General features: G+C 45.2%; 49 protein-coding genes and 3 pseudogenes (1 of these 52 running past the window's edge). 32 read left to right on the top strand and 20 right to left on the bottom strand.

All coding sequences use genetic code 11. The annotated features are described in order from the left end of the window. Positions 1-1979, bottom strand: a 1979-nt coding sequence (gene dnaK / locus QUA71_RS06600) for a molecular chaperone DnaK (RefSeq protein ID WP_333283468.1), incomplete at its 3' end; no start/stop codon positions are given. 55 nt (positions 1980-2034) lie between these two features. Between dnaK and QUA71_RS06605 the strand changes: the two genes are divergently transcribed. From QUA71_RS06605 to QUA71_RS06630, 6 genes and pseudogenes are all read left to right on the top strand, one after another. After that, positions 2035-2232, top strand: a complete 198-nt coding sequence (locus QUA71_RS06605; RefSeq protein ID WP_333283470.1) for a hypothetical protein — start codon at positions 2035-2037, stop codon at positions 2230-2232. A 64-nt stretch (positions 2233-2296) separates the two neighbouring features. After that, a complete protein-coding gene (locus QUA71_RS06610) occupies positions 2297-3550 on the top strand; it encodes an FAD-dependent oxidoreductase (protein ID WP_333283471.1) in 1254 nt (417 codons plus the stop codon). An 81-nt stretch (positions 3551-3631) separates the two neighbouring features. After that, positions 3632-4072, top strand: a pseudogene (locus QUA71_RS06615) (Uma2 family endonuclease); the annotation flags it as partial. Between the two features lie 122 nt (positions 4073-4194). Beyond that, the gene (locus QUA71_RS06620; RefSeq protein ID WP_333283473.1) at positions 4195-5283 is read left to right on the top strand and encodes an SPFH domain-containing protein; all 1089 of its coding nucleotides are present in this window, start codon (positions 4195-4197) and stop codon (positions 5281-5283) included. 86 nt (positions 5284-5369) lie between these two features. After that, positions 5370-6731 carry a hypothetical protein gene (locus QUA71_RS06625; RefSeq protein WP_333283475.1) on the top strand — a complete coding sequence of 454 codons (1362 nt, stop codon included), beginning with the start codon at positions 5370-5372 and terminating at the stop codon, positions 6729-6731. A 466-nt stretch (positions 6732-7197) separates the two neighbouring features. Then, a complete protein-coding gene (locus tag QUA71_RS06630) occupies positions 7198-7827 on the top strand; it encodes a TraX family protein (RefSeq protein WP_006632783.1) in 630 nt (209 codons plus the stop codon). Positions 7828-7846: 19 nt separating this feature from the next. Here QUA71_RS06630 and QUA71_RS06635 read toward each other — a convergent pair whose 3' ends face one another. Continuing rightward, positions 7847-8095 (bottom strand): hypothetical protein, encoded by a 249-nt coding sequence (locus tag QUA71_RS06635; protein WP_333283478.1) that lies wholly within the window; start codon positions 8093-8095, stop codon positions 7847-7849. Between the two features lie 381 nt (positions 8096-8476). Between QUA71_RS06635 and pds the strand changes: the two genes are divergently transcribed. Together pds and crtB are read left to right on the top strand one after the other, a co-directional pair. Then, positions 8477-9850 carry a 15-cis-phytoene desaturase gene (gene pds, locus QUA71_RS06640; protein ID WP_333283480.1) on the top strand — a complete coding sequence of 458 codons (1374 nt, stop codon included), beginning with the start codon at positions 8477-8479 and terminating at the stop codon, positions 9848-9850. 91 nt (positions 9851-9941) lie between these two features. Continuing rightward, positions 9942-10871 carry a 15-cis-phytoene synthase CrtB gene (crtB, locus tag QUA71_RS06645; RefSeq protein WP_333283482.1) on the top strand — a complete coding sequence of 310 codons (930 nt, stop codon included), beginning with the start codon at positions 9942-9944 and terminating at the stop codon, positions 10869-10871. Between the two features lie 154 nt (positions 10872-11025). Here crtB and QUA71_RS06650 read toward each other — a convergent pair whose 3' ends face one another. After that, positions 11026-11523 (bottom strand): hypothetical protein, encoded by a 498-nt coding sequence (locus tag QUA71_RS06650; protein ID WP_333214535.1) that lies wholly within the window; start codon positions 11521-11523, stop codon positions 11026-11028. Positions 11524-11742: 219 nt separating this feature from the next. After that, complete coding sequence (locus QUA71_RS06655; RefSeq protein ID WP_333283484.1) at positions 11743-14487, bottom strand: valine--tRNA ligase; 2745 nt, start codon at positions 14485-14487, stop codon at positions 11743-11745. Between the two features lie 155 nt (positions 14488-14642). Between QUA71_RS06655 and QUA71_RS06660 the strand changes: the two genes are divergently transcribed. Next, the gene (locus QUA71_RS06660) at positions 14643-14978 is read left to right on the top strand and encodes a hypothetical protein (protein ID WP_333025783.1); all 336 of its coding nucleotides are present in this window, start codon (positions 14643-14645) and stop codon (positions 14976-14978) included. Next, positions 14971-15342: a type II toxin-antitoxin system RelE/ParE family toxin gene (locus tag QUA71_RS06665; protein WP_333283486.1), complete on the top strand. Its 372-nt coding sequence runs from the start codon at positions 14971-14973 to the stop codon at positions 15340-15342. Before QUA71_RS06660 ends, QUA71_RS06665 begins: the two co-directional genes overlap by 8 nt. A 441-nt stretch (positions 15343-15783) precedes the next feature. On the opposite strand, the gene QUA71_RS06670 is transcribed toward QUA71_RS06665, so the two are convergent. Then, positions 15784-17436 (bottom strand): FAD-dependent oxidoreductase, encoded by a 1653-nt coding sequence (locus tag QUA71_RS06670; protein ID WP_333283488.1) that lies wholly within the window; start codon positions 17434-17436, stop codon positions 15784-15786. A gap of 58 nt (positions 17437-17494) precedes the next feature. On the opposite strand from QUA71_RS06670, the gene QUA71_RS06675 reads away from it, so the two are divergent. From QUA71_RS06675 to QUA71_RS06695, 5 genes are all read left to right on the top strand, one after another. Then, entirely contained in the window at positions 17495-17872 is a 378-nt protein-coding gene (locus QUA71_RS06675; RefSeq protein ID WP_333283490.1) for a hypothetical protein, read from the top strand. Continuing rightward, positions 17872-18273, top strand: coding sequence for a type II toxin-antitoxin system VapC family toxin (locus tag QUA71_RS06680; protein WP_333283491.1), 402 nt, complete (start codon positions 17872-17874; stop codon positions 18271-18273). Before QUA71_RS06675 ends, QUA71_RS06680 begins: the two co-directional genes overlap by 1 nt. Before the next feature lie 198 nt (positions 18274-18471). Further along, complete coding sequence (locus tag QUA71_RS06685; protein ID WP_333283493.1) at positions 18472-20124, top strand: AAA family ATPase; 1653 nt, start codon at positions 18472-18474, stop codon at positions 20122-20124. 47 nt (positions 20125-20171) lie between these two features. Then, positions 20172-21371 carry a 5-methylcytosine restriction system specificity protein McrC gene (locus QUA71_RS06690; RefSeq protein ID WP_333283495.1) on the top strand — a complete coding sequence of 400 codons (1200 nt, stop codon included), beginning with the start codon at positions 20172-20174 and terminating at the stop codon, positions 21369-21371. Positions 21372-21830: 459 nt separating this feature from the next. Further along, entirely contained in the window at positions 21831-24608 is a 2778-nt protein-coding gene (locus tag QUA71_RS06695) for a non-ribosomal peptide synthetase (RefSeq protein WP_333283498.1), read from the top strand. Between the two features lie 477 nt (positions 24609-25085). Here QUA71_RS06695 and QUA71_RS06700 read toward each other — a convergent pair whose 3' ends face one another. Further along, positions 25086-26090, bottom strand: a complete 1005-nt coding sequence (locus tag QUA71_RS06700) for a phosphoribulokinase (protein ID WP_190662616.1) — start codon at positions 26088-26090, stop codon at positions 25086-25088. A gap of 587 nt (positions 26091-26677) precedes the next feature. Between QUA71_RS06700 and petH the strand changes: the two genes are divergently transcribed. From petH to QUA71_RS06715, 3 genes are all read left to right on the top strand, one after another. Further along, the gene (gene petH / locus QUA71_RS06705; RefSeq protein WP_333283500.1) at positions 26678-27883 is read left to right on the top strand and encodes a ferredoxin--NADP reductase; all 1206 of its coding nucleotides are present in this window, start codon (positions 26678-26680) and stop codon (positions 27881-27883) included. 333 nt (positions 27884-28216) lie between these two features. Beyond that, positions 28217-29533, top strand: a complete 1317-nt coding sequence (locus tag QUA71_RS06710) for a homoserine dehydrogenase (RefSeq protein WP_333283610.1) — start codon at positions 28217-28219, stop codon at positions 29531-29533. A gap of 218 nt (positions 29534-29751) precedes the next feature. Next, entirely contained in the window at positions 29752-30603 is an 852-nt protein-coding gene (locus QUA71_RS06715) for a hypothetical protein (protein WP_333283502.1), read from the top strand. Between the two features lie 17 nt (positions 30604-30620). Here the strand turns inward: QUA71_RS06715 and QUA71_RS06720 are convergent, their stop codons facing one another. Together QUA71_RS06720 and QUA71_RS06725 are read right to left on the bottom strand one after the other, a co-directional pair. Next, complete coding sequence (locus QUA71_RS06720) at positions 30621-31097, bottom strand: hypothetical protein (protein WP_333283504.1); 477 nt, start codon at positions 31095-31097, stop codon at positions 30621-30623. A 160-nt stretch (positions 31098-31257) separates the two neighbouring features. Then, positions 31258-32142 (bottom strand): PhzF family phenazine biosynthesis protein, encoded by an 885-nt coding sequence (locus QUA71_RS06725; RefSeq protein WP_333283506.1) that lies wholly within the window; start codon positions 32140-32142, stop codon positions 31258-31260. Between the two features lie 174 nt (positions 32143-32316). Between QUA71_RS06725 and QUA71_RS06730 the strand changes: the two genes are divergently transcribed. Further along, positions 32317-33645: a WD40 repeat domain-containing protein gene (locus tag QUA71_RS06730; RefSeq protein WP_333283508.1), complete on the top strand. Its 1329-nt coding sequence runs from the start codon at positions 32317-32319 to the stop codon at positions 33643-33645. Positions 33646-33791: 146 nt separating this feature from the next. After that, entirely contained in the window at positions 33792-34346 is a 555-nt protein-coding gene (locus tag QUA71_RS06735; protein ID WP_333283509.1) for a Uma2 family endonuclease, read from the top strand. A gap of 95 nt (positions 34347-34441) precedes the next feature. Here the strand turns inward: QUA71_RS06735 and trpE are convergent, their stop codons facing one another. The 8 genes from trpE to QUA71_RS06775 all read right to left on the bottom strand — a co-directional run bounded on the left by trpE (position 34442) and on the right by QUA71_RS06775 (position 44437). After that, positions 34442-35989 carry an anthranilate synthase component I gene (gene trpE / locus QUA71_RS06740; RefSeq protein WP_333283511.1) on the bottom strand — a complete coding sequence of 516 codons (1548 nt, stop codon included), beginning with the start codon at positions 35987-35989 and terminating at the stop codon, positions 34442-34444. 111 nt (positions 35990-36100) lie between these two features. Further along, a complete protein-coding gene (locus tag QUA71_RS06745) occupies positions 36101-36961 on the bottom strand; it encodes a GNAT family N-acetyltransferase (RefSeq protein ID WP_333283513.1) in 861 nt (286 codons plus the stop codon). A gap of 163 nt (positions 36962-37124) precedes the next feature. Next, positions 37125-37550 (bottom strand): photosystem I reaction center subunit II PsaD, encoded by a 426-nt coding sequence (locus QUA71_RS06750; RefSeq protein WP_332949173.1) that lies wholly within the window; start codon positions 37548-37550, stop codon positions 37125-37127. Positions 37551-37951: 401 nt separating this feature from the next. Continuing rightward, positions 37952-38452, bottom strand: coding sequence for a peptidoglycan-binding protein (locus QUA71_RS06755; protein ID WP_333283515.1), 501 nt, complete (start codon positions 38450-38452; stop codon positions 37952-37954). Positions 38453-39813: 1361 nt separating this feature from the next. Next, positions 39814-41805 carry a DICT sensory domain-containing protein gene (locus tag QUA71_RS06760; protein ID WP_333283516.1) on the bottom strand — a complete coding sequence of 664 codons (1992 nt, stop codon included), beginning with the start codon at positions 41803-41805 and terminating at the stop codon, positions 39814-39816. A gap of 101 nt (positions 41806-41906) precedes the next feature. Further along, positions 41907-43178 (bottom strand): transposase, encoded by a 1272-nt coding sequence (locus QUA71_RS06765; RefSeq protein ID WP_333283518.1) that lies wholly within the window; start codon positions 43176-43178, stop codon positions 41907-41909. A 459-nt stretch (positions 43179-43637) separates the two neighbouring features. Next, positions 43638-43949, bottom strand: a complete 312-nt coding sequence (locus QUA71_RS06770) for a DUF2973 domain-containing protein (RefSeq protein ID WP_190662628.1) — start codon at positions 43947-43949, stop codon at positions 43638-43640. Positions 43950-44107: 158 nt separating this feature from the next. Next, positions 44108-44437 (bottom strand): DUF2605 domain-containing protein, encoded by a 330-nt coding sequence (locus QUA71_RS06775; RefSeq protein ID WP_190662629.1) that lies wholly within the window; start codon positions 44435-44437, stop codon positions 44108-44110. A 410-nt stretch (positions 44438-44847) separates the two neighbouring features. Here QUA71_RS06775 and thrS point away from each other — a divergent pair, with 410 nt between their 5' ends. From thrS to QUA71_RS06800, 5 genes and pseudogenes are all read left to right on the top strand, one after another. Continuing rightward, entirely contained in the window at positions 44848-46677 is a 1830-nt protein-coding gene (gene thrS, locus QUA71_RS06780) for a threonine--tRNA ligase (RefSeq protein ID WP_333283522.1), read from the top strand. Positions 46678-46844: 167 nt separating this feature from the next. Then, positions 46845-46973: a DUF4058 family protein gene (locus QUA71_RS06785; RefSeq protein WP_333283612.1), complete on the top strand. Its 129-nt coding sequence runs from the start codon at positions 46845-46847 to the stop codon at positions 46971-46973. Positions 46974-47101: 128 nt separating this feature from the next. Next, complete coding sequence (locus tag QUA71_RS06790) at positions 47102-47281, top strand: hypothetical protein (protein WP_333283524.1); 180 nt, start codon at positions 47102-47104, stop codon at positions 47279-47281. Beyond that, positions 47241-47712, top strand: a pseudogene (locus tag QUA71_RS06795) (IS1 family transposase); the annotation flags it as partial. The gene QUA71_RS06790 and the pseudogene QUA71_RS06795, both read left to right, overlap by 41 nt. Before the next feature lie 402 nt (positions 47713-48114). Beyond that, positions 48115-49398 (top strand): aminotransferase class I/II-fold pyridoxal phosphate-dependent enzyme, encoded by a 1284-nt coding sequence (locus QUA71_RS06800; protein ID WP_138921012.1) that lies wholly within the window; start codon positions 48115-48117, stop codon positions 49396-49398. A 162-nt stretch (positions 49399-49560) separates the two neighbouring features. Here the strand turns inward: QUA71_RS06800 and QUA71_RS06805 are convergent. Next, positions 49561-50298, bottom strand: a pseudogene (locus QUA71_RS06805) (IS1 family transposase). Between the two features lie 81 nt (positions 50299-50379). On the opposite strand from QUA71_RS06805, the gene QUA71_RS06810 reads away from it, so the two are divergent. Next, positions 50380-50811, top strand: coding sequence for a tetratricopeptide repeat protein (locus QUA71_RS06810; RefSeq protein ID WP_333283614.1), 432 nt, complete (start codon positions 50380-50382; stop codon positions 50809-50811). A gap of 25 nt (positions 50812-50836) precedes the next feature. Here the strand turns inward: QUA71_RS06810 and QUA71_RS06815 are convergent, their stop codons facing one another. Both QUA71_RS06815 and QUA71_RS06820 read right to left on the bottom strand, forming a co-directional pair. Beyond that, positions 50837-51772: a DUF1350 family protein gene (locus tag QUA71_RS06815; protein WP_333283526.1), complete on the bottom strand. Its 936-nt coding sequence runs from the start codon at positions 51770-51772 to the stop codon at positions 50837-50839. Positions 51773-51871: 99 nt separating this feature from the next. Next, positions 51872-52690, bottom strand: a complete 819-nt coding sequence (locus QUA71_RS06820) for a hypothetical protein (RefSeq protein ID WP_333283528.1) — start codon at positions 52688-52690, stop codon at positions 51872-51874. Positions 52691-53124: 434 nt separating this feature from the next. Here QUA71_RS06820 and QUA71_RS06825 point away from each other — a divergent pair, with 434 nt between their 5' ends. From QUA71_RS06825 to QUA71_RS06850, 6 genes are all read left to right on the top strand, one after another. Next, positions 53125-53343, top strand: a complete 219-nt coding sequence (locus QUA71_RS06825) for a DUF3285 domain-containing protein (protein ID WP_333283530.1) — start codon at positions 53125-53127, stop codon at positions 53341-53343. A 206-nt stretch (positions 53344-53549) separates the two neighbouring features. Further along, positions 53550-54086, top strand: a complete 537-nt coding sequence (gene ybeY / locus QUA71_RS06830) for an rRNA maturation RNase YbeY (protein WP_333283532.1) — start codon at positions 53550-53552, stop codon at positions 54084-54086. A gap of 161 nt (positions 54087-54247) precedes the next feature. Continuing rightward, positions 54248-54760: a diacylglycerol kinase family protein gene (locus tag QUA71_RS06835; protein WP_190737467.1), complete on the top strand. Its 513-nt coding sequence runs from the start codon at positions 54248-54250 to the stop codon at positions 54758-54760. A gap of 178 nt (positions 54761-54938) precedes the next feature. Beyond that, positions 54939-55526, top strand: a complete 588-nt coding sequence (locus QUA71_RS06840) for an aminodeoxychorismate/anthranilate synthase component II (protein ID WP_333283535.1) — start codon at positions 54939-54941, stop codon at positions 55524-55526. 323 nt (positions 55527-55849) lie between these two features. Then, positions 55850-56632 (top strand): MBL fold metallo-hydrolase, encoded by a 783-nt coding sequence (locus QUA71_RS06845; RefSeq protein WP_333283537.1) that lies wholly within the window; start codon positions 55850-55852, stop codon positions 56630-56632. A 165-nt stretch (positions 56633-56797) separates the two neighbouring features. Beyond that, on the top strand, positions 56798-57469 hold the full coding sequence (locus QUA71_RS06850) for a fasciclin domain-containing protein (RefSeq protein ID WP_333283539.1): 672 nt from the start codon (positions 56798-56800) through the stop codon (positions 57467-57469). 138 nt (positions 57470-57607) lie between these two features. Here QUA71_RS06850 and QUA71_RS06855 read toward each other — a convergent pair whose 3' ends face one another. After that, on the bottom strand, positions 57608-57671 hold the 3' portion of the coding sequence (locus QUA71_RS06855) for a cobalamin-binding protein (RefSeq protein ID WP_333283541.1). Its footprint extends 872 nt past the window's final position; 64 of the gene's 936 nt are visible here — the last part of the coding sequence; its start codon lies beyond the right edge, outside the window; its stop codon occupies positions 57608-57610.

Genomic DNA, 57671 nt, shown 5'->3' on the forward strand with positions numbered 1-57671 from the left:
TCGCCGGTGCGATCGTATGGGCGATCGGGAATTGGATCGACAGTCGATCGCCTGTACGGCTTAGCATTGGTATAATAGCTGCTGTCATCGCTGCGCCGCTTGGTACCGTCGCCCGTAAAAGTCCGCTTCACAGACTCAAAGAAATCGTCATCATCGTCATCCATCGCAAACGCGGAAACTTCCCGGCTCAAATCGTAAAGAGCATCCTGCAAATCCGAACCAACTTGGTCAACTCCGCGCTCATCATTGCGTTCCAAACTGTCTCGCAATTCCCGAATTAAAGTTTCAATTCGCTGGCGGCTTCTTTGAGCAAACTGCATTCCGCGATCGAGCGCAACTTCCCGCAACTGCCGCTCGGCTTGATAAGCTAAAGCTTCAGCGCGATTGCGTTTTTCCACCTTTTCGCGCTGCAACTTATCAGCTTGAGCAAACTGTTCCGCATCGCGAATCATTTGATTCACTTCCTGCTGAGTCAGCGTCGAAGCACCTTGCACAGTAATGCTTTGTTCCCTGCCGGTAGTTTTGTCCAAAGCAGTCACCAACAGCATCCCGTTAGCATCAATATCAAAAGCTACTTGCACCTGCGGAATCCCTCGCGGTGCCGGCGGAATTCCAGTTAGTTTAAACCGTCCCAAAGACTTATTATCTCTGCCTAATTCCCGTTCCCCTTGGATCACGTGAATTTCTACCACAGTTTGGTTGTTTTCAGCAGTCGAAAAAATGTCCGATCGCCTGACGGGAATAGTAGTATTGCGAGGAATCAATTTTTTCATCACCCCGCCGATAGTTTCCAAACCCAGCGACAGCGGCGTCACATCCAACAGCAGCACATCGCGGACATCTCCACCCAAAATACCCGCTTGAATTGCCGCACCCACCGCCACAACTTCATCGGGATTCACATTTTGATTGGGTTCTCGATCGATCAAACTGCGAACCACTTCCTGAACTAAAGGAATGCGAGTCGAACCGCCGACCAACACAACTTCATCAATGCGAGAAGGACTCAAGTTTGCATCAGCCAAAGCTTGTTTGACTGGCCGCCGCAGCCGCTGCACCAAATCTGTGCACAGCCCCTCAAATTGACCGCGAGTCAGCCGCGTTTCCAGATGCAAAGGCCCATCTTCATTCGCATCGATAAACGGCAAATTAATCTCCGTGACACCGACTCCCGACAGCTCAATCTTGGCTTTTTCTGCCGCTTCGATCAAGCGCTGCAAAGCTTGGCGGTTGCGACGCAAATCAATTCCTTCTTTTTCTAAGAATTGTTCTGCCAACCAGTCAACAATTTTAGAGTCAAAATCATTGCCACCTAATTGAGTGTCGCCGCTAGTTGCTTTAACTTCAAATACTCCGTCTCCCACGTCTAAAATCGACACATCAAAAGTACCGCCGCCCAAATCAAACACTAAAATAGTTTGACTTTCTCGCCTCTCCAAACCGTAAGCCAAAGAAGCCGCCGTCGGCTCATTTAAAATGCGCTTGACATCAAGTCCGGCAATTCGTCCCGCATCTCGCGTCGCCTGTCGCTGCGAGTCGTTGAAATAAGCGGGAACAGTAATTACAGCCCCCGTTACCTCTTGTCCCAGATAGCGGCTGGCTTCATCAGCCAGTTTCCGCAAAACCATCGCCGAAATTTCCTCTGGGGCAAAATCTTTTTTCAGGCGGGGACACTTGATTTTGATGTTCCCGTTTTCGTCGCGGCGAGTTGTGTACGGGACGCGCTTTGATTCTGGAGTCAGTTCGGTATATTTGCGTCCGATGTACCGCTTGACGGCGTAAAAGGTGTTTTGCGGGTTGAGAACAGTCTGGCGTCTGGCCATCTGTCCCACCAGGCGTTCTCCTTCCTTTGTGAAAGCGACTACCGAGGGAGTTGTCCGCATCCCTTCTGCATTGGCAATCACAACCGGTTTGCCGCCTTCCATGACGGCTACTACTGAGTTTGTTGTTCCGAGGTCAATGCCAACTACTTTACCCATGCGTCAGTTGTCTCCTGTGGCGTTGTGTGTAGCCTTTTCAATATAAGCGTTAAGTATGATTGCATTTATTGTACCGCGTCGAGAAGCGGGGGCTGCGGGGGGATTGCCTCACTTTGGTCAAGCGGCTGCGGTTGGCTGGCTGCGATCGCTCCCCTGGTGGATGTGCGAGATCCTGCGAGGAGTAGGAGTGTCAACTTGGGAAAGCCGTGTATGTCCATCTTTTGAGAGCCAAAAAAAGTTGAGAATTGATTAACTACTGCCTTTTGCTAAACTAAAAACAGCTAGCAGGATTGTTGAGCAAACAGGAACATAAAAATATGACTGTCAACTCTGTTCAAAATTCAGAAGCCTGTCAAGAACACTGGATCGTTGACGTGCAGCATACCAACTGCTGCATTGTGGGAGGTGGGCCTGCTGGTGCTGTTTTAGCATTACTTTTAGCGCGGCAAAACATTCCAGTCATGCTGCTAGAAGTTCACAAAGATTTCGATCGAGAATTTCGCGGGGATACGCTGCATCCCTCAGTAATGGAAATTATGGAGCAATTGGGTTTAGCAGCACAATTGCTGGAATTGCCTCATACAAAAATGCGCCAACTCACCATCCAAGCTGCTGGAAATACCGCCACACTCGTAGATTTAGCCTGTCTTAAAACCAAGTATCCTTACATCACTATCCTTCCCCAAGTCAAGTTTCTCGAATTCATCATTGCCGAAGCGCAGCGCTACCCCAGTTTTCAGCTAGTAATGGGAGCTAACGTACAAGAAACGATCGTAGAAAATGGGGTTGTGTGCGGAATTCGATACCGGGGACGCGGGGGATGGCATGAAGTGCGATCGACCCTCACTGTCGCTGCAGACGGTCGCTTTTCCCGCCTTCGCCAATTAGCAGGTTTTGAACCGATTAAAACTTCCCCGCCGATGGATGTCCTTTGGTTTCGTTTGCCGCGCAGTCCCCATGATGTCCAAGAGTTCGGCGTGGGAGGGCGAGCTGTTGGAGGTCATTTATTAGCCATAATTGACCGCTTGGATTATTGGCAACTCGGTTATATTATTCTCAAAGGCAGCTATCAGAAATTGCGCGACTCAGGAATAGAAGCTTTGCAAAAATCTGTTGCTGAATTAGCACCAGAATTTGCAGATAGGGTCGAGCAACTGAAAGATTGGTCGCAAATTTCTTTTCTGTCCGTTGAATCGAGTCGCCTTCCCCGCTGGTATCGTCCCGGTTTGGTCTTAATTGGGGATGCCGCTCACGTCATGTCGCCCGTAGGCGGTGTGGGAATTAACTATGCTATTCAAGATGCTGTCGTGGCGGCTAATGTACTCAGCGCGTCCCTGAAAAATAATCACTTGCATCTGTGGGATTTGGCAGAGGTGCAGCGACAGCGGGAGTTGCCTACACGCATCATTCAAGCATTTCAGTCGTTTGTACAGGAGCGAATTATTAAGGGGGCATTAGATACAAATCGACCGTTTACACCGCCACTTTTGTTGCAGTTACCAATTTTGCGAAATATTCCAGCGCGATTAATTGGTTTTGGATTAAACCGGGTTCAGGTGCGAAATCAATGAGATACACCTATACTTAAGTTATACCTATCATCAACATAGAGGTAGCCTGAAGGGCCGGATTAGAAGTATTGCAGTCACTTGGGCAATGGTGCAGAAGAACGGGACAGAACGCCTTTGTTGCGATCGGGTCAACAGGAAACTAAGCCGGGTAAATTCGGGATTTATGAAAATGTGATCCGTCCGGCATTTTACGGGATTTATGAAGTAACTAAGGCTAGCGTTGAAGTCTATCACCCGATCGAAGATAGGTATCAATTAGTTGCTGCAAATGAGCGCGGTCATTATCCCATTGAACCGTTAGGAGTGGAATTGGGAATTTGGCAAGGAAGGTATCAAAATGTTGAGTTACCTTGGCTGCGCTGGTGGGATAGTCAAGGGAATCTGTTGTTATCGGGATCTGAAAGAGCTCAACAAGAACAGCAAAGAGCCGATCGCGAACAAGAAAGAGCTCAACAAGCAGAAGACCAATTAGAGCAATTGCGGGCTCAGTTGCGATCGGCCGGAATAGAACCGGAATTGTGAATTGCCTGCAAGGGCGATCGCCCCCATCCCCAGCGATCGCACGTAAAAACTTTACAAGGGCGATCGGGAACATCGATCGCTCCTATTGAAGCTAAAATCGAACAACAACCCAAAATAAATCTATGGGACTCTTTGACAAGATTCGCGGCGAATTTGTCGATATCATCCAATGGTTGGACAATACCAGCGATACCATTGCCTATCGATTCGAGCGCCACCAAAACGAAATTAAACAAGGTGCTAAACTAACTGTACGGCCAGGACAAATAGCAGTCTTTGTCAGCGAAGGTCAAGTTGCCGATATCTTCGCTCCGGGAATGCACGAACTGTACACCCGCAACTTACCCGTTCTGGGCACCTTAAAAGGTTGGCCCTACGGTTTCAACTCTCCTTTTAAAGCAGAAGTCTACTTTTTTAACACCAAAATATTTACCAACCTGAGATGGGGAACCTCTAACCCTGTAATTATCCGCGATCCAGAACTCGGCCCAGTGAGAATGCGGGCTTTTGGCACATACAACATTAAAGTTTCCCATCCAGAACAACTCTTAAAACAACTAATAAGCACTGACGGACTATTTCAAGTAGATGAAATCACCGATCAACTCCGCAATACAATAGTCAGTGCCTTTGCCAATTGGGTTGGCAGTTCCCGCGTTCCCCTGCTGGACTTTGCAGCCAACTACACCCACATGGGCGAACAGGTGCGAGTTGCCATACAGCCAAGTATCCAGCAGTTTGGGTTAGAGTTAACTCAGCTATTAATTGAAAATATCTCGATGCCGCCTGAAGTTGAAGAAGCACTCGACAAACGAGCCTCGATCGGACTTCTGGGAAATATGCAGCAATATACCCAATATCAAGCTGCTAACGCTATAGAAGCATCTGCAAATAACCCTAGCGGCGGCAATCAAGCATTAGAATTTGGCATGGGAATGGCACTAGGTCAGCAAATGACAAATATGATGCAGCCGCCAGCATCGCAGACTCCGCCGCCACCTCCCCCGCCAATACAAACTCAGTGGTATATTGCCCAAAACGGTCAACAATCAGGCCCTTTTGAATTACATCAACTTCTGCAAAATGGTTTGACACATCAGGTAATGGTCTGGCGTGCGGGTTTTGACGGCTGGAAGTTAGCATCGCAAGTGCCGGAATTAGCATCTTTGTTGGCGACAGTACCGCCGCCTCCCCCGCCAGCCGCCGCCTAAAATTTTGCATATTTAGTTAATTGGTAATTGGTAATTGGTATGGTTTCCCGATTACCGATTACCAATTACATCACCACTTAACCATTATGAATACTTCTGAACCTGCTGTTAAACGTTTTCCCTGTCCTAGCTGCGGGGCTTATTTAGAGTTCAACCCCCAAGCAGGAAAGCTCAAGTGTGCTTACTGCGGCTGGCAGGATGCAATTCCCCAAACTGCTGAAGAGGTAAAGGAAAATTCTTACGAACAATATCTCCAACTCGATCGAACGGCCCTGGCAACTTTATCAACAACAGCCGTTGAAGTAAAATGCAATGATTGCGGAGCAAGTGTTACTTTTGAACCGCCGAAAGTAGCGGGTAAATGTCCATTTTGTGCTTCGCCAATTGTGACGCAACCTGCAAAGGCTAGCCCTAGCGTGCATCCAGAGGGAATTGTACCGTTTGAAGTTACTGATAAACAGGCCAGAGAAAGCATTCAGAAGTGGCTAAGCAACCGCTGGTTTGCTCCTTCTGCTTTGAAATCCCTAGCGCAACAGGAGAAAATTCAAGGGGTTTATTTGCCGTTTTGGACTTACGACACTTATACGGTTAGTTACTATCAAGGTTCTCGCGGAGAACACTACTACGTAACTGAAACTTATACGGAAACAAACTCCCAAGGCGAAACTGAAACTAAAACTCGCGAAGTGCAACATACCAGGTGGTGGCCTGCTTCTGGGAAAGTCGATCGCTTTTTTGACGATATTCTGATTCCCGCTACAACTTCAGTCGAGCGCCCCCGCCTGGATGCGTTAGAACCTTGGCATCTCAAGGAGTCGCTGCGCCCTTACAATTCATCTTATTTAGCTGGGTTTGAAGCGCAGCGATCGCAACTTTCTCTCACTCAAGGATTTGAATCTGCTAAAAATGTCATGGCTCCTACTATTCGCTCGGATGTTTGTAGGAATATTGGTGGCGACGAACAGCGGGTTCACAGCATTTCTACTGATTACAGTGGTATCACTTTTAAGCATATTTTGCTACCTGTGTGGCTGTGTGCCTATCGTTATCAAAACCAACGATATCAAGTAATGGTTAATGCACGCACCGCTGAAGTTCAAGGCGAACGTCCCTACAGTGTTTGGAAAATTACTGCTGCTGTTGTTAGCGGTGTCGTGCTTGCGGGTGTTATGTACCTATTGTTTACTGGTAATTGGAAATATATCCGTGTTCCCGGTTTGCCTCAACCCCAACCCCAACCCACTTCCCTACCTGTACCGCGCCCAAGTTTACCGCCAGTTCCTATTCCCTCTACCGCACCTGTACCGAGCCAAAAATTACCACCAGCGCCTGTTCCCTCTACCCCACCTGTACCGAGCCAAAAATTACCGCCAGCGCCTGTTCCCTCTACCGCACCTGTCCCCCCGAACAAAAAATTACCGCCAGCGCCTGTTCCCTCTACACTCTAGTAATTCTCGATGGAGCAGTCACCGGAGGCGGCGGAGGCATCGTCGTCGGTGTAGTAGTCGCGATCGATGTCAGTAAAATTAACTCAATTATTATTTTGTCCCAATCAATAAATTTAAGGTTAATCTACCTTAAGGAGTACACAACAGTGTTTTTAAGTATATTTTTTAAAACACCTAAATTAAAGAGTACAAGCTCTCTTTAATTTAGGTGTTGCTTTAAGGAAAGATTATGAGTACAGTAGATTTAATTGTACTGATGATTTTAATAAAAACCCATAGTATTTTCCTAAATGATATATAAACTACGAAATATCGATCTTGAAAAACTAGGAATGAACTGCAATTGATAGCATCTCAAACCTTTTGAAAAAGCGAAAAATTGTAAATATCTTGTGTCAACCACTCAAAAAATATTTAATTAGTACAACCAACGAACTTTTACTAACATAATTTTAGAATCACTTGTATGAATCAAAATCAAATTAAATGGTTGGCCGCCGCTCTAATGCTAATAGACCACATCGGATTGATGCTTGAAGCAGAACCCATGCGTATCATCGGCCGCCTCAGTTTTCCGTTGTTTAGTTGGGTATTTGCTCAAAACTGGAAACGACCGGGGGACAAAAATCCTCTAATTACTCGACTGATATTATTTGGGGTACTTTCTCAAATACCTCATATGTTACTTTTTGGCAATTTACAGTTAAACATCATGTTTAGCTTTGCCGTAGCAGCACTAACTTTGAGCTACATCCGACGCTTCGATCGCAAAATTGCAGTTTTAAGCACAGGTCTAGTAAGTGCTCAAATTTTAGGAGTGACTTACGGCTGGTATGCAGTGGCTTGCCCGCTATTGATGATTAGGTGGAAAGGAGGAGGATCTCGCCTTTGGTGGTTCGGCTGGACTATAGCAAATATCGGATATGCAATTAGTTGCAAAAGCTGGATTCAAATTTTCGCTATATTCACACCGCTAGTTCTGGCATACTACGATACCTCTAAAGACCAAAAACCCACGGCTCTCGAAAAAAGATTTTTCTATTATTTTTACCCACTACACCTTGGGGGGCTAGCGGCACTGCGAACAATGGTCTAAATAAGACTGGGGATTCTAATTAGTTCATTGTGGATTTTTTATTTAAACGAAGTACAACCGCGTCTCTGAGCGATCGCCCCCAGAAGAGCGCGATCGCTTTCCTGTAACTTGCTTTTACTCTGTCCACTCGCTGTTTTTCAGCCTCACTGATTTCTGGCAAATCATCTTGCCACTCGCGAAAGAATTGGTCGTCTTCAACCCACTCTATTTTGAATTTGGTTTCCCTATCGTACCTCGTGACATTTCTATCTTGAATTGTTGGTACCATAAATTTAAGCAATTCATCAAAATTCGCTGTTAATTTATGATAGCAATAATTGCTAAATTTCCGTTAATACTGAAGTATTGCGTCTTTTAAAACAGGACATCGCTGAATGCTGAATAACGATATTGCCCGCAGTTCGCTTAGTCCGGCAGGGGTTTAAACCCCTGCCTCAAAGCAAAAGTCCTCTGAAAGAGGACTAATGTATTCTTCAGTCCTCTTTCAGAGGACTTGCGCTATGAGACAGGGACTTTCAGTCCCTGGCGGACTTTCTGGCTAAGCCGACACCTCCAAGCACTGCCGTGTCCCTACAGATTTCCCAAAAAAATGTAACGAGTTGTAAAGTATAATTAAACCGAAGCGAACACAGAGGCCAAGTAGTATCAAATGCGAGTTGCGATCGCCGGAGCAGGCTTAGCAGGACTTTCCTGCGCTAAATATCTTACCGACGCGGGCCACACCCCCATCCTCCTAGAAAGTCGGGACGTACTCGGCGGCAAAGTAGCCGCCTGGAAAGATGCAGACGGCGACTGGTACGAAACCGGCCTCCACATCTTCTTCGGCGCATACCCGAATATGCTCCAACTATTCAAAGAACTTGACATTGAAGACCGGCTGCAATGGAAAGAGCACTCGATGATTTTCAATCAGCCGGAAACCCCCGGAACCTATTCCCGCTTTGACTTTCCCGACCTTCCGGCTCCCTTCAACGGCGTCGCAGCCATCTTGAGCAACAACGATATGCTCACCTGGCCGGAAAAAATCCGCTTCGGTATAGGTTTGATTCCGGCGATGCTTCAGGGCCAAAACTATGTCGAAGCAATGGACAAATACTCGTTTTCCGACTGGCTCAAAAAGCAAAACATCCCCCCCAGAGTCGAAAAAGAAGTATTCATCGCCATGTCCAAGGCGCTCAACTTCATCGACCCCCACGAAATCTCTGCAACCATACTGCTGACAGCCCTCAACCGCTTCTTGCAAGAGAAAAACGGCTCGAAAATGGCCTTTTTAGACGGTTCCCCCACAGAGAGGTTGTGTCAGCCGATGGTAGACTACATAACTGAGCGCGGCGGCGAAGTACGGCTGAATGCACCCATCAAAGAGTTTTTGCTCAACGATGACAACACGGTGCGCGGCTTCCACATTCGGGGAGTAAAAGGGGCAGAGTCAGAAATTCTGACGGCCGATATTTACGTTTCCGCGATGCCGGTTGACCCGCTCAAGTTGATGATGCCGAAACCTTGGGGCGAAATGGATTATTTCAAACAGCTCGAAGGCTTGGAGGGAGTACCCGTCATTAATGTACACTTGTGGTTCGATCGCAAGCTAACTGAAATCGACCATTTGCTGTTCTCGCGATCGCCCCTGCTGAGCGTCTACGCCGACATGAGCAACACCTGCCGCGAATATGCCAACCCAGACAAATCCATGCTGGAACTGGTTTTAGCACCGGCCAAAGACTGGATAGGCAAATCAGACGAAGATATCGTCGCAGCCACAATGGTCGAGTTAGAAAAACTCTTTCCCGATCAAATCCCAGAACCAGCCAAACTGCTCAAATATCACGTAGTCAAAACCCCTCGTTCCGTCTACAAAGCCACTCCCGGACGCCAGCAGTGCCGTCCCACACAAACAACTCCCATTAGCAATTTCTATCTAACGGGGGATTATACGATGCAGCGTTATCTTGCGAGTATGGAAGGTGCCGTGCTTTCTGGTAAGCTGACAGCGCAGGCTATTTCAACGGCCAATAACCAATGAAAAATTAAGAATTTTTCATAAAGACGTAAAAAATCTCCCGTTTTCTAAACGGGGGAAAATCAGTTCTAATCTTTAAATTTCTTATTCTCGGATGCTGCAACTGTCAAAACTCCAGTGCATGAGAACTCTGGCTTCTGTGGATGACTCTTACGAACTGTGCCGCCAAGTCACCGCGAGTTATGCCAAAAATTTTTATTTAGGCACTCAACTCATGCCCGAAGCCAAGCGTCGGGCGATTTGGGCGATTTACGTCTGGTGCCGCCGCACCGACGAACTCGTAGACGGGCCTGGTTCTGATGCAACGACCCCTGAAACCCTCAATCTGTGGGAAAAACGCCTAGAATCTGTGTTTGCCGGCCATCCTCACGACGACTACGACGTAGCTTTGGTGGATACGCTGTCTCGTTTCCCGATCGACATTCAGCCGTTTCGAGAGATGATTGCGGGCCAGCAAATGGACTTGTACCGCAGCCGCTACGAAACTTTTGAAGAGCTCAATCTTTACTGTTATCGAGTAGCGGGTACTGTAGGGCTGATGTCGATGTCTGTCATGGGTGTAGGCGAATCGAGCTCCGCTGCTAACTGGAATTGGCATTGGGGGAATAGAATTCCCAAAGAAGAAGCGATAGCCCTGGGTATTGCCAAGCAGTTGACTAATATTCTGCGCGATGTCGGAGAAGACGCCCGCCGCGGCCGCATTTACCTTCCCTTAGAAGACTTAGCCTTGTTTAACTACACCGAAGAAGATTTATTCAACGGTGTAATTGACAACCGCTGGCGGGAATTGATGCGGTTTCAAATTCAGCGAGCTCGCAAATTATACGCCAGCGCCGAACCGGGAATTAAAGTGCTCAGTCCCGATATCCGCTGGACAGTTTGGGCTGCTACTATGCTGTACAGCAGAATCTTAAATGCGATCGAACGCAATCAGTACGATGTTTTCCAGAAGCGGGCTTATGTTAGCAATTCTCAGAAACTGCTGTGTCTCCCCGCCGCTTGGATGAAGTCAAAAGTGCTTTAGCCGCAGGCAATTTTGCTGGCGATTCGGCAACGGGTAAGGGGTATTTGTCAAGTTACAAATTATATGATGTCCAGCAAATTGCATATGAGGTTTGTGGGGATGCGCTAGTGCCGTGTCCCTAACTTTGTTAGGTTAACTTAAGTCAATTTATAAGTCAAATTAGTGGAGTAGCGGGCGGAATTTTCAATTGGGCGATCGAACTTTCCAACAATTGCTTTTCCTGCTGGAGTTTTGCTTCTAAATTTTGAATTTGTTCTCGGCGGGCTTCAACTTCAATCAAGCGGCGAGACAATTCTTGACTCTGCAAAGTCAGAGATTGCCTCCAATCTTCTGCTTTCTGGGCTTCTTGCTGCAAAAAATCGGGAGTAAAGCCTGTTGTTAAATATTTCTCAACTAATTGTAGTACCCAGTTTGTAGCTGCTTGAATATTTACAACCTGGTTATTTTCGCCAATATCTGCTAATACTAGCATCCCTTCATTTAAAACATTAGGTGCAGAGTTAATTGGATTTTGAGCAAAATCTGGCGGTAGGGTCAAGACAGTTTCTTCAAAAAGCATAGCCCAAGTATCCTCAGCATTTTGGCAAGCCAGCAATTGCAGACTTATCTCACCTAAAATTTCCTGATTTTGTACTTGGGCTAAATATAACATGAGGGTAATAAGTGATTGCTTATTAGTTATTCATAACTGGTAATGGGTAAAAACAGCTATCCGTGTATCCGTGCATTCCGCGTCCTGCTATTGGTAATTGATAATTGTAGGATTTGCGATCTCGTCGGGGCGGGTTTTACAAACAATTTATGCTTGAAACTAACTATCTCGTAAACCCGCCCCGGCCACAGTCAACAGTCAACAGTCAACAGTCAACTCTTAAAACAACTTTAGCCGATCGCGCAAAATCTCAGCTTGTTTTTCGGCTTCCGCCAAAGCATCCCTCGCCCCCTGAACCACATCAGGAGTAGCCTTATCCACAAACTTCTGATTAGTCAAGCGCGCCGCAGTATGCTTAATTTCAGCTTCCACCTTGCTCAACTTCTTCTCTAATTTAGCACGCAAAGCGGCCAAATCCACGACCCCAGCCAGAGGAATCAATACTTGCACAGTACCGACAACCCCAGCAATTGACCCCCCTTGACCCCCATTACCAAGGGGGGATTCTGCATCCAAACTAGCAGTTACGGTCAGATTTTCGACTTTTGCCAAATCCTGAATGTAAACGCTTCCATCTGAGATTATTTGGCGTTCTTTCTCGCTTTCGCTTTGCAAAATCGCCGTCACCTTCACACTGGGTTTGATATCAGCATCGGCCCGCAAATTGCGAATAGTGCGAATTGTACCAAACAATAACTCAAATTGCTGTTCTAACTCGGGATCGATTAGCGAGATATCGGCTTCAGGATAAGCTTGCAAAGCCAAACATCGATCGTCACCTGTTTGAGTCAGAGTGTGCCAAATCTCCTCAGTAATGTGCGGCATAAAAGGATGCAGCAGTTTCAGAATACCTTCCAACACAAAAGCAAAAGTTTGCTGTGCCACTTTCTTAGAATTTGGTTCAGCATCCTGCTGCAAGCGAGACTTGACTAACTCAATATACCAGTCACAGAAATCGCCCCAGATAAACTCATAAAGTCCCTTCGCCGCTTCCCCCAAACCGTAATTTTCCAAACAATTGCGGCTTTCTTGCACAACTTGATAATAGCGAGACACAATCCAGCGATCGCACAATTCCAAACCACCTACCCCAGAAGGACTTCCCAACTGTTCCGGAGTCTGTCCCTCCAAATTCATCATCACAAACCTGGCCGCATTCCACAACTTATTCGTGAAGTTCCGGGAAGCTTCCACTGATTTCGATTCATCAGTTTTGCGATCGTACTCCATGCGAATATTTTGACCGGCCCCAACCACTTCCTTAACCAAAGTGTAGCGCAAAGCATCAGTACCGTACTTGCCAATCAACAGCAGCGGATCGATACCGTTGTTTTTACTCTTAGACATTTTCTGACCGTTTTCATCCAACACCAAACCGTGAATGTAAACAGTATCAAAAGGCATCTTTCCAGTAAAATGTCCGGCCATCATCGTCATTCTAGCAACCCAGAAAAAGATGATATCAAAACCTGTAACCAAAGTAGTTGTCGGATAGTAAAACTCCAAATCTTTAGTTTCGTCAGGCCATCCCAAAGTTGAGAAAGGCCACAAACCGGACGAAAACCAAGTATCCAATACGTCTGGATCTCTTGCTAGCTGCACCTCCTTACCAAATTTAGCCGTAGCTTTTTCCTTAGCTTCAGCTTCAGTTTTCGCAACTATAAAAGGTGTTGTATCAGTAATTTCTCCTTGGGTTTCGCTAACAGCATACCAAGCCGGGATTTGGTGTCCCCACCACAATTGTCTGGAGATACACCAATCCTTCAGCTTCACCAACCAATCGCGATAAACCTTTGTCCATCTGTCAGGAACAAAGACTGGTGAGTTACTTTGATCTAATGCTTCCAAAGCGCGTTGAGAAAGAGGGTCGATTTTCACAAACCATTGAGTAGATAGCAACGGTTCGACGGGAACTTTGCCGCGTTCGCTGTAGGGTACTGTATGCTTGTAATCTTCTATTTTAACCAAAACCCCGTCACTTTCTAACCGCTGCACCACATTTTTCCGGGCAACAAATCGGTCTTGTCCCTGGAACTCTCCGGCATTTTCATTTAAAGTGCCGTCCTTATTCATGATGTTAATAAACGGCAAATTGTGACGCTTACCCATCTCGAAGTCATTCGGATCGTGGGCGGGTGTCACCTTGACACAACCAGTTCCGAAAGTCGGATCGACAAACTCATCAGCAATGATTGGGATTTCGCGATTCACGATCGGCAAAGTCACAGTTTTACCGATAAGATGCTTGTAGCGATCGTCCTGTGGATTCACAGCCACCCCAGTATCGCCCAACATTGTTTCCGGCCGCGTCGTCGCCACCTCCAAATAACCAGAACCGTCCGTCAAAGGATAGCGGAAATGCCACAAATGGCCTTCAACTTCCTGCTGGTCTACCTCCAAATCCGACACAGCAGACTGACTCGCCGGACACCAATTCACCAAGTAATTGCCGCGATAAATCAGCCCCTCATCGTACAGACGGACAAACGCTTCTAAAACCGCAGCGGATAAGCCTTCATCCATCGTAAAGCGTTCGCGCGACCAATCAACAGACACGCCCAAACTGCGTAATTGATTAGTAATAGTATTGCCCGATTCCGCTTTCCACTCCCAGGCCCGTTCCAAAAATTTTTCTCGACCTAAATCGTGGCGAGTTTTGCCTTCTGCTTTGAGTTGCTTTTCGAGAATAGTTTGAACTGCGATGCTAGCATGATCCGTTCCCGGCAACCACAGCGTATTGCGTCCAGTCATGCGGTGATAGCGGACGAGGACATCAATCAGCGTCTCTTCAAAAGCGTGTCCCATGTGGAGGCTGCCGGTCACGTTGGGCGGCGGGATGACGACGCAGTAAGGTTCGCCACCTTTTTCGGGGTCAGCTTTGAAGGTTTGGTTGTCTTCCCAGTATTTTTGCCATTTGGCTTCGGTGGCTTGGGGGTCGTATTGGGGGGGTAGGTTTGCGGTCATGGTGCTTGAGAGTTTGATCTTATTTAGATTGTGCCATAGAAGGGAGGAGAAGAGTTTTGAACCGCATCGGCGTCAGAGGCAGAGGGAAGAGCGATATTCAATGCGGGGCGGGTTTACGTTAAAATCAAGGTAAAATTAAAAGGTTTGATGGCATTATGAATGTAGCAGCACTTCGACATCAAATCGATCGATGGCTCGATCGACTCTCTCCAGAACATCTGGCATTAGTTGCGAGTTTTATAGAGTTTCTAAGCCAAAAGCAACGTCAGGGGGTAATCATTTCGCAAAATAATCTGCCAGAGGTTTTCTCAGCAGAAATCCAAGAGATGCCTCCTGCTAATTCTTTTAGTATTCCAGAACCCTCAGAAATTGACGGAGAGGGCCAATCTAAAGCAGCGCTTCTACAAGATTTTCGGCAAGCTTGGCACGAAGCCATGACTGGGCAAACCATTTCGGTTGCTCAAATGTGGGAAGGAATTGAAAATGACTGACTTGCCCTTAATTCAAGTTATAGTTTCACCAACCTTCAATCGCAATTTACGCACTCTTGCAAAAAAATACCGCAGCATTCGCAATGATATTCAACCCATTATCGAACAACTCACACGGGGAGAACTGCCAGGAGATCGAATTGCTGGAGTGGGTTATGCAGTCTTCAAGTTGAGAGTCCGAAATAGCGACACTCAAAAAGGTAAAAGTGGTGGATACCGTTTAATTTACTACGTCCAAACAGCAACGGGAATCATTTTGCTGACCCTTTACACCAAATCAGAACAAGTCGATATTGCAGCAGAGGATATTCAGAACATTATTACAGAATACGAGCAGCAGAGCGAAGATCGAGAGGATATCTAAGAGTTGGGGAATCTTGCGCCGTCGAATATGAGGTTTCGACATCTTCAGTGGTAAAATCCTTTTAATATCTTATTTGACAGAAATCCCTAATCCACAACCCGCCTTCTCTGGGAGAAAGCCACGATTTTGCCGATCGACCGTTTTTTTGCATTAGTCCTACTGGTAAGCTGTTGGGCATTTAAAAGACTATAGTAGGGTGCGGAGCGTACATAAGCGTTTCCCTTGAAAGCGTAAGTGTTATAACTGACGCACCCTACAAGCCTCGTTAGTGTTTTAAATGCTCCACAGCTTAAAACAAATTGCAATAATTATGAATCGCAATGAATAACAGTTATCAAACTCCAGGAATTGCGTTTTTTGTTCTCAAACTCAAACAAAAATTTCTAGTTTGTAGGCGGGATTTAACATCGTATAGCAACACGGGCGACTGCTATACCTCGATTACTTCACCTCCTTATAATCAACTCCATAACTCGTATCTCTCCCCGACAAATACGTAGTTTTCCCGGTTAAAGTCTCCAGAGTTTTTTTCGTTTCAGCCGAAGTAATCGAATTCAGAGGTACGCCGAACTTGCTAGCCAAACCAGCCGCCACGCCCACACCTTGTCCTTGATAAATATTCACCGTCGCAATTCGCCCGACGGATACAGCCATACCGACATAACCGGACGATCGCCCGACAATGGCTAAATTCTTGACTTTGCTAGCCAAAGCACTTTCTATCCCGAAATTATAGACTGGCAGCGGCGGAATTCTGGCAGATAAATTCTTGACTCCGCCCCGCATATCGAAATCGTAGGAAAAACTGCCGATCGACTTTTCGGGTACTGTTCCTCCTTTGATAATCTCCTTCCCCGTCAGGGGATCTATCACATCGCGAACGTTCAAAGTTTGCCTGATATAAATCTCGTCTGGAAGAAATACTCTCACATCTTTACCAGACTTCTTTTGTAGCCAGTGTTGGAGATGTGACATTTCTTTAATCATTTCAGGAGTCGGTTTTCTGCCGTTAGCTTCCATCTTCATGATTTGGTGAACTTGGTATTTAAACAAAAACCCGTTCCAGGAGAGTACATTTTTGTTATAAACGCAGACATTGCCTTTATCAAAAAAGAATCCTTTATTTTGACTAAAGGGCAGATTTCTGTCTATGTGATACGCTGCGCCTATGGCTACGCTTCTGATATCGTAGCCGTCTGTATATGGCTGATAAATCGTACTCCAAAAATTCCTCAGCCAGAATTTTGTACTAGCCGGATCTTTAGATTTCATAATGCTTTCTTTGATCTTTTTTACCAAAGGCCGATTGTAGAGAATTTCATCTTCTATGCTGCGGAATTCGGACATCGTTATACCTGTAATTCTCGGAACTACAGAGACTGCTAAAGTTTCATTCTTTGATTTTATATTTTGAGATTCATATCCTGTATAATAAGATAATCCGGCTTTTCTAGCCAATTCTGCGTCTTGAGTTACGTCAATAAAAGAGTTGGCTTTAATTTTTAGAGTGCTGCCTTTTACTTGGGCATATTCAATTTTTTTATCTACGACGTGGGGAGTAAGAGTTGAGTTGGAAATAACTCTGACTTTTGCTGCTGAAAGCATTTGCCTGAGAGCTCGATCTGCCTTTTTTGGATCTAAGCAAGATTCGCGCGCATCCGCTTTATCTAAGAATTCCTTAAAACATTGGGCGTAGGGTTGGCGATACCAACCGGGGATTTTATCTAAATCGATGTAAGCTAAACCGCCGCGGGTGAGTAAGCCGCCCAAAGGATCTCTTCCGTAGTTCGATCGCACGATCGCAACTTTGCCCTTTGCGCCTAAAGTTTTCTTAGCCCATATCGCCGCACATATCCCCGGTACTTCATCACCATATACTACTACATCAAACTTTTGCTCCGGTGATTTTTTGGGAACTACCGGAGGCGGGCTGCTGGGTTTTTGCGGCAGATTTCCAGCGTCTAAGGTAGCACTTGCTGGGTCTCTATTTGCGATATAATTTTCTATCTCTCTGAAACCTGGATAATTAAGTAAAAGTTTTAGGGCGGCAAAGATGATTGCAATTGAAGCTAATTTCTTAAAAGTAGAGAGCATTCAGTTGACTCGTTTGTAAATTTGCATTACCTGAAAGCACAGTTCAGGGTTGACGGAATTGAATATAGCACGTTTAGATAATTTCGACACAAGTTTAACTTTTCCGGGAACCGTGGTAAACGAATCTTCTCAACCCAAACCTGGTGATGCTGTCCTTGGCAGCCAAAATGCTACAATTACATCTATCACCAATTTAAACATAAAAAACATGACTTTTGAGGCGGTTTTAAATCTTGTTAAGCACTTGTCTCTAGCCGAAAAGTTACGATTGATTAAGTGGATTGTTCCTGAAATAGAACGAGAATTAGTTGTTCGGCCCGCTCCCCGCAAATCATTGTGGGGTTTATGTGCTGACTTGGGGATTGCACCTTCTGCCGCTGATATAGATGAAGCTCGCAGCGAAGAATGGGCGAATTTCCCAAGGGAGGATTTCTAATGCTGCGTGCTGTAGCTGATACTCATGCTGTTATCTGGTATATCTTTGCCGATTCACGACTTTCGGTGACTGCTAGAACGACAATAGAAGATATAGCTGCCGAAGGAAATCAGGTGGCTTTTTCATCAATTACATTAGCAGAAATTGTCTATCTGAGCGAGAGAGGGCGGATTAATTCAACTACTCTCGATCTATTATTGAGAGAAGTTGAGAGCGATGATGCCTTATTGGTTGAAATTCCTTTCGATCGCAATATAGCTTTGACTTTAAGGCAAGTTGACCGATCGCAAATTCCCGATTTACCCGATCGCATTATTGCTGCTACTGCTTTGTATCTTAATGTACCCGTTATTAGTCGCGATCGCCGGATTCAATTATCTAGTATAGACACAATTTGGTAAATCTGAGTCACTCGGCGCAAGTTTAAATTTTCCGGGAACTGTTGTTAGCGGTTTTGCCTGTGTTACTGGTTTGGGAGGGCTATTGATGAGGGTAAGGATGGGGGGTGCGATCGCATCTCAGATATCTGGTGTCGGGAAGGGCGATCGGCTACAATAATTTAAGAACAACAATTGAGTCACCTTAAACATACATAAAAAATGGAAAAAGTTTTTGTACATCCTGAATGTCCTTTTTCAGAAAACACATTTAACTTATTGGCACAATTTTATACTACAGCAGATGAAAGCTCAGATTTTTACCTTGCACACAAAAAAGAATTTTTAAAATATGTAGAAGAACCATTAAAGTCTGTTTCAATTCAGGTGGAACAGATGTTACCAGATTTTATCAAAAAACATATAAATATCAAGTGGGAAAGAGTTGGCTCTATCATTACAACAGACTTTTGCCAATCAATAGCTTACAGTGTAGCTTTTGGGTTTGAAGATATCAATTCTCTAGATGATGCTCAGTTAATGCTAAGATTTGACAGCGAAAAGTTAACTTTTGGTTTTTATGCAAAAAGTGAGTATGTTGATTGCATAATAGATAATTATCAATGTAATTATCTAGATAAACCAGGTGTAATAGAAATGCTTAAACGTTACGAGCTTCCCAATCAACATCATTGCTATTTAACTCAGCAAATAATTCGTGTTAATTCCATTGGGCCGGAATCGCGTAGCATAATCATGAAACCTCAAAAATGTATTTATGAATTATTGGAAAGTATTATTTCTTTAGCCGAACAACCACCGGAAGTTAAAACACATAAAATTACTAATATTCAGATCGCTATATCACTTGAATCAGAACAAGTATTAGGATATTCTGCTAAACAGTTAATTCAAATAATAGCGCAAACTTTTAAAAAAATATTTCCCTTGTTTTTATGTTGCAATCTGTATGATAATGAGTTACCTCTGCTTATCAGTCAATATTTTTCAGTATATACAAAAGAATTTAATCGATTCTATCATAGCCTCGAAGAAATTTCTTACTTTACTGGTTTTCAAACATCTGAACTAAACCGCTGGATACGCACCATTAACCGCAAGCAACAAGCCATCATCCAAGGCCCGCCCGGAACCGGAAAAACCTTCCTCGCTCAAAAACTCGCCCAATACTTAATCGGTGGCGGTGACGGCTTTTCAGACATTATCCAATTTCATCCAGCTTATACTTATGAAGACTTTATTCAAGGCATCCGTCCGCAAAGTCAAGATGGGGAATTAACTTATCCCATAGTTCCCGGCAGATTCCTAGAATTTTGCACAAAAGCTGAGTCTTGTCAAGATATTTGCGTTCTGATTATTGATGAAATTAACCGGGCAAATTTATCTCAAGTATTTGGAGAATTAATGTATCTCCTAGATGACCGACAGGACACAAAACGCTTTATTACACTAGCCAGCGGTCAAAAGTTTAGAATCCCTACAAATGTCCGCATTATCGGCACCATGAACACAGCAGACCGTTCTATTGCCTTAGTGGATAACGCACTCCGCCGCCGCTTCGCATTCATTCCCGTTTATCCTAATTATGAAGTCCTGCGACAGTATCACCAGAGAGAGGAAACAGGTTTTCCAGTTGATAAATTAACTAGAATTCTAGAAGATGTCAATCGCGCAATTAACAACAAACACTATGAACTAGGCATCTCCTTCTTTTTGACAAAAACCTTAGCTGAAGATATCCAAGATATTTGGCAAATGGAAATCGAGCCATACCTTGAAGAATACTTCTTTGATAATCAGGCAAAAATGGAGGAATTTCTCTGGGATAAAATCCAATCTCAATTCAGCAATTGATAATCTAACGCTACCATTATTACCAAAAACACGGCGTTACAGCATCTATGAAACGAGAATCACCCCAAATCATCGAACTCACAGAATATAAATTCGCAAGCTTTGAACAATACTCAATCCCCCAATCAGTAGGAGAAAAAATACACAAAAATTATGACAAGGAAATCGATATAGAATTTCCCAACTTTAAAACAAAATATCAATGGCACTTAAAATCTAAAGGCAGAGTTGGCAACATTCCCATCACTCCAGAATTTCACATCGCCATCCGCCCAAAGGTTCCCATAAACAACCTCTTCGGAATGATTGACTATGCCTACAACCTTAAGATAAAATTTCCCCCAGGATCGATTCAGTGCCAATCTTTACAAGAAAGTTACGAGAGATTAGCTAACATTCTTGCCCAAAAAATTCTAGAACGCTGTCGCAAAGGATTATATCGCGATTACTTATCCAAAACCGAAAGACTCGCCTACATTCGCGGTCGCGTCGATTTGCGGTCAGCCCTGCAAAAACCTTGGGATGTTAAACTAAAATGCCACTATAACGAGCAAACAGGCGACATCGAAGACAATCAAATACTCGCTTGGACACTTTTCATCATTGGCCGCAGCGCTTTGTGCGGTGAATCTGTTTCATCCACTGTGCGAAAAGCCTTTCACGCACTCCAAGGATTTGTTACATTAAAACCTTTTAAATCAGAAGCTTGTATTGATAGAAATTATCACCGTTTGAATCAAGATTATCAACTTTTACACGCCTTATGTCGATTCTTTTTAGATAACACAGGGCCGAGTCACGAAACAGGCGATCGCGAAATGCTCCCTTTTCTGATAGACATGGCTAAGTTATATGAACAATTTGTCGCTGAATGGCTCAAAGCAAATACACCAAAACGCTTTAATGTCGAACCACAATACCTAGTTAAACATGACAAAGATTATTTCGATGAGATTGACTTAATTATACGCGATATTGAAACAAATGAAATCCTGTACGTCCTCGATACAAAATACAAAGCTCCCAATAAAGTAGACAATACGGATCGTAATCAAGTAGTTACCTACGCAACGCTACTAAACTGTAAAAATGCAATTCTCATCTACCCTCAAACTCTCAAAGCGCTCGACCAACAAATTGGCGATATCCAAGTTCGCAGTCTAACTTTTTCCCTAGAGGGCGACCTCGATGAAGCCGGAATAACCTTCTTAACCTCTCTACTTCCAAGCACCGTCTCCTATTGGTGACAACTTAAGAAAACGTACAAAATTTTAAGGCATACAAAAAAAATGTAAATAGCTGAAACATTTACAGGCAAAGCAGTTTAGCTCCATTGAAGGAGTAAGGGATCATCTCTGTTTTGCTTTTTTACTGCGATCGCCCCCGCTCGCTAATGAGATGATTCCCAAAACAGTCTTGATGTACAACAGCTTAATTAATAAGCCGTAGAATAATTAAAACAAGAAAAAAAGTAATTATCCAGAAACAACTTCCGTTCCCCAAAAGCGCATTGATTCGCGCCGCCATATTCAGATAGACCTGGCAACTGTGATAGATTGGTTCGACGCAGTATTACTGCACTGCGGCAGTTTCGACACTGCACAACAAGCAGTCCACCAAAAGCTGTGAGCTGGATGAATGCGGCAGAAGGAATTGCCGACAGGGTGCCATCTCTTAAGCTCGCTCGCCCTACTTAAATCACAAAGATGATGAACTCTCAAGATTTTTTGAGGAGTGGTGATGGGTACTTACCCAACAAGGAAACTCATGCGCTAAAAACTACCCACGATGTCTGTTTTGATGTTCCATTATATACTCACGATATTTCCTCTGTCGAGGACTCTCAAGTCGATCTAACTCGATCTGACTATGTGAGTATCCATCAATGGTTTGAAGCACAGGTTAAGCAGACTCCTGATGCGATCGCCCTGTCATTTCAAGGGCAAGAATTAACCTATGATGCCTTAAATCAACGCGCAAACCAGCTCGCCCATTACCTTCAAGCACTAGGAGTGCAACCGGATGAACTGATTGCTATCTCTATGAATCGCTGCATGGAAATGGTGATTTGCTTTTTGGGGGTGATCAAGGCTGGGGCGGCCTATGTGCCGATCGACCCAACCTATCCCCACGAACGTCGAGCGTACAAGTTACAAGACGCCACTGTGCGATTCATTTTGATTCAACAGCATCTGGTTGAATTTTTGCCAGAACACAATGCTCGCGTGATTTGTCCAGATACAGACTGGCACGAGATGGCGCTATACAGCACTGAAAATTTGTCTCTGCTGACAACGCCCGAGCATTTGGCTTACGTTATTTACACCTCTGGTTCGACGGGATATCCCAAGGGTGTAATGATTGCTCACCGGGGCATGGTTCACCACAGCAAGGCGATCGCACAGGCATTTAATCTTGGATTGGGCGATCGGGTACTTCAATTCTCTAGCATGAGCTTTGACACCATCATTGGGGAAGTTTTTCCATCCTTGGTAAGTGGTGCAACAATCGTGCTGCGAACGGAAGACTGTATTAGCTCTACCCGCCAATTCCTCGAATTTATTGAGCAAGAACGCATTACTATTCTGCACTTGCCAACTGCTTTTTGGCATGGCCTCGTCAGCGGACTCTCATTGCTACGCGTTCCCATGTCGCCAGATGTGAGATTGGTGATTGTGGGCGGAGAAAAAGCCTCTCGGGCTCTGTATGGTGAATGGCGACAATTGGTTGGGCAATATCCTCGTTGGCTCAATGCCTATGGGCCAACTGAAACTACGGTGACGGCCACCATTTTTGACCCGATCGCTGAAGATTACGATCTCAGTAGTGAAGCAGACATTCCGATCGGTCGTCCTCTTCCCAACAGCCAAATTTACATTCTGGATGAAAACCTAAATCTTGTGCCAGATGGCGATATTGGAGAACTGTATATTGGCGGCCCGGGGCTTGCGAGGGGATATCTCAATTTGGCAGAACGCACTGCAAGTAATTTTGTTGCTAATCCATTTAGCGATCGACCTGGAGACAAACTTTACAGAACAGGGGATACTGCCCGCTATTTACCCAATGGAACGTTGGAGTTTATTGGTCGCATCGATTTTCAAGTAAAAATTCGAGGTTTTCGGATTGAGTTACTAGAGATTGAAACCTATTTGGAACAGTACCCATCTGTGCAACAAGGTATAGTTTTGGCACGGGAAGATGTACCCGGTGAAAAGCGCTTAGTGGCATATATCATTCCGAAGCACGGACAACCAATTCAGGTGTCTGCATTGCGTAGTTTTCTACAAACAAAGCTACCGGCATACATGATTCCGGCAGCGTTTGTAGTGATGGAGAGCTTCCCCATGACCCCCAATGGTAAAGTCGATCGTCGTGCATTTCCAGAACCGCAGGTTGTCGATCTGGTTCAGTACGGTGAAGTTGTGTTGCCTGCTGATGTACTAGAAACTCAACTTCTCCATATTTGGGAGCAGGTACTCAATATTAAGCCGATCGGTACTGCGGATAATTTCATGGATTTAGGCGGTACATCCCTGCTAGCAGCTCGCTTAGCTGACAAAATTGACCAAAAGTTCCAGCAGAGTTGGCCACTATCGATTATCTTCCAAGCCCCAACCATCAAACAATTAGCCGACATTCTACGTCAAGGGAATATCCCCAGCCAAAGCCTTTCCTTAGTTGAGATTCAACCGAAGGGTTCTGTGCCACCACTATTTCTGTTTGAAGGAGTGTCTATTTATTATCCGTTAATTCCATATTTGGGGCTAGATCGGCCGATATATGCCCTAATTACTCTTGTTAAAGATCGCATGAATGGACCACTCAATAAGGTTGAGGCAATCGCAGACTATTACATCAATGAACTCGTGAAGGTGCAACCAGAAGGCCCCTATTATTTGGGTGGTTTGTCATTTGGAGGTATTGTTGCTTTTGAGGTAGCTCAAAAATTGGCAGCTAAAGGACAAGAAACAGCGTTATTGGTGATGTTTGATTCCATGTTGCCCTCTGCCTACAAGCCCCTACCCATTCAGCAGCGGCTGCGCTTCCATACCCAAAAAATTGCTAAGGAGGGTATAGGTTACATCGTCCGTAGTGTCGTCGATAAAATAATGACACTTACAGACCCCATGACAATGCCGGCCCGCAAGACGATCGGGCGATACTTTAAGCCGAAAGAACCTACAGAGTCAATGTCTTACACCACAGACTATTTGATGACAGAGAAGATAATTCAGCAAGCAGAACGAGCTTACGTGCCAAAACCCTATGCTGGCAAAGTAGTTATGTTTAGAGCACTGGATTCTGAAGAGGGCGTAAGTGTCAGTCTCGATCCGGATCTAGGCTGGAAACCTTTTCTCAAAGACAATCTGACCATTTACGATATACCTGGAGACCATCTAGGTATTTTACAGGAACCCAATGTCGGGGCGATCGGCAACCGAATGAAGCTATTGCTGGAAGAGGTAATGGTGCAGCAGTAAAGTTTTTGGCATTCTTAATCGATATTCAGACAGGGTTGCATCGAATTATTGCGGTTATTAGAAAGATGAGGTACAACTTAGATTGCAGAATTTTAGATTAGGGGAGTGGAGGATTGGAGGATTGGGGGATTCGAGGATTGGGGAATTGTTAATGAATTGATGAATACCTCATCTTTCCGAGAACCGCTATAGATAATTCAAGAAAGTAGAACTACCCTCAATCAAGCATGAAAAACATTTTTAAACTCTCTATTGCCAAACACTCTACCCTAACTCAATATGCTTGGGTTAACGCTTTTTTCCGAATCTCATCTCACGATTTCATAGGCAATACAGGCATTTTTTGAAATTTAGATATTTCTGAAATGAATTGTATTATGCCCTAACTCTTCTCTGCGCCTAAATCGCCCTCTGCGGTTCATTTCTCCACAAAAAAAGAGGCGCAATTGCGCCTCCCAAATCTTTCATGTCTGTGTTCTAAACACTAACAGCCACTTTCGCTTCTTTTGCAGTCAACTTCTCGTAAGTCGCCCGCATCTTCAATCCGACTAACACTTGGAACAAACCAGTACCATTGTTGGAACCAGGATATTCGCGGTGCTGAAGCAATAGGTGAGTTAACTCGCCTTCATACTTCGCAGAAGTCTTGCTCAAATGGCTTTCGATGTAAATAACTTCTTCGAGATTCTCGAATTGACCATCTACTTCCAAAATCGAGACTTCGTGACCGTAGAAAGCGTCAGGCCCGTAGTACATCTTAATTCCGGGATAGGAACAAGTCAGCTTGCGGCCGCAAGGAACCCAGTTAATTGTTGAACCTTCGTCAAACAAATACGCAGGCTCAAAATTGGCGATACCTTCGCGCTGGATCATCTGCACGCGCAGAACTTTCCGCTCTTTGTCATCTTTGATCAAGTTGGTCGGCAACACTTGAATTACCACATCAGCATATTGCTTTTGCGGGTCGATGTAGGCTGTAAAATCGGGTTTGCGAGCATTGATCGCAAACAGCACGTCTTCGTAACGGTGGCCCCGTTCCGCCATGTCGCGCTGGATTTTCCAAGCAATTTTTACCTCGTCGCTGATGTCGAGGTAGACGCTGAAGTCGAGGAGCGATCGAACTCGCTCGTCGTACAGCGGATGCAGCCCCTCAATCACAATCACGTGATTCGGCTCTACCCTTTCGGGCGGGTCGATCATACCGGTTTCGTGGTTGTAGATCGGCTTGTCGATCGCATTACCTTCTTTGAGCGCCTTCATTTGCTCTGCCATCAGGTCAAAATTGTTGGCTCTGGGGTCAAGGGCAGTAATCCCTGTTTCCTTGCGCTGCTTGCGATCGAGACTGTGATAGTCGTCGAGGCAGATTACAGTCACGAAATCTTCCCCGAACAAATCTGTCAATCGGCGTAAAAAAGTAGATTTTCCGCATCCGGAATCTCCGGCAACGCCAATTAAAACCACGCGATCCGGCTTACTGGTCATAGTTTCCCTCTAAAACAATCACGGTTTACTAACTAACTCAAGTCTAGATTCCACAAAATTTCAGCCCGCAGGTAGCGACCAGCAGGCTTTATGCTGCTTTGCTACCCCGAGAGGATCGAGTTCTCACCAGCATACAGCAGTGAGTTGACTGCCTGCCCGGGAAGACCCAAGCAATCTTCAAGGCAAGTAATTAATACTAACTTTAGCGGTTAATCTTACCAGAATGCGTCCGCCCCCTACAAGCTCAACCTCATTAAACTGCTCGAATCTTCCTTTCTCGGGTGGGGCGCTCCCCAAATCACAAGGACTTATCGGGGCAGATCCCCCGATCGGGTAAAATATTGGCAGTACGCAGACAACAATAGCTATAGGTCAACAGCCGAACGCAATAGGGCTCGGTGAGCGCGGCGTTCGGCTAGTAGGGATTTGATACGCGAGCGATCGCAACTTCAACCTTCCCGCCGGCGTGGCGAGGCCCAAAAATTGGCGCGGCCAATTAGTCCCGATGGCCTTAAGAAAAAAGTAAATTGAGTCTAACGTCACATTCTCTTTCTTTATAACTCTGTATCGTGAAGGAAAATCAACCAATGTACAGCCCAAGCATATCTGGTGTGGCGGCCAACTCAGAATCAGGCAGCCGCATCTTTGTTTACGAAGTGGAGGGTATGCGTCAGAGCCAAGCAACTGACCAATTAAGTAACCCGATTCGCCGTAGTGGCAGCGTATTTATCTCCGTGCCCTACGATCGCATGAATCAGGAAATGCGTAGGATTGCTCGCATGGGTGGAAGAATTGTCAGCATCCGCCCCTCAAACAGCGCTCCCGAAACAAATGGCAAAGTCGCACCAGAAGCAGGGCTACAGAGTCAGAAATCTGGAGAAGAAACTAAGCCCATGACTCAAGCCAAGGAAAAAGTTCAGGTTCCTGTTAACCTCTACAAGCCGGCCAATCCCTATATTGGTAAGTGCATTTCTACAGAAGAATTGGTCAGAGAAGGCGGCGAAGGCACAGTCCGTCACGTCAAATTTGACATTTCTGGAGGCAATTTGCACTATCTAGAAGGTCAAAGTATCGGGATTATTCCCGATGGGACGGATAAAAACGGCAAACCTCACAAAATTCGGCTGTATTCGATCGCCTCCACCCGTCACGGAGACGATGTAGACGACAAAACAGTCTCTCTGTGCGTCCGCCGCCTAGAGTACAAAAGCCCAGAAACAGGCGAACAAGTGTTCGGCGTTTGTTCGACTTTTCTCACCGGTTTGCAACCGGGGGATGATGTCAAAATCACCGGCCCCGTAGGCAAGGAAATGCTGTTACCCGACGACGAGGAAGCCACCGTGATTATGATGGCTACCGGTACGGGTATTGCTCCTTTCCGGGCTTATTTGTGGCGGATGTTTAAAGAAAACAATCCAGATTACAAATTCAAAGGTTTAGCTTGGCTGTTCTTTGGAGTTGCTTACACTCCCAACATTCTCTATAAGGAAGAGTTGGAGCAATTGCAGCGCGAGTTCCCCGATAATTTCCGCTTGACTTATGCCATCAGCCGCGAGCAAAAGAATGTTGACGGCGGCAAGATGTACATTCAAAACCGGATTCAAGAGAACGCAGACGAATTGTGGGAATTGGTTCAAAAGCCGAATACTCACACTTATATCTGCGGTTTGAAGGGCATGGAAGGCGGAATTGATGAGGGAATGTCGGCTGCATCTAGCAAGTTCGGCGTTGACTGGGCTGCCTATCAGAAACAGTTGAAAAAAGAACACCGTTGGCACGTTGAAACTTATTAATGTGTTACCTGATTTAATCTGATTTGTAGGGTGGGCTTGGCTCGCCCTACAATTGTTTTTAGGGCAATTGTCTCCGACTTGTAATATCGTTTCCGGTTGCATCGGAATAATAAAATCGAGTCAAGAGTTAACACTCAACCATTCAGTTTTTCGACCCGCCCGTCAACAGTCAACAGTCAACAGTCAACAGTCAACAGTCAACAACCATGTATGAGTGCAACCGGAATTGATATAAGGTACCGAATGCGTACCCTACAATACTATTTTGATTGCTCCGGTACGGGAATAGCCTACAATGGTTGTGGCTTAATTGAGTTTCTACGGGTCAAAGTCGTGGCTTTCAAAATTGGTTTGTTAGGTTTGGGTACAGTTGGCGCGGGAACAGCAGAGATTTTGCTCTCCCCAGACGGCCGCCATCCGCTGTTGCAGGAATTGGAAATCTATCGGGTGGGAGTGCGCGATATTTCTCGAACTCGGTCTTTACAATTGCCAGAAAATGTGCTGACAACTGACCTAGAAGCGATCGCAACTGACCCGGAAATTGATATTGTAGTAGAACTGATTGGCGGATTGGAACCGGCGCGATCGCTCATTCTGCAAGCTATTGCCAGCGGCAAGCACGTCGTCACTGCCAACAAAGCAGTTATCGCCCGCTACGGGAATGAAATCTTCGAGGCTGCCAACAAAAAAGGCGTTTACGTAATGCTAGAAGCTGCTGTCGGCGGCGGCATTCCGGTCATTCAAAGTCTCAAACAATCTTTAGGTGCAAACCGCATTCAAACTGTCACCGGCATTGTCAACGGCACAACTAATTACATCCTGACGCGGATGCAAACAGAAGGCGCAGACTTTGCCGAAGTGCTCGCCGACGCTCAGCAATTAGGTTATGCTGAAGCTGACCCCACAGCAGATGTAGATGGATTAGATGCTGCCGATAAAATTGCTATCTTAGCCTCGCTAGCTTTTGGCGGACGCATCAAATTAGCAGATGTTCACTGCGAAGGTATCAGAAAAGTTAGTGCGGCTGATATTGACTACGCCGACAAGCTGGGATTTGTGATTAAATTGTTGGCTATTGCTCAAGAAACCTCCCGCTACAATGGCAAGCAAGCGGAGGGAGAAAGCGAACTGCTGTCAATTCGAGTGCATCCGAGTTTTGTTCCCAAAACTCATCCGCTGGCTAGTGTCAACGGGGTTTACAATGCAATTTTAGTCGAAGGAGAGCCGATCGGGCAATTGATGCTGTACGGGCGCGGCGCCGGTGCGGGCCCCACAGCTAGCGCTGTAGTATCCGACATTATAAATGTGGCGGCCATCCTGAAAAGCCAAGCTGTTCCGACTCCTCATCCTTTACTCAGTTGCAGTCACCAACACTACTGCAAAATTGCTCCGATGCAGGAACTTGTTACTCGCTTTTACGCCCGTTTTCTGACGCGCGATACTCCGGGGGTAATTGGCAAACTCGGCACTTGTTTCGGCAATCACAAAGTTAGTTTGGAATCAGTTGTGCAGACGGGAATTCACGGCGATTTAGCAGAAATTGTCGTCGTGACTCACGATGTTAGGGAAGGCAATTTTCAACAAGCACTCGATGAAATTCGCGCGCTGGAAGCAGTCGATAGTGTTGCTAGCACGTTGCGAGTTTTGTAAAAGTGATTTGCTAGGGGCGGGTTTCACATAAAATATTGGCTAATAATTAACAATCTCTAAAACCCGCCCTATCACTCCCCCAACGGTAAATGTCATGTAGATTTTTGCTATCTGATACAAGTAAAAGTTAATTTAGATTCTTCGTTGCGCGGTGGCGGGTTTATGTAGCTTTTTTGTACTTATTAAATATTGTTGGTAAAATCGGCGGCTACGCGATAATGAAAGGAACAGAATTCGATTTGGTCGATCGCCAGACGGGAAGGCACTTGCTAGATTCCCTCTACGAAAAGTTTGCCAAACCCCAAATGCACGATACTTTTAAACCCAATAATCCTTCAATTTACATTCGGCACGAGTCAGGGCAAGTTATTGATGGAAATTATATCATAGAAAAAGTGTTTGAAGACTCTCGCACTGGTTTTTATGCTGAAAGTCGCGTTCCCATTTCTGCCAATAATCCGCCTGTTATGGTGATTCGCGGATACGGTTCTTGGTATCCTTTCGATCGCGTTTTGGAAGATACGCCAGATGTATTTATGGCAAAACTAGAACGTCAGTTAAAATCGGCGCAAACTGCGGGTGCTATTGATTGGATAAAGCAGCAATTTCACAGCGGGAATCCGCCGGATATCATCGGAGAAAGTTTGGGCGGCAAAGTTGCTCAGCAAATAGCAGCAAAATACCCGGATTATATTAGATCCACTGTAATTTTTAATTCTTTGGGCGTTTCGGAAAAGTTAGCTAAAACTTCCACGGCTAACAATGTTTTTCACTACTTTACTTTAGGCGAAAGGTATGCTTTCTGGGCAAATGAAGGCGATTACATACCGGGAACGATTTTTGTGATTTCCCAGAAAGGCAACAACTGTTGTTATAAAATCGAAGAGGCGATCGTCCGAATGGCGCGTTTTGAAGGCAATTTTCAGAAAAGACGAGCCCTGGTGGTAGTATTGGCTCAGTTGCTTTTGGTAAACAGACACAATGCGATCGTCCTCAACAAGCGGCGGCCGGTAGTCGTTCAGATCGATCGCACTCAATTGCAAATTTTCCGAAAAAAGCGCTTTGTTTAAACTCAGACAGAATGGCTTCAGGCCGCAGATGGCTGATTTTCCCGCGCTGCGACGGCGAGAACCAGACAAAGTGCTGCGATCGCTTTTTCCCATTCTTGCTTTACAGCGGTGGGTTGAACTTCATCAAAGGCGCTAACTAAACGAGGGATCGCTCGTTCTAATGCCTGTCTGGGAATTGATTTGTGCAGATCAACTAAACGAGTTAAACTTTCTTGATTCTTCAAAAAACCGATTACCCATTTCGTAGTATGATCGGGACTCTCAGGGACGTTTTTAATTCCTAGTTCTGTTTGCAACCAGTCGTAAAAAGGCGGCAGCTTTTGAGCTAAAACAGTTCCAGCCGTTGGCAAAGTTTCTTTGAGCAAACCACTATCCAGACTTCCCAAGACTTGATTGAATTCCGGTGAATCCAGCAAGCTGGTTAATGGAAGTGAAAGCAGCGCTTCTGAAGCGTCAGGGGATACATTTAAAGTCCGCGAAAATGTTTGCAGCATTGGAAAGCCTCTGGTAGGGATGACTTTTTTAGCCTAACAATCACGCGAATCAATGAATATGAGCTACCTCATATTAGCAACATTGTAATATCTCAATCGCCAAAGAAGCCTCTAAATCTAGCTGCGTGCCTCTGCGGTTAATAATTTGCCGTTAAATATTCTACACAAATTCTCCCTTAGCAACCATCACCACCTTACCACCCACCAAAACTGTTATTTCCCCTTCATTCGTAGCGGCTTGTAACAACAGCAAAGAAGGTCGATTGATTTCATAACCTTGCTCAACTCTGACATCAATCTTTGCTTCCCCATAATAAGCATATTCTACCAAATATCCCGCCAAGCAGCCGTTAGCACTGCCAGTCGCCGGATCTTCAGGAATTCCTAATAAATGGGCAAAAACTCGCACGCTTAAATCATTGACATCGTTGTAAGTCTCAGGGCAAAATATTAAAATTTCTTTCGCTTCTGTGGTATCAATCAGCTCAAAATATCTATCTAAGTTGACTTGAGCTTTTTTGAGCGAGGCGAGAGTTTTTAATGGGACAATTATAAACGGCACTCCCGTAGAAACTTCTTGAATTGGGAAGTTGGCATCAATTTCATCTGGTTCTAAATTCAAGACATTTGCCAGAGTTCCGGCTGATAAAACTTGACCAAAACTAGGCGCGTTTTGTCGCATCCACAAAATATCTGCCGATTCATTGTGATAATTAAAAGTAACGGGAATTTGACCGACGGCTAGATTGAGAATTACTCGATCGACCTTTTCGCGAATAATCTCTTGCTGCAACACAAACGCAGTGCCCAAAGTCGGATGACCGGCAAAGGGCAATTCCTTCTTGGGCGTGAATATCCGCACGTCATAGCCACCATCTCGCGGATCGGGCGATCGAATAAACGTAGTTTCTGAATAATTGATTTCCCTCGCTATCAGCAGCATTTGGGCCTCAGATAGTTCGGCAACTCCCGCACCGCAAAATACAGCGAGTTGATTGCCAGCATACTTTGACTCGGCAAACACGTCAACTATATAAAAATTCATAATTAGGCCTTTGGTAAAAGTCGATAACTGATATTTTACATCCAGCGTTACAAAGCAGATTTATTTTATCCATCGAGTCACCGCAACGATTTGACGCACTTTAAAGAAGTGCTTAGAATTGGAAAGATATAGAGAAACAGGGATTTGTAAGAATTTGTTGAGGGATTTGTAACGATGAGTGAGTTTAAACAAGAGTTAGGGGAAATGTCGCGGGAAAAGCGACTTTATACTTTAGAAACTCTGCCAAGGCATTTAGTAGAGAGTGGGCAAGGGGAAAAGCTGCACCAGTTGTTAACGGATTTCGATTTTATTGAGGCGAAACTGGATGAGTTTGGGGTTCAAGCGTTAATTGAGGATTATGATTTAGCGACCGATTCTAATTTGTTGCGTCAGCAGGAAAAAAGTCGAAATCTCTACTTAATTCCATACGCACTTCGCAAGTCAGCGCCAATTTTGGAAAGGGATAAAACGCAATTAGCAAGTCAATTATGGGGGAGATTGCTTGCTTTTGAAAAGCCTGAGTTTCAGAGGATGTTGGAACAAGCCAAGCAGTCGAAAAATAGTCCTTGGGTGCGGCCTTTGAGGGGGAATTTAGTAGCGCTGCCTTTTGGAGCATGTGGGCTTATGCTCGGCGGCAATCATAGCGGGGTACAAGCAGTGGCGATCGCACCCGACGGCAAACGAGCAATTTCGGCTTCATCGGATCAAACTATTAAAATCTGGGACACAGACACTGGCAGAGAACTGAGAACTCTCACCGGTCATACTGGCTCGGTAAGGGGAGTCGCGATCGCACCGGATGGCCTGACAGCGATTTCGGCTTTAGACGATAACACCCTAAAAATTTGGGACACCGAGACAGGTACAGAACTTCAAACCCTCATCGGTCATACTAACTCTGTAAGGGGAGTCGCGATCGCGCCCGACGGCCTGACAGCGATTTCGGCTTCAGACGATAACACCCTAAAAATCTGGGACTTGGCCAGTGGCAGCGAACTGAGAACGCTCACCGGTCATACTAACTCGGTAACGCGAGTCGCGATCGCACCCGACGGCCTGACAGCAATTTCGGCTTCAGACGATAACACCCTAAAAGTCTGGAATTTGCTCAGCGGAACCGAACTGAGAACTCTCACCGATACTGGCTATGTATATGCAGTGGCGATGGCATCCGACGGCTTCATAGCGATTTCGCTTTCACAACTTAAGACCCTGAAAATCTGGGACACAGACAGCACCAGGGAACTTCAAATCCTCACCGATGATGATAGCTTTGCATCTGCAGTAGCGCTCGCACCCGACGGCAAACGAGTAATTTCAGCTTCATTCGATAACACCCTAAGAATCTGGGATCTGCCTAGCGGCAAAGAAATTGCTAGTTTCAGCGGAGATTATTGGTTTAATTGGTGTGCGATCGCGCCTGATGGGGTGACAGTGGTAGCGGGGGATTTCGCGGGCCGGCTACATTTCCTGCGATTGGAGGGAGTTAGCGGCGGGGGATAGGAGTTTTAAGTGCGATGGAGTCTTCAATCGGCTTTCGTCGGGTTTTGTTTGACAAGACGCGGTTTCAACCGCCCGGCGCGAGCGAAAAAAGTCGGTTCATCGGCGATCGCGTATAAAATCAGAATAAAAACATAGGAGTAATCGCCGTGAGCGTCACGACTGTAAAATGGACGGTTGCAGACTACCACCGCATCATTGCAGCCGGCATTCTGGAAGGGCGAAATGCTGAATTAATAGATGGAGAAATAATCGAAATAGCTCCCGAAGGAGAATCTCATGCTTACTCTAGCGATGAGGCTGGAGAGTACCTAATTTATTTGCTGGGCGATCGAGCTAAAATCCGCCAAGGTAAACCGATTATCTTGCCGGCAAGCAACTCCGAGCCACAACCCGATATCGCTGTAATTCAACGTTTGGGACAAGATTACCGAGAACATCATCCCTATCCAGAAAACATCTTTTGGCTGATAGAATACTCGGATCATACTCTGAGCAAAGACTTGGGAATCAAGAGCAAGATTTACGCGGAGGCAGGCATTTCTGAGTATTGGGTTGTCAATTTGCGAACTATGGAATTAATAGTATTTCGAGAGCCTACAAATGAAGGATATCAAGCGAGAGAAACTCTGAGTCAGGGTAATATTAATCCGCTGGCTTTTCCTGATGTTGCAGTTTCGGTCGATCGAATATTAGGGGCTTAGGTCAATTGGACAATAATGCAATAATTACTGCTGTTTCTGGCCGTTTCTTGTTACCAGGCTCTGCCTGGTAACACAGATCCAGAGGCTCCGCCTCGCTACTTCAAACAGCGAATTGCCTCTAACATTCCCCTGGCTTTATTCAGCGTTTCTTCGTACTCCATATCTGGGTTAGAATCAGCCACCAAACCAGCACCTGCTTGCACAGAAACCGAATGTTTATCACCACCTAAAGAACGAACAACCATAGTCCGAATGGCGATCGCACTATTCAATTGTCCCTCAAAATCATAATACCCGTAAACCCCAGAATAGGGTCCCCGGCGGCAACCTTCCAACTCGTGTACAATCTCCATCGCCCGAATCTTCGGAGCACCGCTAACCGTACCCGCAGGAAAACCAGCTTTCAACAAATCCCAAGCTGTCTTATCCTCAGCCAATTCTCCCACCACATTGCTCACAATGTGCATGACGTGAGAATAACGCTCAATTTCCATTAACTCGTCAACTTTTACAGTACCGTTTCGGCAAACTCTTCCTAAATCGTTCCTGCCCAAATCAACTAACATGACGTGTTCCGCAATTTCCTTCGGATCTTGCAGCAATTCAGCAGCCAAAGCATCATCTTCTTGAGGAGTTTTACCCCGGCGGCGAGTGCCGGCAATCGGTCGCAAAGTTGCAATCTTTTTGCCATCAGCAGTATTTTCCGCCTTCACCATAATCTCGGGACTCGAACCGATAATCTGCCAATCTCCAAAATGAAAATAAGCCATGTACGGAGAAGGATTAATCAGACGCAAAGATCGGTAAAGTGCAAAAGAATCGCCGCTGTATTCAGCCTCTAGTCGCTGGGAAATAACTACTTGAAAAATATCTCCGGCTTTGATATAATCCTTAGCCTTTAAGACATTGGCACAATACTTTTCACGGGTAATATTGCTAGTGTAAGCCAATTCTGTATTTCCGGTTGTGGAACGAGCATCTTGCCCGTTATTGGGAGGTGTCCATTCTATGAGAGTAGATTGCCGGGAAAGCGGCGATTGCAGCTTCTGAACTAACCGAGATACCCGATCGCACGCTTGCTGATAAGCATCGGCCAAATCAACGCCAACCTCGCGCAAATCCGCATAGGCGACGGCCCAAATTTTTCGCTTCACCTGGTCGAAAATCAGCAAATTATCCACCTGCATCCACAATCCATCCGGCAAATCATTCTCGCTTGCTGGATGCACGGGAACTCGCGGTTCTATCCACTTAATTAACTCGTAACCCCAAAAACCGAATAGCCCGCCAATTCCCGGCGGCAACTGCGGCAATTTCACCGGTTGATAAGACTCCAAACATTCAGTTAAAGCTACAAACGGATCGCCCGTAAATACTTTTTCGGAACCATCGCGGTAAACTTGAGTTGTGCGAGATCCCCTTGCCTCCAAAATCCACAACGGATCGCACCCTAAGAAACTATAACGCCCGAGTTTTTCCCCACCTTCGACCGACTCCAGCAGAAAGCTGTAAGGTTGACCCGCACAAACCCGATACCACGCAGACACCGGCGTATCCAAATCAGCAACCCATTCTTGATACACGGGTACAAAATTGCCTTGTTTCGCCAGTTCCGAAAATTGTGAGAAATCGGGAAATATCATATATATCAGAAGGAAGAAGGAAGAGGGAAGAGGGAAGAAGAAAGAAAGAAGAAGGAAAATGGAATCCTGGCAATAATTTCAGCGATTAAAAGCGTCCTAACCGTCTTGGGTTCAATAAACAAAAGACGGAAAGCAACAGCCATGAGGCTGCTGGTACTCGCCAACTGCCATCACCGCCATCGGTTTGAGCGCGCGCAGCCCCTCTTGCAAACACCAGCGAAACAAACTTGCGTAACGCACCGGCAAGTGGAAAGAAACCTGTGCTTCGGAGTTCGACGCGGCCGCCCCCAACAGTAAAGCCTGCATATCCGCCTCAGTTTCTGCGACGCTGTGGCTCAAAGCCGACACCGCACAAGTATAAGCCACAATCCGACCTTGTTTGCAAGCAACCCAAGGAGAAAAGAAATTCAGGGCGTACTCAATATCGCTAGTTCGATCGCACCTGTATAATTTCTTGCACAAAGCAGCACATTCCTCAACATCCTCACTAGCCATCGCCCGCACCTCAAACCCATTCTGTGGCTGGCTGCGAAACTTGCCCTCCATTAACACGAAAGGTTCCTTCACCTCAAAACCCAAAGAAGCGTACAGCGACAGCGACGCCATATTAAAAGATTCCTGAACCAAACGGATGCCCACAGCGTCCTGTCCGCGTTCCAGCAAGGCTTTCATGATTTCGCGTCCCGTGCCGCGGCCTTGAAAAGTGCGATCGACACTGACGGGCCCGATACCGCGAATCGGGCTGCGTTCGTCCATAAACCCGCAGCCGACAACCGCACTCTCCCTCTCGGCTACGATCCCAAAAAATACCGGACTCTCGATTAGCAAGCCCGTTATTTCGGTTGCAAAATCCAGCGTCGGAAAATCTGTAGGGAATTGATGGCGATCGGAAATATCTTTAAAAGCTTCATAAGTAATGGCAGCGCAAACATCGATATCAGAAGGCTGCGCTCGCCTGATTACGACATTCATTTTTAATTTAACGATTAACTTTTAATAAGATTAGAAGTTTGCAGTAGTATTGTGGCGCTGCGGGCTTAGCCTGCTGCGTCAGAATACTACTGCAAAAACAAGTTTACAAGCTGAGCCTTACAGGGAATATTACCTATGTTTTGCTCAGCCATGCAGTCATGCTCTAAGGATCGAAAGTCTTCTTACCGCTGAACTTCAGCTTAGCCGGATTTGGATTGCTGCCAATATTGCGGTCAATCTTACCGTTGTAGGGACGACCTTCGTTCACCTTCTCAGGGAACACGCCATCCTTGGGATGGAGGTACTCAGTAGTACCGTCGGGAAACACGCGGTAAATTTTGTAGTTCGTGATTTTGAATTTAGCCCGCAGTTGCTGGCCACCCAAAGCGATGCACTGCTCCTTGCGGGGCAGATGCAGCAAGTTGTCGCCTTGACGCATAATCGCAGCGCCACCAGTAGGCATTTCAAACACCTGCTCCTTGGGGCTAGTCCAAGTGATAGCGTACTTCTCTTCAACTAGCGCCTTGGTCAGCAAGCCGCCGGTGCTGCCGCCGAAGATTGGGGGTTGTCCAGTAAGTTGTTCGGCCATAGATATATCCAAAGGATTTTTACGGCATCGTATCATCGAGACTGCACGCTGTTCTCGAAATTGTAAGGAAAATTAACAGTTTTTTGGTGATCGATCTTTTCTGATAATTGATACAGCAGATTCCAGGCAAATAAAGTACACCTTAATCCCAAGCACTTACCAAACTGGTTGACAAACCCTTGCAACCGTACTCCATAAACCTGGAAATTGCTGTAATTAGTAATTAATAATTGATTATTGGTAACTTTAACCAAAGTTAGAAAACAGAATTAGGCAGCACGAATACCGAAAAAATAATCAAAAAAAAAACAGCAATTATTCTGGTGCTTGTGGGGCACCCGAATAATCGCACATTCCCCCAATTTTCCCCCACACACGATCGAACAATTTACCGCGCCACCCTAAGTCAAGAACCACTTAGGGTCATAGCCGCGCGGAATTTGGCTCAAAGCAGTCCAAGTTTCTTGATTGACAATCCCGTCGGCCTCAATCCCAAAGCTTTTTTGAAACGCGCGAACAGCTTTGTCCGTCAAAGTTGCAAAGTCGCCGTCAATTTTACCGCCATAATGCTTGGAACTTTTGAGAACTTCCTGAACAGTAGCGACTGCTTCCCCAGAACTGCCCAATCTCAGTACCGGCATATTAACTGGAGCAGCAGTATAAAGCGCCTGCCAAGTGAGCGGCCCGACAATGCCGTCCGGCGATAAGAAAACCCGAAACTGAAACAGCTTGACAGAAAATTCAACTGCTTTGTTAAAAATTCCTTTAGCAGGGTGCCGATAAAGTTGCAACTTGGTTAGCAGTTGTTCGAGTTCCAATACCGCTTTATCTTGGGAACCTAATTTTAGTTGTGGCTTGTTGGCCATAGGTTGAGTAGATTTCATCTGGCTTGTAGGTGACATAATCGATTTTCCTACCATCTAGGTTTGAGTATTCTTCTGGAAACAAACTTTTTCCGGGCGAAACATTTGCATCCTCAACTTTTCACGAATCAACACTGGCGTCGGCAGGCCTCAACAGATTCGATCGACTTTTACCATCTCACGGCTTGTGCAGGACAGACTTATACCATTTTAGATTTTAGATTTTAGATTTTAGATGGGGCATGACTGATTACTATCGGGGTTTGCAGCTTGCCTACAGTTGCATTCTTTTTTTAAACTGGTATGAATTTGCGGCAGCATTCCTAGGTATTCTGTCGCCAAACCGGGTTTAAGAGGGCAAGCGCGTGCTGAATCTGCTTTGATACTTTCTATCCTAAATGTGAACACCGCTCCCGCCGCATCACCTCTAAGGCCGATCTAAGAGGGTGAGGGTTGAGGGTGAGAGAGGGTGTAGCAGCGGAGGCTGGTTCTGCCGTGAAAACTTTTCTGTGCAATCGTGTGTCGGTCGAGACTTGCGCGCTCAGACGCTCACAAACCCGGTTTTTTAACTTGGTTCCAAGGCTTTAAGCAACTATTTTCCTTAAAAAACCCAGTTTTTGCCAACGTTTTGTTAATCTAGGTCGCCAGCACCCTACAAAAGAGTTGTTAGCTCAATAGTGTCGGCAGCGCGCACCCTACAACGAGAGTTTAGACGTGAGTAATGTGCGCTTCGGTACACCCTACAATTTTAAGGATTTTGTCTCACCGGCTTAAGGCCAAGAACAACAGATAGGCACTTGAAATTATTAAACATTAGGGTGATTTACAAAATCCGAAGGCCATACGGGACAAATCAATCATGTATTTATAAAAAATTTGATTTCTAATGCGAGCGGGGCTGGGGAATAATCCAACCCGGCAAAATCTACGCACAACCTCAAAAAAAATTCACTATAATTATAGCAATCCCCGCATCATTTGTGAATTTCTTACTCCCTCATAGCGGCTTCGGGAAGGGTTGGGGTGGGGTAAAAAATTTACGACTCCTGCAAGGATTGCTATACAATTTATATGGTGAGTGTTTGCCCTAAAGAACCGGAAATAATCGACACCCTTGTAATTCCGAGCGCTGACAACAGACTGGAATATCCGAATCAGGCACATAAAAATTGTTTACGTTATTTTTTACCAATAAAGCAGAAGGCAAAGGTACAGGATTGGGAATGTTTATTGGGTATCAAATAGTAACTGAAAAACCTAGGGAAATGTGGGAATATTTGTCATCCTTAGAAGAGGGAACCGAGTTGGGGTTCGGTATTTCGATTTAGGGTAAACCGAGGGTTAGTTTGCAGCGCTCTGTCATGCGTTATTAGTGATTAGTTAACTGTTATCAATTGAGTCTAAACAGTGGGAATAGTAAAGTGAAATTCACTTCCTCGGTCTTTTCCTGCCGAATCTACCCAAATTTTACCGCCCCAGCCGGCCACAATCTGTTTGCAAATTGCTAATCCCAAACCGGTACCGCCGGCGCTGCGGCGCAAAGCTCCTTCTTCTTGATAAAATCGATCGAACACTACTTTTAAACTGTTCGCCTCGATTCCCCTCCCCGTATCGGCTACGAGCACTTCCACCATTCGAGAACCGTTGCATTTCGCTCGCACTGTCACGCTTCCTTGAGGTGTGGTGAATTTGCAAGCGTTGTCTAACAGTTTGGAGAGCACCTCCACCAACCACTCTCCGTCAGCTTGCACTAAAGGCAATTCTGCGGACACCTCGGCGATAATTTCCGGTAACTGTTGATCGACCGTGCGCGATCGCACGCTGCTGAGGGCCAAATCAACGCATTCTTGCAGCGTCAGCGATTCTACATTCCATTGGACTCGCCCGCTTTCTAAGTGAGAAAGAGTTAAGAAATCCTGCACGAGTTTCCGCATTCTATCGGCATCGCCGAGGGCAGTTTCTAACATGATTTGCCGCAATTCTGCGGGCATATCTGGTTCGGAGTTCAAACTTTCCAAACAAACTTGAATCGTAGAAAGAGGGGTGCGGAGTTCGTGTCCGGTGATGGCAATTAGATTGCTGCGAGTGCGGTCTAATGCTTCTAGTTGTTGGTTGAGTTCTTCTAAATGAGCGTAGGTTTCTGCTTGAATTAAGGCGGCTCCGAGTTGGGTGGCGATCGCCTCTACTAAAGCAATTTCGTCTTCTTCCCAAGCCAAAGTCGATCGGCACTGGTGCATTTCCACCATTCCCAAAACCCGCCCCTGATAAAGCACTGGCACCATTAACCAAGAGACTATTTGCCAATTTTTTACAGTTTTTTTCAGGGATTTTGTATTGACAATCAACGGGTGTTGTGCTGTGTCTTGGATGTAAACTCGCTCCTGCCGCGCCACCGCGTCGCTCCATATTTGATTGGCCTGCAACAGCCAAGTCTGATCCAGCATGGAACTAGCGCCCGGAGCCAAAAACTCGCGATCGATTTTGACTGCCACATCTGTGGCCTTGCACCGATAAATCAAACACCGGCTTGCCGACAGGGCAGTGCCCAGTTCTTGGACTGCAACTTCGACGATTTCTTGCGGGTTGAGAGACTGCCGCATTGCCGTGGTAATTAAGTTTACCAGGCGTTCTTTGCGTTCCTGAGCGGCGATGGCGCTGTATGCTTTGAGCAGTTTGTGCTGGCCTGCTTGCAAATAGGTTACTAAGCGTTCGGTAAAAGCATCGCTCAATTTTGGATTGGGAATTTTTGAGTTTTTTCCCGTAATTATGTCGGGTTTGGCGGCTTTGGAAGTGGCGGATTTCCTCGTTTTTTTCGGGGTTTTGACGAGCTTGTAAGCAGTTCGGGCTTGCTCGATCTTTTCGGTCAATTCCGGGCGATAATTGACAATTCTATCGAGCAACAATGCGGCAGCTTTGGAGCTTACCTCGCGATCGAACGTCCAAATTCCTTCAAATCTGCGAGCTTGATCCATCAACTGTGGCCCGCGATCGTCCTGGTTGTCGATCGGCACAATTTTTTCTTGACAAATCAGGCAAGTTGAGTAGTTTTGCCCCAGCACTACTAAGTGCCACTCTTTACTTAATCCGTCCTCCGGTGCAAACGCGACAGTTTCGTGACACTCCGAATCATTTTTAAAGTCAGTTTCCGGTGCTGCCAGCACGTATACCTGAGACGAGCGTGAGGCAATTCGTCGGTAGCGGTGAGCTTCCTGGCGGTAGAAGCGCTCTCGCTGAAAGCTTGCAATGACTAGCGGTTCCTCGTCGGAACCCGCCAAAACTAAGTCTTCCATCGCGTGAGACAAGGCTGTCATGGAAGATTTGAAATAAATTTGTGCCCGCAGTTGGGGCAAAGCTTGCAGAAGTTCTGCCAGTAGCGAAATAGGGACGATCATCTAGCCTTAAACGTGCATTTTTGCCGATGACAAAACAGGATCGATAGGAGGTTTAGAGCGATCCCTTCTCAGTATCTGATAGCTGGTAAAAGTATAGTCGTTTATGACCTGGCATGGGAGGCATTAAGTCCCTCCCCTTTCACTTTTACTTTGAGCGGATTGACCCGCCTCGGCTGAACTACGCAGCTCTCTATCCCATCGCTAAACGCATTTGGGATTGCTTTTCTGAGGATATTATAAGAAGCATTAACATCAGAGTTAATTGATTGACCGACCGATGTCTTGTACAAACCTCTCTTGATTCGCTTACCGCTAAATGTGACATCATCAGCGCCAGTATGCCCGTACACAGGAATCAGGTCTAGATTCAGGAAATTCGACCTAGATGTGTAAGATTCTTCTTGCACGATTACCTTCATCCCAACCAATCGAGCTTTATATTCTATCATTTGAATCAGTCGAGCATGAGGAATACCGACGAAATTTTGGTTGGTTTGCTTCCCTAAATCAATCTCGGTTTTCCATTGTGCATTCTTGCCAATTACTAGCGTCCCAATTTGTTTGGCGACCAAGATACCGATGATTAGCCGACTGGCGTGATGCAAGTAATTATCGACTTTTTGGTTGCGACAGCGAGTTAAGCGCTGAATGCGGGGTGAACTCTTGCGACTTCCTTTTAACTGAGATTGTAAGTGTGAAGAGCGTTTGTTGTAGAACTGGTTAATCGATTTTAATGGTCGCCCGTTAATCAACAGAGGGATGAAACCCGGCTGATTTGAAGTTAACGCCACTAAATTATTCAGTCCTAAATCAATACTAGCTGCCCAAATATCGTTACTCACGGTGGACTCCGGTTCATCATAAATTACCTCAATTACATACGAATCACATTTAGGAACCAGCCTAACTTGGCAAATTCGAGCGGGATTTACTTTGGTCTTTATCAAAATTTCCGTACCCGAAAGCTTGATAATTCCTTTTTTCAATTGCTTGCTGCTAATTGCCTGAATCGTATAGATAAGAATATTACGACCCTTGGCTTTATCCTTATACTTCGGCAATTTTGGGCGACCAGTGAATTGAGAGGAATCAATTTTGTAAGCTTTGACTGCTTCAAAAAACGATTTCCAATTTTTGTCCAATACCATCAAGATTTGTTGACTAACCTTGGCGGGCATTGCCTTGTATGCTTGATGAGATTTCATCAAACGGTTCATCTCGTTGTAGTTGATGTAACCCCATCCATAAGTAAAACTCTGACGAATGACGTAGTTAGCGGCATTGTAGAGATTCTTGGATTTAAAGGCTAATTCATCAATCTGGGCGAAACGATGTCCCGTAGATTTAATGATGTGCCTCTCTGCTAGTTGCATTTAAGGTTTCCATTTTTTAAGTCATGTGTTTTTTACTCGACTACTCTGATAGTATGATACTACTATTGTTGATTGATGCTTACAAACTTAATGAAGTTTCACAATACTATTCTTGAGCTATTTGATATCAGTGCCATCAGTATTGGTTTTTGGCGATCGATCTGGCTAATCGGCAATTAAACTTTCAAAAATCACAAATAATTGGCCGTTAGTTAAAAACTCACGGCCAATTATTTTGAGGACTTATATCCCATCTGGTTAGATCGCAAGGATACCGAGCCCGCGAGCATCATCGCCATATCTTAAGCTCGCACTGCACTCGGAAAATTCTTCCGATGCCAGAGGAAACGATTTTCACCAAAAGCTATGAAGAAAAAGGGTTTCGGACACCTAGCGTGTAAGTCCTATATTTTTTTTGAGGCATAGCGCCTAAGTATAAATGCTGCGGCTGTGGTTGTATTAGGCTAGTTCGCCCCCTTCGTCGCTGCCGCCCGGAGATGATTTGTAGAGAGCATCTAATTGTTCGCGGGCGTCTTGGACAGTCAGCGAACGCATCACTAACAGTGGCTCATTGACTATGTTTCCCTGTTCGTCTAAAAGTTCTGGATGCGGTACAGATTGAGAGCCAGGATAGGATGGGTGGCGATTATTTGCCATGAATTGTTGAGGACGCTGAGACTCCATACCAACGGTGACTAGACTGCGGATTAAGTTACCGACTGCCAGAAAGGCAAGAACGGTAAAAGCTAAAATATAAAGCAGGTGCAACATTATCTTCTCCTCCGGGCTAAACAGCCACACAGCAATTTACAAAAGTGTTTCAGCAAGTAATAACTTATTAACTGGAAATCTGTTTGAGGTTGTCAAGTGGGCCGCCACATTTCCCAAGGTTGGGGATTTGACTGCAAATTTAACTTGAACTCGCTTTCTTATTTTCCAGGGGGAGCTGACTGCAATGAGCGAAAGCGTGCCGATACTTGCCAGCATTCGGCGAGCAGTCTGTGCCACGGCATCAGTGCTGTGGTTTCAATCCCAACTTGACCTCCGGTTGCTTGAAATAGACCTTTAGCTGCGCCTACTTCTTGCTGAGCCTGTTTGACTCGCGCCAGCAAGTCAGATTGCTCCTCGTCGCTGAGAAACGGCATTTCCTCAGTTTCTAAGAGGTTTGCCGATCGGTCGAACCAGTAATTGAAATCCTCTAACAGCGGTTCCAGTAACGCTTTGAGCAATTCTGGCTCGGGCAAATTGGAATTAAGCATGGATCAAAATTGGGTTATTTATCTATTATAGTCTTAGGCGGTCTTTACAAATTGTAACATATTTTTAACAAAAATTCAATAATTTAATAACAATTAGTCGGTGGATGTGAATAGATTTAACTGTGCCAGCAGCGATGTTTGAGTCAAAATCCCCAAATTCTGCCAAATTAGTTCGCGAGCTAACGGGTGGTTAAAAAACGGGTTTTTTCATAGCAAGACGCGTTACAGCCCACCAAAATAGTAAAAAATCCGGTTTCTGAGAGTCGGAGTGCGGGAGGCACTAAACGTCGCAACCATCAGGGCCGTTGTTGTAATTTCCCGGAGTGTCCCCCAGCCGGAAGTCGGCGCTTACTGTCCCAATCTTAGTAAGATAGAAGCAACTGCAACTAAATTAATTGTTAATTCAGCCGATGTCTAGCTCACAATCCATGTCCCCTCCAGAAGAGTCCGTTAAGATTGAGTTGCCCCGCACGAGTGAGTCGGAGGCACTAAAAAAAATTCGCCACACCACCTCCCACGTTATGGCGATGGCGGTGCAGAAGTTATTTCCCAAGGCGCAAGTAACGATCGGCCCTTGGATTGAAAACGGTTTCTATTATGACTTTGACACTCCCGAACCTTTTACGGAACAGGATTTAAAAGCCATTAAAAAAGAGATGATCAAAATCATCAACCGTAAATTGCCTGTAATTCGGGAAGAAGTCAGCCGCGAGGAAGCGGAACGCAGAATTAAGGAGATTAACGAACCTTACAAATTAGAAATTTTAGAAGGTTTGATCGAACCGATTACTCTTTACCATGTGGGCGAGGAATGGTGGGATTTGTGCGCCGGGCCTCACTTAGAAAATACCAGTGAGTTGAATCCAAAGGCGATCGAGCTAGAAAGCCTAGCAGGCGCTTACTGGCGCGGCGACGAAACCAAAGCTCAGTTACAGCGGATTTACGGCACTGCTTGGGAAACTCCCGAACAGCTAGCAGCATACAAACACCGCAAAGAAGAAGCATTAAGACGCGATCACCGCAAATTAGGTAAAGAATTAGGCTTATTTATTTTTGCCGATGCGGTGGGCCCTGGTTTGCCTTTGTGGACGCCGAAAGGCACTGTTTTGAGAAGTATTTTAGAAGATTACTTGAAACAAGAACAAATCAAGCGCGGCTATTTGCAAGTAGTGACTCCGCACATCGCCAGAGTCGATTTGTTCAAAATTTCCGGCCACTGGCAGAAATACAAAGAAGATATGTTTCCGCTGATGGCGGAGGATGAGGAAGCGGCAGCAAACGAACAGGGTTTTGTCATGAAACCCATGAACTGCCCTTTTCACATTCAAATTTACAAAAGCGAATTGCGTTCCTATCGAGAATTGCCGATGCGGTTGGCGGAATTCGGCACAGTTTACCGCTACGAACAATCGGGAGAATTGGGCGGTTTAACGCGGGTGCGCGGCTTTACGGTGGATGATTCCCACTTATTTGTCACGCCGGAACAATTGGATGCTGAATTCTTGAATGTGGTGGATTTGATTCTGTCAGTATTCAAGAGTCTCCAACTGAAAAACTTTAAAGCGCGTTTGAGTTTCCGCGATCCGAACAATTTAGAGAAATACATCGGTTCAGATGAAGCTTGGGAAAAGGCTCAAGGTGCGATCCGCCGCGCGGTGGAAACTTTGGGCATGAATTATTTTGAGGGAGTTGGGGAGGCGGCTTTTTACGGGCCGAAACTCGATTTCATTTTCCAAGATGTCTTGGATAGAGAATGGCAATTAGGAACTGTGCAGGTAGATTACAACTTGCCAGAACGTTTTGATTTGGAATACGTTGCTGAAGACGGCACTCGCAAGCGTCCGGTGATGATTCACCGCGCTCCTTTCGGTTCTTTGGAACGTTTGATCGGGATTTTGATCGAGCAGTATGCGGGGGATTTTCCGCTGTGGTTAGCGCCGATTCAGGTGCGGTTGTTGCCTGTCAGCGCGGAGTTTTTGCCGTTTGCGAAGGAAGTGGCGGCGAAGATGAAGGCGCTCAATATTCGCGCTGAAGCTGATGAGGATAGCGAGCGTTTGGGCAAGTTGATTCGCAATGCTGAGAAGGATAAAATTCCGGTGATGGGCGTTGTGGGTGCGAAGGAAGTTGAGGCGAATAGTTTGAATATTCGGACTCGGGCTTCTGGGGAGTTGGGGGCGATTTCGGTTGATGAAGTGATTGGGAGGTTGCAGGCTGCTATTAGCAGTTACGGCGATTTTTAAGCGATTTTAATCGCAGATTTTAGAACGGGCGAGACGCCCGTTCCACGATTCACTTAATGGGCGTCTCTCCCTTCCACGATTCACTTAACGGGCGAGACGCCCGTTCCACAATTAATACAAATGATAAGCGGTTGTGCATTTAATTTTCACAATCTTCTCCGTTGCCTTTGCGTGCAGGTGATGCTGAACCAATTGTAGATTTACCAGTGTTATTAAATGGGGTTTACGATCGCCCCGCCAAGGACTTTAGAATAGATTATATCGCCGTATCAGTTCCCTCGCTGTCCGAAACTTAAGCTGCTGGGGCGGATGTTTTGTTGGAGGAGAGGGGATTGATCGGATGAGAGAGGGAGGTTTAAGTGCGATCGCCCGCATATAAATTGCTGAGATATAATTAGATGGCGTAGAGTGGCAATAAAAAGTAATGGCAGATATTCAAATCAGCGTCGAAGGACAAGATGCAGTTGCTGCTACAGAGGAACTGTTTGCGATTTCTGGCTTGTCGGGAAATTGGGAAACAACCGGGGATGGTGAGAAAGAGGGAACTTTAATAATCATCCGCTTACAAGCCAGAGACAATTCCAGAAGTAGGAGAACTAGATGAGCTACAAATCTTTCTAGGATAAAAAAACAATCTGGGTGTGGACAGCAGTAAATTACTTTAGACCAGGTATTCTAGGATGGGTATTAGGAGACCGAGCGTCCTAAAACGTTTGAACCTTTGTGGGATGTAGTTAGTAGATGGGGATGCTATTTTTATGTGACGGATGGCCCGAAAGTTTATGCAATGTTTATTCCAGATGGAAACCAAATTATGTGCCCAACTTACATGACTTGCTGTTGAAGGTGAAAACACAAGATTAAGACACTATCTGGCTCGCTTAAAACGAAAGACTTTTTGTTATTCTGGCAGCCGAACAAATGCTCATATCTTAAATTAAACTACTTATTCATTATCTCACGTTTAATGATGTTCGCCTTCCCTATTCAATTAATTATTTCTATCGAGCATTACTCACCGCACGCGATTGCTAAACCATACCCCAATTCAGCAACGCCGGGATTGGTTTGTGTGGACAGTGTAGGGTACTGGGTTCTACGGCTGATGCGTTACAAATTGTTGCGAAATGATGCCGTAATGCAGTAAAGAGTGAGATAGTTGGTAGTGGTGCATTATCATGTTAAACTAATAAAATAATATCAATACTCCTGAGTATATATGAGTATCACTTGTTTAAGATGTCCTGCGGGAAAAATTATTAAATACGCTCATACTTATGGTAAACAAGTGGTAAACAAGGATATAAATGTCAAGAATGTGGGCGACGGTATTTTGTCCATGAGTATAATTTATCGTTAAGGCGAGTTCCGTGACCTGCAATTACTATACACTACTACCCAATTACTATGTACGACAAAAATAATCCAAATAAGCTCATGCCAGATCCAACAAGTGAAGGGAAGACTCACTTTATCTCACCACGGTTACTAAAGTTATTAAGTTACCAGACCCCTATAAGACAATTCTTTACCCAAGCGACCTATATGAGTCGCCGAACTGAGCCGGGAAGTATTGATTTTACTATCGGTGATGCCCATGAAATACCACCTCCAGGGTTTGTAGAAGCCTTACAGCGTTGGAGTGTACCGCAAAATCAAGGGTGGTATGGCTACAAGGGAAATATTCCACAATCACGGATCACTGTATCCGCTGCTCTTCAGGATAAACGCGGACTTTCTATATTGCCTGAAGATATTTTTATGACCAATGGTACTGTAGTTGGTTTGGCGATTTGTCTGCAAATGTTAGCTGGTGAGGGAGATGAGGTAATTATTTTGACTCCACCCTGGTTAGGTTATAGGAGTATGGTGCATTTTACCGGTGCGGTTCCGGTGGGTGTGCCTGTGGATACAAACACCTTTGATATGGATTTGCAGGCGATCGCATCTGCAATTACAGAACGGACTCGAGCAATCATTATCAATTCACCCCACAACCCTACAGGTAAGCTTTTTTCAGCTAGTACCCTGGAGGGTTTGAGTGGTATACTTAACGAGGCTTCTAAGCACTATGGCAAGCCTATTTATATTATTTCCGATGAAACCTTCAGCCGCATTGTTTTCGACAACCAAACTTGTCCCAGCCCTACTCAGTTTTACCCATTTTCTTTCTTAGTATATGGTTATAGTAAGACTTTAATGGCACCCGGTCAACGTATAGGGTATATTGCTTTACCTCCCACTATGCCTAATCGGGAAGAAATAAGACGAATCATTGCTTTCCTACAACAAACTCCTTTTGGTTGGTGTTATCCTAGTGTGCTCATGCAGTATGCATTAGGAGACTTAGAGCAACTAAACATAAATATCGAGCATTTACAAAACAAGCGAGATGGGATGGTAAAGGCACTGCGAGATATGGGTTACACCATGTATAACCCTGATGGGACGTTCTTCCTCTTGGTGCAATCACCTTGGGATGATGACCTTGCTTTTGCCGAGTTATTAGCAAGTGAAGATATATTTGTTTTACCAGGAACTCCCCAGGAAATACCCGGTTACTTCCGAATTTCCCTTACTGCCAACGAAGAAATGATTTCGCGTTCTCTACCCAAATTCCAAGCTGCGATGGAATACGCTGTTGCTAACCCACTTGCTTCCCCCTCTTCTGTCACTAAGCGGCAGAGTATAATAGAACAAAATCTCTCAAACCAAAGCTAGGTCTATGGTTAACCCTCGCCAAGCTAATTCAACCTTGAAATTGATTGATGAGTATTGTCGCTATTACAGAAATCTGTTTTCAGAAGTCAGAAGCTTCAAAGCTTTTACAAACCTTCATGCTGGTATAATTTCTGATATGGCGTTGCTGAATTGGGGTATGGTTTAGCGATCGCGTGCGGTGAGTAATGCTCGATAGAAATAATTAATTGAATAGGGAAGGCGAACATCATTAAACGTGAGAGAATAAATAAGTAGTTTAATTGAAGATATGAGCATTTGTTCGGCTGCCAGAATAACAAAAAGTCTTTCGTTTTAAGCGAGCCAGATAGTGTCTTAATCTTGTGTTTTCACCTTCAACCGCAAACCATGTAAGTTGGGCACATAATTTGGTTTCTCTCTGGAATAAACATTGCATAAACTTTCGGGCCATCCGTCACATAAAAATAGCATCCCCATCTACTAACTACATTCCACACAGGTTCAAAGTTTTAGGACGCTCGGTCTCCTAATACCCATCCTAGAATACCTGGTCTAAAGTAATCTACTGCTGTCCACACCCAGATTGTGTTTTTTTTATCCGACAAAGGTTTGTAGCTCATCTAGTTCTCCTACTTCTGGAATTGTCTCTAGATCGTAAGCGGATGGTAGCAGCTTTCCAACTTGCTTGAGCAAATTAATTATTGTCGTGTGAAGCAGGTCTTTGACTCTCTTGCTCGCACGAAAACCCATCCCATTGACATATATCTTTAGGTATTCATATTTAACTTCTTGCGCGTAACCCTGGTGGGTTTGATAGCAATCTCTAAAGGGCCTGCCACAGTCAACACAAATATAATTTTGCTTGCCTTTCTTGGGCGCATTTTTATTAACATGAGTTGACTTATCTTCAGGAAATTTTATTGGCTTTGACTTTCAGTTAATTGGTTTTTGTGAATCGCTCACTCGCTCTATCGTACCTCAATTCAACAACGCCAGGAAAAGATTGGCAATGTTCAAGGGAAAGCTGCTACTTGGCACCAACTAGCAGGAATTTATGCGGATCAAGGGGAAGTAGCAAAGGCGATCGCACTTTATGAAGAATCTCTCGAACTTACGCGAAAGATTGACGATGTTCAAGGGAAAGCTGCTACTTTGCACCAACTAGCAGGAATTTATGCGGATCAAGGGGAAGTAGCCAAGGCGATCGCACTTTATGAAGAATCTCTCGAACTTAAGGAAAAGATTGGCGATGTTCGAGGAAAAGCTGCTAGTTTCGCAATGTTAGGACAGTTGTTAGCAGATAAGAAGAGAGATTTTGACAAAGCTTTGAATTATTTACAGCAATCTTTGGACATTTTGCAGCATTTGCGATCGCCAGACGGGGAAACAGTGAGGAAAATTATTGCTGCGGTTCAGCAGATGGCTGGAAATTGATGGTGAATTTGCAGTTTATACAATATTAAGCGCCTAACCGCTTTTTCAAAGCATCCAAAAAATGAACAGACCAATATTCAAGAAATCGGCTTTTCAGAGGTTTGATGAATTTATCCCAAGGATTGAGATCAACAATATAATTACCAATTTTGATACCAATCGGCTCTAAATGTTTGCCTTCTATTTCCTGGCTCAATAAAGGCAATTTTCTATTACTTAGCTGTTGTATGAGCCAAAGTACATCGCTGTTTTTTTGTTGTTCTGGACTTTTGTTGATATCATTGATAGAACCAGCAATATCATCTCCATCGAAAGAAATTATGACCGTCAAATTAAACAGAGAACTATTAGCAATAAAGCATTGAGTTTGTTCTCTGGTTGGTAGCACTCCTAAGCCGAATTTGTCTAACAGTTTTGCTAGCGCTCGCACTGGAATAGCGCTCTCTGTATTACTGATATCAGGAGCAATTAATAACGAGGGCTGGTCTTTAATTGAAGGTCTGTCAATGCCCAGATTTTCGATTAACCTTTGAATCCGTTCGTAGTCAGCGCGATCGCAGAATTTATTCACAATATGTGGATACCGATTGTCGCTTAAAAATTCTAAAAGAGCAATATACTTGCATCCCAGACTGTGACCTACCCAAAAATAACTTGAGGCTTCTTGATAAATTTCGCTTTCATAGCCTAATCTTTGAGCAATCTCGGTCAGTTCTGTTCTCAGTATCTCCTGCTCTTTTAATAACCCAATAGCTATCGGCCAGTGACGAAAAGTAAATCGAAATGGCAAAGCAACTACGGTATAACCTTCTTCAAACAACTGCTGTAAAAAATATCGATAAAACAAAGTGGGCAAACTACCAAAAAAAGTTCCACCAATAAATTGAACAACACCTTTGGGCTGCGGATGAACAGCCACCCAACTAAAAGAAACAGGCTGAAATTTAAATGAGTTCGACATTTGAATAAGGCTCAGTGAGTGTATAAGTAGGCTTAATTAAACGTAATCAAACGTAAGGTGGGCATTGCCCACCCTACAGTTACTTACCATTTAACAGTTCTAGCCGCGAGACATTCTGACAGGAATATCGAATTTATCCATCACTGTATTTAGCTCTTTCAAATTGACATCAGTGGCATCGAGTTGGGCCAGCAGTTGCACTAGCAGTTGAGCTTTTTCTGAATTGTCTGTTTCCAAACTAGCTATGTCCAAATTACCGTTGCGTAGCTCTTCCAAAATTGGGGCAACAATTGGTAAATCGATGAGAATTGGTTTACCTGGTTCAGGCGTAATCTCGTTCAAGCCTTTTCCACTGGCGATCGCTAAAGTGTAATTAATTTGATCGAAGTCCGGTGAAGTTCGAGTTTCTGATGGGAAATCGTTTGGCAAGAAAGTACCCCGAATTTCGGGATTCACTAACACCTTGACTGGTTTCTTGCTTTGGGGTACAGGCTTTGGAAAGATCGAGCGCGCTGGCACAAATAGCGAGACATAGCCGCGCACTTCCAACAAACCTGGAGTCAGAGTTTTTGGCAGAATGGGCAACAATTGAACAGATGCAGTTTTGTGAGCGGGTATTGTGAAAAATGCGCGATATACCTTCGGTTTCCCTGGCTGCTGAGTCAGAGGGACCTCGATGTTACTGCCTTCAACGTCAACAACTAAGACAGCGTTGTTGAGCAAGATTTTATTAGGATCTGCCGGTACGGGTAAGCTGATGGTAAACTCAATCCGATATCGCAAGTCGATCGCTTCGAGATTGGAGATGGTGAGAAAGTATCCCTGAACGATTCGACGAGCCACTGGGATGAGTTGTGGAGGGATGCCCATCACAGGGGCGATCGGTGCGGTGAGGATTTCAAAGGTGGAAACTTCCATGTTTGTGTCCGAGTAATTTAACTTTTAGCTTGGGTTATTTAGCCGGAAAATTTTGTTTCTGTTTTTCCGTGGCTATATCTATGAATAACTGCCGGTCGCGGTTGGTTAACAGTCGCTTTTTCTGGTGACACTCATTTGAGTTAACTCAAATGAGTGTCGCTTGATTGTGCGTCTTGACAATTTAAAAATTTTTGTTAAAGCGCTGAGGAACACGGCTCGGGAATTTAATTTATCCTCGTGTATGTGAAGATGAAAAGAAAATATCGAATTGATTATCAGGGCGATCGCACATTAATCTGTTGGTATAATCCCCCTTTAATGGGTCCGGCGCGATCGAAAAGCTCAAAACACCTACACAAAACGTTACATATTTGTTACCATCGGGACGAGCCTATCCTCGGCAGCCTCTCTATTAACCTTCTAAACTAACCACTATGAGTCAACCTCCCTCAGCAATTCCCGCCTCCGAAGAGTCCGCCGAAACCCAGACAGCGCCGACAAACAATGCACCTCCACCTAGTTATGTCAAACTGGCGATGCGGAACATGGTTCGCAAGCGGGCGACTTCTCTGTTTCATTTTGCTTTGACAGCGGCGGGACTTTTAGGCGTACTCGTCGGTTTGGCTTTTCTCGATCGCTATTTCAATTCTTAATAGGGGATTCCAACAATCAGCCTCTAATTTCTGCTGATGTTTTTGATCTTTCTTAATCGGGAGTTAAGCTGATTGTTCTGCCTGCCTGTTGCAATCTCTAACAGATTACTGTATCTTTCCAGCAACAGCAAAATCCCCTGCCGTTCGATCGCGCAATTGGAATTTGTAAAAAAATTGAATATATCCCTTGACAGGAGAGCAAAAAAATGTTAATTGAGGTGAACGTCGAAGACTGTTACGGGTTCGCCCAGCAGTCAGCCGACGCTTCCAACCTCCCTGAGAGTGCAGCCAGCGGGGAGATTTCAGCCGAAACCTGGGAAAATTGGTTTAGCGTTTGGCTGGAAAACCAGGAGGCAGATGTGCCAGTGGCCCCGGGCTACGAAGTCAGTCTGCGTTTAACCGCCGATCCAGAGATGCAAGCCCTCAACCTACAGTACCGCCAGCTCGATCGATCGACCGATGTACTAGCTTTCGCAGCTTTAGAGGTAGACTGTCCTCAGTTAGAGGAAATGCAGTCATCTGAACCCCTATACTTGGGTGATATCGTCATCTCGATCGATACAGCTAACCGACAAGCCCAGCAGCAAGGACATCCCCTGAAGACCGAACTAGCTTGGCTCGCAGCCCACGGTTTTCTGCATCTTTTGGGCTGGGATCACCCAGATGAAGAAAGTCTGACTCAAATGCTCGATCGACAAGAAAAATTGCTGCAGGCGATCGGTCTTACGATCCAAACAGCATAACTGAAGTTGATGGTTATTTAACAAATCAGGTCAAGCCCAACATAACTTTCTGAAATTAAACCAAAACTTTAGTAAAAACTTAGAAAAGTTATCTAGACTTGATCAAGTTAATTTGAAAAGTTTAGCTTTCATTCATCTCTGTAAATTAAAGTTGGTTCTTTATGACACTAGATAGACCCTCAATTTCATCACCAATCGCACAGTTTCTGCCCATGCCTCAAGACTCTTCTAGCCAGACAGTCCACGAGCCTAAAAAAGCCTTGAAATACAATCGAGAGCTGTCCTGGAAAATCGCATCTAGCTTAGCTACGAGTTTTAGATACGCTTGGGGGGGTCTGAGTTATGCTTTTGAAACTCAGCGCAATTTTCGGATTCACACTGTTATTGGCACTTTGGCGATCGGACTCGGGCTATTTTTGCAACTCAAACCTGTAGAAATATCTGTGATCGGCGTCACCATTGGCATAGTTTTAGCCATGGAACTGTTGAATACGGCGATCGAATCGGTGGTAGACTTGACAGTCGGGCAATCTTACCACGAACTAGCCAAAATTGCCAAAGACTGCGGTGCGGGAGCGGTTCTGGTATCGGCAATGGCTGCGATCATAGTCGGTGCTGCACTTCTGCTGCCTCCTTTGTGGGCAGTCGTTCAAATTGCGATCGCCCGTCAGTAACTTATTGGGCGATCGCAAATTTTAGGTTTTAGATGACCAATTTGAGATTTTTAGTTTTATTCGTCTATATTGCAGCTATTTTTATCTTCGGCATCTATCTAAAATCTTGAAACCCTTGCTTTCAGGCAGCGAGTCAATCTAAAATCTAAAATCTAAAACCTAAAATCTAACTTAACCCGTGATTATAGTCATCGATAACTACGACAGCTTTACATACAATTTGGTACAGTATCTAGGAGAACTCGGTGCTGAGTTGCCCGTAGCAAGCGAAGTGCAAGTCTACCGCAACGACCAAATTTCTTTAGCAGAAATTCGCCAATTGCAGCCTGCAGCAGTGGTGATTTCTCCAGGCCCGGGGCGGCCGGAAGATGCGGGAATTTCTCTGGAATTAATCAAAGAATTGGGCCCGACTTTACCAATTTTAGGCGTGTGCCTCGGACATCAAAGTATCGGTCAAGTATTCGGCGGCAAAATAGTTTCTGCGCCCGTGTTGATGCACGGCAAAACTTCTCAGGTAGAACACGCAGGAGTCGGAGTTTTTCAGGACGTGGAATCGCCGATGATTGCAACTCGCTATCACAGTTTGGTAATTGAAAAGCAGAGTTGTCCAGAAGTGTTAGAAATTACGGCTTGGGTTGAAGACGGAACTATTATGGGTGTGCGGCACCGGGAATATCCGCACATTGAAGGTGTACAATTTCACCCGGAAAGTATTTTGACGACTTCGGGAAAGCAATTATTGCGAAATTTCTTGGCGCGGCTTTAGTTGGGTGGTGAATTGTGAGTTTTTGTGTGCATCTTTCGGGTGCGGAATCCACACCGGAGTGTTCAAATTATCTAGATTTTTAGAGTGGGCATTGCGAACTTTACGGTAAAACTAGGGTGCACATTTTCGCATCTCAACGGCCCACAAAAGGACACAAGCCCCCGAAAATCGTCGCGGTGAACCCCAAATTTTAGACGAAAGTTCCATATCCCAGATTCATCTGTGGAGTAAATCTAAAATCTAAAATCTAAAATCTAAAATCGACTGACGGTGTTTTGTGGTATAACAACAAACGACCAACACCCGACAACCGCAACCACAAGATGAAACGGCGACAATTAATACGTTACGCACAGACGGGTTTGCTAGCAGCTTTCTTCACTGGTTTGCCATCTGGATGGGAAAGCTATCAAGCTCAAACTGCTGATTCTTTGTCGGTTCAGTGGTTGGGCCACACTTGCTTCTTGTTCTCCGGAGGCGGTGCGAGGGTGCTGGTGAATCCTTTTCGCCCCCTGGGCTGTACCGCAGGCTATCGCTCTCCTAAAGTGCCAACAGATTTGATTCTGATTAGCAGTCGGTTGCTCGATGAAGGGGCGATCGACGGATTTGCCGGCAATCCCAGCCTTTTGTACGAACCAGGGGCTTACAGGTCTAACGGGCTGCGGATTCAAGGGATTCGGACGGAAAAAGACCGTGAGGGAGGAAGGCGATTTGGGGTCAATGTGGCTTGGCTGTGGCAGCAAGCGGGCGTTAAGATTTTACACTTGGGCGGAGTTGCTGGCCCGATCGGCATTGAAGAGCAAATCTTGATCGGGCGGCCCGATGTAGTGCTGATTCCCGTGGGCGGCGGGGCGAAAGCTTACACTCCGGCGGAAGCGAAGCAAACTTTGCAACTTCTCAAACCGAAGATGGTGATTCCGACACATTTCAAAACCCAAGCCGCCGATGCTGCTGCGTGCGATTTAGTGCCGCTAGATGAATTCTTGGCCCTGATGGATGGTACGCCGGTGCGCCGATTGAATAATGACACGATTTCGATCAAATCTGCTGACTTACCCCAAACTGGTTCGGTGATTGAGGTTTTGAGTTACCGATTTAGCGGTTGATGCCCGATTTCTCAGCTTGCGTTATAGTAAGGAAGTTTTGTTCGATCGGGGATGCAAGAGAAATTTCTCTCTACCTTAGCCTCTGGCAACCTTGCTTTTTGTCGAGATTTGGCTAACATAACAATTCATGTTCACTGTTTTATCTCCTAAGGAAATGCAAGCGCAATGAAAAATCAAAATTTACCTAGCTGGATGAAACAACTGACAGGTTTCGCAGGAGTAATCGGCGCTAGCGCGTTGATTGGTTTCCCGGCTTGGGCTCACATCACCTCCAACACCAATGTTGCTAATGCAACTCAAACTTCACAAGTTGCAGGAAAAGTGAAAACCGCTGCATCACCGGCACCAACTGGCGCTACACAGGCACCAACTCGCACTTCACCGCCACCAACTGGCGCTTCACCGGCACCAACTTCCGCTGCTAAGGATATTGTTGCTATTGCATCGGGCGACCCTCAATTCAAGACGCTGACAAAGGCTTTGGGAGCAGCAGACTTGGTTGCAACTTTACAAAGAAAAGGCCCTTTCACTGTTTTTGCACCGACAGACGCGGCATTTGCTGCTTTGCCAGAAGGAACTGTGGAGAATTTGCTCAAACCGGAAAACAAAGCCCAACTTACTAAGATTTTAGCTTACCACGTTGTTCCTGGTTCGGTTGTATCTACTAGCCTGAAATCCGGCGATGTTAAAAGTGTTGAAGGCAGCTCGCTGAAGGTGGCAGTTAGCACAGGCAAAGTTACTGTCGGCGGCGCTAATGTTGTGAAAGCTGATATCAAAGCTAGCAACGGCGTTATTCACGTAATTGACAAGGTGCTGATGCCCCCTGATGCGAAGTAAGACTAGCGGTTTTTGCATCAATTGATGTCAGATTCGGTTAAATGAAGGCGAAGTAAGGACACAACATTGTTGTGTCCTTATTTGTATGGCAGACAATTCAGAATTAATACAGATAAAGCTTTAGCTAGCTGCGGGTACTTACAAAAATGGCTGCCAACCCTTACCCCGATAGCCAAAATCGAAGATTTCGGGATGGAGAATT

The sequence above is a fragment of the Microcoleus sp. MON1_C5 genome, assembly GCF_036701875.1.
Classification (GTDB): domain Bacteria; phylum Cyanobacteriota; class Cyanobacteriia; order Cyanobacteriales; family Microcoleaceae; genus Microcoleus.

Bases quoted from the DNA above. Each gene is read 5' to 3' on its own strand.
- QUA71_RS06605 (WP_333283470.1), top strand. From the start codon at position 2,035: ATGATTGCATTTATTGTACCGCGTCGAGAAGCGGGGGCTGCGGGGGGA.
- QUA71_RS06610 (WP_333283471.1), top strand. From the start codon at position 2,297: ATGACTGTCAACTCTGTTCAAAATTCAGAAGCCTGTCAAGAACACTGG.
- QUA71_RS06620 (WP_333283473.1), top strand. From the start codon at position 4,195: ATGGGACTCTTTGACAAGATTCGCGGCGAATTTGTCGATATCATCCAA.
- QUA71_RS06625 (WP_333283475.1), top strand. From the start codon at position 5,370: ATGAATACTTCTGAACCTGCTGTTAAACGTTTTCCCTGTCCTAGCTGC.
- QUA71_RS06630 (WP_006632783.1), top strand. From the start codon at position 7,198: ATGAATCAAAATCAAATTAAATGGTTGGCCGCCGCTCTAATGCTAATA.
- QUA71_RS06635 (WP_333283478.1), bottom strand. From the start codon at position 8,095: ATGGTACCAACAATTCAAGATAGAAATGTCACGAGGTACGATAGGGAA.
- pds (WP_333283480.1), top strand. From the start codon at position 8,477: ATGCGAGTTGCGATCGCCGGAGCAGGCTTAGCAGGACTTTCCTGCGCT.
- crtB (WP_333283482.1), top strand. From the start codon at position 9,942: ATGCTGCAACTGTCAAAACTCCAGTGCATGAGAACTCTGGCTTCTGTG.
- QUA71_RS06650 (WP_333214535.1), bottom strand. From the start codon at position 11,523: ATGTTATATTTAGCCCAAGTACAAAATCAGGAAATTTTAGGTGAGATA.
- QUA71_RS06655 (WP_333283484.1), bottom strand. From the start codon at position 14,487: ATGACCGCAAACCTACCCCCCCAATACGACCCCCAAGCCACCGAAGCC.
- QUA71_RS06660 (WP_333025783.1), top strand. From the start codon at position 14,643: ATGAATGTAGCAGCACTTCGACATCAAATCGATCGATGGCTCGATCGA.
- QUA71_RS06665 (WP_333283486.1), top strand. From the start codon at position 14,971: ATGACTGACTTGCCCTTAATTCAAGTTATAGTTTCACCAACCTTCAAT.
- QUA71_RS06670 (WP_333283488.1), bottom strand. From the start codon at position 17,436: ATGCTCTCTACTTTTAAGAAATTAGCTTCAATTGCAATCATCTTTGCC.
- QUA71_RS06680 (WP_333283491.1), top strand. From the start codon at position 17,872: ATGCTGCGTGCTGTAGCTGATACTCATGCTGTTATCTGGTATATCTTT.
- QUA71_RS06685 (WP_333283493.1), top strand. From the start codon at position 18,472: ATGGAAAAAGTTTTTGTACATCCTGAATGTCCTTTTTCAGAAAACACA.
- QUA71_RS06690 (WP_333283495.1), top strand. From the start codon at position 20,172: ATGAAACGAGAATCACCCCAAATCATCGAACTCACAGAATATAAATTC.
- QUA71_RS06695 (WP_333283498.1), top strand. From the start codon at position 21,831: ATGATGAACTCTCAAGATTTTTTGAGGAGTGGTGATGGGTACTTACCC.
- QUA71_RS06700 (WP_190662616.1), bottom strand. From the start codon at position 26,090: ATGACCAGTAAGCCGGATCGCGTGGTTTTAATTGGCGTTGCCGGAGAT.
- petH (WP_333283500.1), top strand. From the start codon at position 26,678: ATGTACAGCCCAAGCATATCTGGTGTGGCGGCCAACTCAGAATCAGGC.
- QUA71_RS06715 (WP_333283502.1), top strand. From the start codon at position 29,752: ATGAAAGGAACAGAATTCGATTTGGTCGATCGCCAGACGGGAAGGCAC.
- QUA71_RS06720 (WP_333283504.1), bottom strand. From the start codon at position 31,097: ATGCTGCAAACATTTTCGCGGACTTTAAATGTATCCCCTGACGCTTCA.
- QUA71_RS06725 (WP_333283506.1), bottom strand. From the start codon at position 32,142: ATGAATTTTTATATAGTTGACGTGTTTGCCGAGTCAAAGTATGCTGGC.
- QUA71_RS06730 (WP_333283508.1), top strand. From the start codon at position 32,317: ATGAGTGAGTTTAAACAAGAGTTAGGGGAAATGTCGCGGGAAAAGCGA.
- trpE (WP_333283511.1), bottom strand. From the start codon at position 35,989: ATGATATTTCCCGATTTCTCACAATTTTCGGAACTGGCGAAACAAGGC.
- QUA71_RS06745 (WP_333283513.1), bottom strand. From the start codon at position 36,961: ATGAATGTCGTAATCAGGCGAGCGCAGCCTTCTGATATCGATGTTTGC.
- QUA71_RS06750 (WP_332949173.1), bottom strand. From the start codon at position 37,550: ATGGCCGAACAACTTACTGGACAACCCCCAATCTTCGGCGGCAGCACC.
- QUA71_RS06755 (WP_333283515.1), bottom strand. From the start codon at position 38,452: ATGTCACCTACAAGCCAGATGAAATCTACTCAACCTATGGCCAACAAG.
- QUA71_RS06760 (WP_333283516.1), bottom strand. From the start codon at position 41,805: ATGATCGTCCCTATTTCGCTACTGGCAGAACTTCTGCAAGCTTTGCCC.
- QUA71_RS06765 (WP_333283518.1), bottom strand. From the start codon at position 43,178: ATGCAACTAGCAGAGAGGCACATCATTAAATCTACGGGACATCGTTTC.
- QUA71_RS06770 (WP_190662628.1), bottom strand. From the start codon at position 43,949: ATGTTGCACCTGCTTTATATTTTAGCTTTTACCGTTCTTGCCTTTCTG.
- QUA71_RS06775 (WP_190662629.1), bottom strand. From the start codon at position 44,437: ATGCTTAATTCCAATTTGCCCGAGCCAGAATTGCTCAAAGCGTTACTG.
- thrS (WP_333283522.1), top strand. From the start codon at position 44,848: ATGTCTAGCTCACAATCCATGTCCCCTCCAGAAGAGTCCGTTAAGATT.
- QUA71_RS06790 (WP_333283524.1), top strand. From the start codon at position 47,102: ATGGCAGATATTCAAATCAGCGTCGAAGGACAAGATGCAGTTGCTGCT.
- QUA71_RS06800 (WP_138921012.1), top strand. From the start codon at position 48,115: ATGCCAGATCCAACAAGTGAAGGGAAGACTCACTTTATCTCACCACGG.
- QUA71_RS06815 (WP_333283526.1), bottom strand. From the start codon at position 51,772: ATGTCGAACTCATTTAAATTTCAGCCTGTTTCTTTTAGTTGGGTGGCT.
- QUA71_RS06820 (WP_333283528.1), bottom strand. From the start codon at position 52,690: ATGGAAGTTTCCACCTTTGAAATCCTCACCGCACCGATCGCCCCTGTG.
- QUA71_RS06825 (WP_333283530.1), top strand. From the start codon at position 53,125: ATGAGTCAACCTCCCTCAGCAATTCCCGCCTCCGAAGAGTCCGCCGAA.
- ybeY (WP_333283532.1), top strand. From the start codon at position 53,550: ATGTTAATTGAGGTGAACGTCGAAGACTGTTACGGGTTCGCCCAGCAG.
- QUA71_RS06835 (WP_190737467.1), top strand. From the start codon at position 54,248: ATGACACTAGATAGACCCTCAATTTCATCACCAATCGCACAGTTTCTG.
- QUA71_RS06845 (WP_333283537.1), top strand. From the start codon at position 55,850: ATGAAACGGCGACAATTAATACGTTACGCACAGACGGGTTTGCTAGCA.
- QUA71_RS06850 (WP_333283539.1), top strand. From the start codon at position 56,798: ATGAAAAATCAAAATTTACCTAGCTGGATGAAACAACTGACAGGTTTC.